We start from the raw sequence: 57,671 nt of genomic DNA, 5'->3' as shown, positions 1-57,671 counted from the left end.
CGTCCGTGGCGGTTTTCTCAATGAAATCAGCGGGCGGCCCTTTTTTCGCCCCGTTCTATCCCCACCCCCTCTGACCCGTGAGACACTTGCCCCGTCCTCGCACCAGCTCGAGGCCCGGCCTAGACAACCGGGGGGGGCGGGGAGAGCGGAGCTCGTCCGGGTCGGGCGGTCATGTCGGCCGGCGACCCCGGCGGGGCTGCGGGCGGCGAGGAGCGGCACTATTGGAGGACCGTTCCAGACCAGCCCGCCTTGCCAACTCGGGTCCTTCGAGGCTCGGTCAAATCTCCGCATGCGGGACGGTGTCGACGTCCAGTTCTTAATTCGCAGGACGCCTGCACCGTCCCGCATCCTCATACCGCCAGGCGGAGGCGCCGTGGCGCTGTTCGGCGTGGTGGACTTTCGGGCGGGCAGAGGAGGTGCGGCCGGTTTTGCATGGCGCCGGCGGGCATTCCCGGCTAGTCCTGTCGCCCAACAGCCACAAGGGGGGAGCCGTCATGGCCCGGGCACACGAGATTGATTACCGCATCGTCGGCAATGACGCGCAATTCGTCGAGATCGAGCTGGATCCGGGCGAGAGCGTGGTCTCGACCACGGGGGCGATGATGTACAAGTCGCCGGCCGTCGAGATGGCCGCCATCATGGGCGACGGCTCGCAGGAGAAACAGGGCTTCATGGGCGCCCTGGCGGGAGCCGGCAAGCGGCTGATCTCCGGCGTCGGCCTGTTCATGTCGAGCTATACCCATACCGGCACCGGCAAGGCGCAAGTCGCCTTCGCGGCGCCCAATATCGGCACCCTGCTGGCCGTCCACCTGCCCGATATCGGCGGCGAGCTGATCTGCCAGCGCGACAGCTTCATGGTGGCGGCGCGCGGCGTGACCATCGATATCGCCGTGCAGAAGCGCATCATGACCGGGCTGTTTGGCGGCGAGGGCTTTGTCATGCAGCGCCTCAAGGGCGATGGCTGGACCTTCATCCATGCCGGCGGCACGCTGGTCGAGCGCGAGCTCGGCGAGGGCGAGGAGCTGCACATCGATACCGGCTGCCTGGTCGCCTACACGCCGGGCGTCGACGTGGCCATCGAGAAGGCCGGCAATCTGGGCACCATGCTGGTCGGCGGTGAGGGCCTGTTCCTGGCCAAGGCGCGCGGGCCGGGCAAGGTGTGGCTGCAATCGCTGCCCTTCGCCCGCCTCGTCGGCCGCATCCAGGCCACCCTGCCCAAGCGCACGGCCGGCGGTGACGACTGAGGCCGCGGCGGCCTTAGGGCTGCCGCGCCTGGCCTTCCCGTCTCGGGTCCGCGCCGCCGACCAGCGTGCCGTCCTCGAGCCGGCGCACGATGTGCAGGCCGGAATTCTCGCCGCGATTGGCGTCGAGGGTGAAGCCGAGCCCGGCGAGCCCGTCGATGATGGCCGGGTCCATGCCGTCCTCGATGCGCACCACGTCATCGCGGGCGACCACATTGGGCAGTTCGATCGCGTCCTGCGGCGACAGGCCCCAGTCGAGCATGCCGACCAGCGTCTTGGCCGTGTAGGCAATGATCGAGGAGCCACCGGGCGAGCCGGTGGCGGCGACGAAATTGCCGTCCTGGTCGAGCACGATGGTCGGTGACATGGACGAGCGCGGGCGCTTGCCGCCGTCCGGGGCGTTGGCGATCGGCCTGCCCTGGGCGTCGACCGGGGTGCGCGAGAAGTCGGTCAGCTGGTTGTTCAGGAAAAACCCGCCGGCCATGCGGTGGCTGCCGAACACGCTTTCCACCGTGGTGGTCATCGAGACCACGTCGCCATCGCTGTCGACGATGACGAAATGGCTGGTGCCCGGCACGTCGGCGGTGGCGTCCTCGGCGGCCTGGATGGCCGGATCGGGCCGGCCGGCGGTGACCGTGGGCAGGGCATCCTCGCGCGCCATCAGGCTGGTGCGCTCGGCCAGGTAGGCATGGTCGAGCAGTCCGGCCACCGGCACGGTGACGAAGTCCGGATCGGCGATGTAGGCGTCGCGGTCGGCATAGGCGAGGCGGCTGGCCTCGATGAAGCGGCGCCAGCCCTCCACCGTGTCCGGCCCGGTCAGCGACATGTCATAGGGCTCGAGCAGGCCGAGGATCTGGTTGACCGAAACGGCGCCCGAGGCCGGCGGCGGAGCGCCGCACACGATCCACACGCGATAGGGTCGGCACAGCGCGTCGCGGCGCACCGCCTCATAGCTGGCCAGGTCGTCATGGGTCAGCCCGCCGGGCCGCGGATCGTCCTGCACGGCGGCGATGATCGCGTCGGCCAAGGGGCCGGTGTAAAGCGCCTCCCAGTCGGCGGCGATGGCGCGCGCGCTGTCGGCATAGGCGGGATTGGTCAGGACATGGCCGGCGGGCAGGGGGGCTCCGTCGGCGTCGAACAGGTAGGCGCGCGAGGCCGGCCATTCGTCGAGCGGCGTGCGCGGGGCGACGCGTTCGATCAGCCCGGCCAGGCGCGGCGAGATCTCGAAGCCGTCCTCGGCCAGGGTGATGGCGGCATCGAAACCGTCGGCCCAGTCGAGCAGGCCGTGGTCAGCGTGTGCCAGGGCCAGCGCAGCGACGGCACCGGGCACGCCGACGGAATGGCCGGAAAACACCGCTTCGGGAAAGGAGAGCGGTTCGCCATCATCGTCGAGGAAAAGGTCCGGGCCGGCCGTGGCAGGGGCCGCCTCGCGGCCGTCATAGACCGTCAGCTCGGCACTCTCGGCATCGTAATAGACGAGGAAGGCGCCGCCGCCGAGGCCGGAGCTCTGCGGCTCGACCAGGCCGAGCACGGCCTGCACGGCAATGGCCGCGTCAACCGCATCGCCGCCGGCGCGCAGGGCCTCAAGGCCGGCTTCCACGGCGTGCGGATTGGCCGCCGCGACCATGGCCTGGCCTGGCAGGTCGGCAGTGGGCGCCGGCGCAGGGTCGGCGCTCTGCCCGGTGTCCTGCGCGGCGGCGCGGGGCAGCGGAACGGCATTGTCCGCCTGCGGGCCGGGCGAGCAGGCGGCGGTCAGGCTGGTGGTCAGCAGGAGAAGGGTGGCCAGGGTGGCGCGCGGGCCGGGCATACGCATGATCGAACTTGTCCCCATCGGATACTTCGTCACCATAGACGCAACGCACGAAAAACATGAAGGGTGCCATGCCGAATTCAGAGAAAATTGCCGCGCCCGGCCGATCCAACAGCCTGGCCGACATTGCCGGACTGAAAGTCGGGCAGGCCGAGGACGTTCGCGTCGACACCGGGGTGACGGTGATCCTGCCCGAGCAACGCGCCGTGTGTGCCGTCGATGTGCGCGGGGGCGGGCCGGGCACGCGCGAGACCGACGCGCTGGCCGCCGATACGCTCGTGGATGCTGTCGACGCGCTGGTCCTGTCCGGTGGCTCGTCCTGGGGACTGGCGGCCGCAGACGGCGTGGCTGCGGCGCTGGGCGCGCGCGGACGCGGGTTCTCGCTGGCCGACAGTCCGGGCGTGCCGGTGTCGCCTGTCGTGCCGGCTGCCATTCTCTATGACCTCGCCAATGGTGGCGACAAGGCCTGGGGCGAAGACCCGCCCTATCGCGCGCTCGGCCGGGCGGCACTCGAGGCTGCATCGCATGACGTGCGTGAAGGCCGCTGCGGCGCCGGCCGCGGTGCGCGCGCGGGGACGCTGCCGGGCGGCACCGGGACGGCCAGCCTGGTGCTTGGCGACGGGACCGCCGTGGCGGCGCTGACCTGTGTCAATTCCTTCGGCTCGGTGCGCCTGCCGGGCTGTGACGCCTACTGGGCCTGGCCGTGGGAGATCGAGGGCGAGTTCGGCGGCGTCCGGCCGCCGGCGGACTGGGTGATGAGACCGGATGACTGGGGTGAGGCCAAGCTGCGTCCCGGCGTGCGCCAGAACACGACCCTGGCCGTGATTGCCACCGATGCGGACCTGACCCCGCCCGAGGCGCGGCGCCTGGCGGTGATGGCCCAGGACGGGCTGTCCCGCGCCATACGCCCCGTGCATACACCCTTTGACGGCGATGTCGTGTTCGCTCTCGCCACGGCCGCCCGCCCACTGTCGGAACCGCGTGCGCTCAGCCTCGCGCGGCTCGGCAGCGCCGCCGCCGACACGCTTGCGAGGGCCGTTGCGCGCGGCGTTCATGCCGCAATCGGAGAGGCCTGACAGGGTCACTGCACAGGGCGATGCTTTTGCCGCTTTGAGCCCCTTGCCTTCTGCCAACCCCGCGGTTAGTTTCCGCGCCTCTTCGGGGCTCGCCCCAAAGACACGGCCTGCACCGGTAGCTCAGCTGGATAGAGCACCAGACTACGAATCTGGGGGTCGGGGGTTCGAATCCTCCCCGGTGCGCCATTTTTCCTGATCTCACGCTTGTTCCCTGCGTTCACCGCTCCATGGGGCGGCCAGACGTGGCCGGCGCGCGGTTGCGCATGCGGACCCATGGGTCCGGCTTCCTGATTTCACGGCACACAAAAAGGCCGCGACTGGGTTGTCGCGGCCTTGCTGCACTTGACGAATGCTTGCCGGTCAGGCGGCAGACATCTCGGTTTCCAGCTTGTCGGTGACCGCATTGATGATCTGCCAGTCGGCGTCTTCGGCGGTGCTCTGGTAGAGCTGGCCGTCGATATAGGCAGAGGCCGCCTCGGCGCTGGTATCGCCGGTACCGGCGATATCGGCCAGCAGGCGGGCCGAACCGGTCAGCGCGATCACGGGCTTGCCGGCTTCGCTGAAGGCGCGGGCCAGGCGGCTCGCACTTTCGGTCAGCTTGTCGGCGCCTTCCAGCAGGATGAAGGCGTCATAAGGAGCGGTGTCCAGCTCATCCGACGTCTCGGCCACCGCGAAGTTGATCTCGGCACTGCCGTTATATCCGCGCAACAGGGCGTGTTGGTCAGAGACCAGGACAGCGCGGCGATTGCTGCGGTTGAGCGCCTCGGTGGCGGTCTGCAGCTGCTGGACATTGACGGATTCAGCGACGAAGGCGGCGACGCGACGGGGGGGATGGCTGTGTCTCATGGTCTCTCCTGGTCTGGTAAACGGGGCGCTGTGCGTACGGCACAGGAAGCGCGCTGCCCGATCGGGCGCGCGCGGTCTGACACAGACATAATCACTCGCTGCTCGCGATCAAGGGGTGCCCTGTCATTGCCAGTATTCGGGCGACAAAGCCATGCGACGAGAAAGTTCTGGGTGACCAATAAATAATATTTTTTGTTCAGTATAATTTCAGATCACGTCTGTGATAATTTCTATCTATTAAGTTCATAGAGTGCAGGGGCAGTTTTGATTTTATTTTACTTCATAGGCATTTCAGAATCGTTCGGCATCACCTATGGGCTCCGCGTTGGTTTCGACCTCGTCGGCCAGGTCAGTGAGTTCGATGACCGACAGGCTGGTCGAGGACGTGGGTTCGAAGTCGGACTTGTCGGCGTTGGGTACCGGTGCCTTGTCGGCGCGTCGGAACAGCATGGCGCCGGCGAGGGTGACCAGGACTGCGGCGGCGAACAGGAAAAGACCGGACGGCCCGGTCAGCCCCATGATGAAGCTGGCCATGATCGGACCAACCATAGAGCCCAGCGCCCACATCATCAGGATGGCCGACATCATGCTGGTGACTTCGCCTTCACCGGCACGGTCGGCGGCGTGGGCCACGGCAACGCCGTAGTAGGACAGTGCGCCAGCGCCCCATAGCGCAGCCAGGCCAAACAGGGCCAGGGGCGGCACCCGGCCGGCGAGCAGGCTGAGGGCAATGGCACAGGCCGCGGCGAACAGGGCCAGGCCGGCGATCACGACGCGGCGGTCCATTCGGTCTGACAGCAGGCCGGCGGGCCATTGGGCGAGCACTGAGCCGCCGATCAGGGCGGCGTTGAAAAGCGCGGCGGTGCCGGCGATCGGGCCACTGGAAAAGCCCTCCACATAGAGCGCGTAAAGCTGCAGCACCGAGCCGCTGACGAGACCGGCGGCAAAGGCGGCGATGATCGCGGAGGGTGCGATGTGCCAGACCTGGAGCGGAGTGAAGGGCACAGTGGTAGGCGGTGTGGGTTGTTCGCGGCGCGTGGCGCATACCGGTACCAGGCAGGCGCTGAACAGGACGGTGACGATGAGAAAGCCTGCGGCGTCACCCGGCGGCACGGCGGCGACGATGAAAGGCCCGATCATGAAGCCGATCTTGGATGTGACGAGGTAGAAGGACAGGATGGCGCCCCGCCGCTCCTGCGGCGCCGCATCCGCGATCCAGCTTTCTCCGGCCGCCAGCAGCCCGGCGACGCACACGCCGATCAGGAATTCCAGGGTAATCCACCACAGGGTGGCATCATTGGCGTAGAGCAGGGCGGCGCATACCGAGGCGGTGGCGGCGAAGGCGGAGATGGCACGGATGTGGCCGATGCGCATGAGCTCTCGCGGCGCGAAGTAGGCTCCCAGCATGAAGCCGAAGGCATAGCCGGCCACGATGACACCGATCTTGACCGCCGAAGCGCCTTCGCTGAGCAGGGTCAGCGGGCCGACGACCGAGAGGCCGCCAATGGCTGCCTGCATGATCATCAGGGCGATGACAATGGCGGCCACATTGCGATAGCTCTCGACCGCGTCGCTGGGTGAGGACGGGCGGCCGGACAGATCGGGCTGGGTCATTGCGGGGCGGACGTCCGTTTCGGCTGCGGGATGGCTGCAGCTTCCCGGATTGCGGGGCCGGATTCAAGCGTCTGGCTGGGATCAGACCGGGAGTTCCGTAGTGTTCTTGATCGCTTGCATGGCAAAGCTGGCGCTGACGTCGGACAGCGGCGCGATGGCGATCAGCTTCTTGTAGACCTCATCATAGGCGCGCACGTCGGGCAGGCAGAGCTTTATGAGATAGTCGATATCGCCGCTCAGGCGGTAGAACTCGACGACTTCCGGCATGCGCCTCACTCCCTCCGCAAAGGCCTCAAGCCATTGCGCGTCGTGGCGGCTGGTCCGCACGGCGATAAACAGCGTGGCATGCAGGCCGAGCGCTTCCGGATCGAGCAGGGCGACGTGGCGGGCGATGATGCCCTGGTCAGCAAGGCGCTTGAGGCGGCGCGTCGTGGGTGTCGGGCTGAGGCCGATCAGGTCGGCGAGTTGCTGGATGGTGCGCGATGAATCGGCCTGGACAGCGCGCAACAGGCGGCGGTCATACTCGTCAATCTCTATCATGGCCTTGGATCCAGGTGAATTTCACTAATTCAGGGCAGTCTGGGCGCGGATAATGGCGAAAACAACCCGCTATGGTGTGGTTTCATGCTCAATGAGTTCTGCCCGGAGTGCCCGATGACCGATTTCCAAGCCGACCCCGCCGTGGACGCCGTACGCGCCGGTCTCGCGGGCAGGGGGGCTACGCTTGATACGCCGTTCGGCCGCAAGCCTTTCCTGTACGCTGACTACACCGCCTCGGGTCGGCACCACGCGCGCGTCGAAGCGGTCCTGGCCGATTTGGCAAAGGATTATGCCAACCCGCACACCGAGGACAGCGCGACCGGGCGGGCCAGCAACGCGTGGCTGCGCGAGGCCGAAGCCATCCTGCGGCGTGGGGTGCGTGCGGCGGCGGATGATTGCCTGCTGTTCTGTGGTGCCGGAGCAACCTCGGCCATTCACAAGCTGCAGGAAATCCTAGGTCTGGCGATACCACCGGCCAGCCGGCAACAGGTGGCGCGTGTCGAAGGACAGCGCACCGTGGTGTTCGTCGGTCCCTACGAGCACCATTCCAATGAGTTGAGCTGGCGCGAGAGCCTGGCCGAGGTGGTGGCAATCGGGCTGACCGAGGAAGGCGCGATCGACCTCCAATCGCTGGAAGCCGAGTTGGCGGACCCGCGTTTCGAGGGGTGCCGCAAGATCGGAGCGTTCTCTGCGGCGTCGAATGTGACCGGGGTGAAGACCGACGTGCGGGCGCTGGCGCGCCTGTTGCACCGACATAAAGCAATCCTGTGTCTCGACTGTGCCGCCAGCGCACCCTACCTGCCGATTGATATGCACCCGGACGGAGACCCGGAAGCCCGCATCGATGCGGTGTACTTCTCGCCGCACAAATTCATCGGTGGCCCGGGGGGATGCGGAGTCCTGGTGTTTGCCTCCGAGCTCTACCGCCGGGATCTGCCCCCCACCCAATGTGCCGGCGGCACTGTGCGCTATGTCTGGCCCGGTGGTCACGATTTCCTTCCGGACATCGAGGCGCGCGAGCGGGCCGGCACGCCGGGTTTGCCCCAGATTGTGCGCTCGGCCTTGGCCATGCAGCTGTTCCACGAAGTCGGCGCCGCGGTGATCGCGCGCCGTGAGGAAGCGGCGCTGGACCGGGCTTTCGAACGCTGGCTGGTGCATCCGCGCATCGATGTGCTGGGGCCGCAGGACCCGCAGCGTCGAATTGGCATTGTCTCATTCAATCTAAAGGACAGTGAAGGCGCGATCGTGCCGCCCCGACTGGTCACCACCTTGTTGAACGATGTGTTCGGTATCCAGTCGCGGGCCGGGTGTTCGTGTGCCGGGCCGTACGGACATGCGCTTCTCAAGCTGGACGACGCAACGACGCAGGCAATCCGTGCTGAAGTGCTGGCCGGGCGCACCGGAGCGCGGCCCGGCTGGTGCCGTGTCAGCCTGCACTGGGCCATGGATGAAGCAGAGGTCGACTATCTCGTGCAGGCCGTGGTCTTCCTGGCCGAGCACGCGGAGACGCTGATGCCGTTGTATCGCTGTGACCGGCAGACCGGCCAATGGCGCTGGGGCGGGGATCACGGGGTCGAGGCGCGGCGCTTTCCGGAGCAGCTGCTGGACGAAGGGATTGCGCGCCGGAGCGCTGAAACCAGCCATGCCATTGATCTCGATCAGGCCATGCACGAGGCGAGGTCGCAGGTTGAGGCGCTGAAGGTCTGGGGCCAAAGCAGGAGAGCCTAGCCTCGGCGGTAGCGCAGCACTCCCTCGTCCTCCAGCAGCGCGTCCAGGAGCGCCTGTTCGGCCTTCTCCAGTGGCGTGTGGCGTGGATATCGCGGCGACGTTTCCGCACGGTCATTGACCCATGTTCCGTCCCACATCTCGGTTTGCCGGATGAAGGCGCGCACCCGGGCTTCGCCACCACTTTCAAGGCAGCCTGCCAAACAGGTGTCGACATAGCTCTGGACAACCGGATGGTCGGCGTCCGCACGCCAATGCTCACTATTCACCACCATCCAGAAACGTCCCTGCGGCAGGCTGGAGGAGGCACCCAGGGTCTCGATGCTGGCCGGATCGATCTCGCTGAAGGCATAGCCGCGCTCGCGTTGCCGGAGTTCTGGTGAGAGCGGGGTTTCGACTAGCACGGCTTCGATTGCGCGGGCCCGATCCGGTCGCACACCGACATACGTCGCCGCTTCGTCGGCATAGCGCACGGTCCAGCCGCGACGCCACCCGTGCACGCGTACGGGCAGTGCGATCGAGGTGACGTCGGAGTAGGTTTCGCGGCTGTGGCGGCTCAGCAGGCTGCCATAGCCAAGCAGGTAATCGGTCATGTCCCTGCTTCGCACATGCGAACGGCGCGGGCAAAGCCCACGCCGCTCTCAGTGCAACTAGCGGACACGCGCTCCGGGATCAGTAGGCGCGGCCGCGGGTCGTCGGCACGTAGGACGCGCGGGCGACCGGAACCTCTTCGGAGTAGCGGTCGTCGGTCTGCGGTGCATCATTGCCGTAGAGATAGGTATTGCCCGTCGGCGCCGGGGCGCTGGAGTAGGACCGCGTCGGCGCGCCGTGCTGCGGGGCCTCGCTGACCAAGTCATTACAGTCGACCAGGCGCCATTCCCAGCGCTCTTCGGTGCGCAGGCTATAGCGGTTGACCGTGGTTGTTTCGGCCGGGATGAAGTGGTTGTTCACCGAAGCGTGCTGATCCATGACTTCGATGTGATAGCTGGCGACCTGCTCCTCGATCGGAATGGTCTGAACCGTGGCTTCCCGGACCAATACGTCGCGAGTGATTTCGGCATACTCGGCCGCATGCTGGATCTCACGAATCTCGGCCGGCTGGACGACGATGTTGCGGTGCACGGTTTCGTATTCGCCGGCTTCCTCGACGAGGCACCAGATCTCGCCGGTTTCCGCATCGTAGCGGGTCTGGGCAGCGCCCGGGACGTGCCCGCGGCGCCAGACCATGCGCGGCTCGCGCACGAGAATGGTCTCGGTCACGGTGTCATGTACGGCCGGCTGCACGACGTACTCGACATAGGCCGGGCTGACCTGGACGGTTTCCGTAATGGTCTCGTAAACCGGTTCAGTGACGACGTAGCGGAAGCCGGCATCGCGTGACACGTACTGGCGGGTTTCACCGCGCAGACGAGGCGGTAGCACGTCGTAGCGCTCATAGGCGTCCTGAGTGGTGACGCTTTCGGTATAAACGTCGTACTCCGGCTCGATCCGAACGCGCGCATAGCACTCACCGGACATCGCGCTGTTGGGCGGGTCCGGCGGGAACCATTCAACGTCTCCCGCAAAGGCGGCGGAAGACATGAGAAGAGCAACGGCAGTGCCGCCCAGGAGTTGTTTGCTGGACATGGAAATTTCCCCCATAGCATCAAGTCAAGAAGCGGCGGTGCGCGCGCTAACGCCAAAACGGTAAAGGAAAAAAAACCCTTGGTTAAGGAAAATTAACCAATCCTTTCAAGATTCAACCCACAGGGGAATTTTCAATGCTTGGCTTCAACCCGCTGCGACAACCTGTAGGAGGAGCCCGGTGCCAAAGGCGGCCAGGGTGCCCAGGATGTAGCCGACGACCGCCAGCAGAACACCGACCGGCGCCAGAGCAGGGTGGAATGCCGAAGCGACGACCGGGGCGGAGGCCGCGCCTCCTATATTGGCCTGGCTGCCGACGGCGAGGAAGAAGGTCGGCGACTTGATCAGGAAGCCGACCAAGATCAGCAGGGATGCGTGAACCAGGATCCAGATGAAGCCGACGAGGAAGAATTCCGGATTTCGGGTAATGGCGGTCACGTCCATCTTCATGCCGATCGTGGCGACGAGGATGTAGATGAACACGGACCCGGTCTTCATCGAGCCGACCGCCACCATTTTGCGGGCCCGGGTGAAGGACAGGATGACGCCGAAGGCGGTTGCGGACAGGATCAGCCAGAAGAAACCGGAATTGAGCGATAGTCGGTCGGCGTTCGGCACATTGTTGCCGAACCAGGGTGCCAGGCCTTCAGAGAAAACATGGGCGAGTCCCATGAAGCCGAGCCCGAGAGCCAGTATGATCATCATGTCGCGCAATTCCGGGATGCGCGCATGTTCCTGCTCATAGGCTTCAGCCTTGACACGAAGGTGGTCGACGGCGCGGGTGTCGGCACCTGTGCGGCGATCGATGGCATTGGCATGACGGGCGGCCAGCAGAAGCACCGCCATCCAGGCATTGGCGACGAGGATGTCGACCGCGACCCAAGCAGAGAATATCTCGTCGCCGACTTCAAAGATTTCGAACATGGCAGCCTGGTTGGCGCCGCCGCCGATCCAACTTCCGGCAAGAGTGGTCATGCCGCGCCAAACTGCGTCGGGTCCTTCCACGCCCAGGAGGTCGGGGACGAAAGAGCTGGCAATCAGCAAGGCGACAGGTCCGCCAACGACGATCCCGGCGGTCCCGGTGACAAACATGACCAGGGCGCGCGGGCCAAGCTTCAGCGTGGCCGGCAGGTCGGCCGACATGGCGAGCAGGATGAGAGCGGCCGGAAGCAGGAAGCGGGAGGCGACGAAGTAGAGGTTCGACTGGTCGGGATCGACAATGTTGAACGTGTTAAGCAGCGAAGGCAGAAAATAGCACAGCAGGAGGGGCGGGAAGATCTGGTAGAAGCGCTTGAAGAAGCCGGACTGGGCGCTCGCGGTCCAGAAGACCAGGCCCAGCATGACGGCCAGGATGCCCATGATGATGGCGTCATTGCTGATCAGCGCCGCGTTCGTCATGTCGTAATCCCCCGATAGAATGACGGGGCGGATTTGAGCCGTTCGCGGTGGCGAGGGCAAGCGCGGAAATGCAAACGGCCCGGCGGGAGCCGGGCCGTCGCATGGTGTGGAAAGGGCGAGGACCTACCAGATGGAGACGCGTTCCTCCGGCGGCAGGTAGAGGTCGTCCTCCTCGGTCACGCCAAAGGCCTCGTACCAGGCGTCCATGTTCCGGACCACGCCATTGACCCGGTACTGGCCCGGGCTGTGCGGGCCGCTCAGGAGCTGAGACCGCATGGCGTCTTCGGTGTACAGGCCACGCCATACTTGGCCCCAGGCCAGGAAGAAGCGCTGGTCCGGGGTGAAGCCGTCGATGACCTCGCCCTCGCCATGGTCGGCTTGGTACAGCTGGTAGGCGCGATAGGCCATCGACATGCCGCCGATGTCGCCAATGTTCTCGCCGAGGGTCAGGCGCCCATTCACATTGATGCCCTCGACCGGTGAGAACTCTCCGTACTGGGCGACGATCTGATCGGTGCGGGCGTCGAACTGCTCGCGCGAATACTCGGTCCACCAGTTGCGCAGCACGCCGTCGCCGTCGGACTGGCTGCCCTGGTCGTCGAAGCCGTGACCCATTTCGTGGCCGATGACGGCGCCGATGCCACCGAAATTGACCGCCGGATCGGCATAGGGATCGAAGAACGGACCCTGCAGGATGGCCGCCGGGAAGACGATCTCGTTGGCGGTGGAGGAATAATAGGCATTCACCGTCTGCGGTGACATGAACCATTCCCACTGCCGGATCGGGCCGCGCAGGCGGGCCCGGCTGTCGGCACGGAACCAGGCATTGACGCGCTCATTATTGCCCCACAGGTCATCCTCTTCGATCTCGATCGAGGAATAGTCCGGCCAGCGGTCTGGATAGCCGATCTTTGGCAGGAAACGGTCCAGCTTGTAGAACGCCTGCTCGCGGGTCTCGTCGTCCATCCATTCCAGGGTGGAGATGCGCTCGCGCAGGGCCTCGCGCAGGTATTCCACCAGCTCTTCCATCTCCGCCTTGTATTCCGGCGGGAAGTGGCGCTCGACATAGATCTGGCCGATCGCCTGGCCGAGGTTGCCGTTGACGAACTGGATGCCACGACGGTCGCGCGGACGCGGCTCCTCAGTGCCGCGCAGGGTGCGGTCCCAGAAGTCGAAGGAGCGGTCGTAGAAGTCCTCTGACAGCAAATTGCGGTGGTCGGACAGGTAGTGGAAAGCGAGATAGTCCTTCCAGGTATCCACCGGGACTTCGCTGAAATACTGCGCCAGTGACTGCACAGCGGTGTTCTGCGACACGATGACGTCGGTCTGGTCGGCATAGTCGAGCGAGGTCATGAAGGTCGACCAGTCGAAGCCGGACGCGAAGTCCGACAGCTCGGTCACAGTCATCGGGTTGTAGGTGGCGACGCGGTCGCGGCTTTCCGCCCGGGTCCAGTGAATTTCGGCGATCGCGGTTTCCAGGGCGAGGATTTCCTCGGCCTTGGCGCGGGGCTCTTCCTCGCCGGTCATCTCGAGCACGTCGGTGATGTAGTCGACATAGGCCGAGCGGTACTCCTGGAAGCGCTCGTCATCGCGCAGATAGTAGTCGCGATTGCCGAGGCCGAGGCCGGACTGGCGGATGTAGACGATGTACTGGTCCGGATTGCCGGCATCGCGCGATACGCCGGCGCCAAACAGCGACTGGTAACCGGGGGCACCAAACAGCTCGATGATGTCTTCATGGGTCTCGGCGGCGGCAATTCGCTCGAGGCCCGGCTGGGCCGGGGCGAGGCCGAGCTCGTTCAGACGGTCGGTGTCCATATAGCTGGCATAGAGGTCGCCGACCTGCTGGGCCAGTTCGCCTTCGGCGGCATCGGCTTCGGCGGATTCTGTAATGATCGCCTCGATCCGCTCCTCGGCCACCAGGGCCAGCTCGGTGAAGGCGCCGAAGCGGGAGAAGCCGGCCGGCATCTCGGTCTCTTCCAGCCAGCCTTCATTGACGTAGCGGAAGAAGTCGTCGCCGGGATCGACGGTGTCGCTGATGTGCTGCGTCTCGACGCCCCACTCGCCGAGCACCGGCGAGCCTTCGGCTACTGCAGTGCCTTGCGCGACGGTGTCCGTGGCGGCGTTGTCCTGCAGGACGGTCTCGTCGCTGGTGGCGGCGTTGTCGGCCGGGCTGCAGGCGGCGAGCAGGGCCAGGCAGACACTGCCCAAGAGGTATTTTTTCATTTGGCTTCCCCAGTGGTGATTTGTCACGCTTGGGCCAGACAGTAGGGCGTCCTCCGTGTCTGGCAACTTTCCGGACTGTTAGGATTTCGAAATTGCCGGCAGGCGCGGCCTCGCTGGCGCGCCGGCCCAGTACCAGGTTGGGGCTTGTTGCAGTCCTTGACTTGAAATGCCGCCCTATCTGGCTCTTTTAGCCGATTGTCCAGGGGAGGAGTGCCGCATGGCCGTAACCGACAAGACGCCCGAGCGGCGCAACGCGTTCACCCGGTTTCTCGACGGGGTGGAATGGCTCGGCAATCTACTGCCGCATCCGGTGACCTTGTTCGCCCTGCTGGCCGTCGGCATCGTGCTGTTGTCCGGTCTGTTCGGCTGGATGGACATCGCGGTCGAGGATCCGCGTCCGGCGGGGTCGCGTGGCGTGGCCGAGGACGGCATGATCCGGGCGGTCAGCCTGCTGAACGGGGATGGCGTTCGTCGGATATTTACCGGCCTGACCAGCAACTTCACAAACTTCGCGCCGCTCGGCGTCGTGCTCGTGGCGATGCTGGGCGTCGGCGTGGCGGAGAAGTCCGGCCTGCTGTCGGCGGCGGTGCGTGCCATGGTGCTGTCCGCGCCCAAGCATGTCGTCACCGTGGCCATCGTGTTCGCCGGCATCGTCTCGAATACCGCCTCGGAGGTCGGCTATGTGGTGCTGATCCCGTTGGCGGGCGCGATCTTCTACGCGCTGGGCCGGCATCCTCTGGCGGGCATGGCGGCGGCCTTCGCGGGGGTTTCCGGTGGTTATAGCGCCAACCTGCTGATCGGGACCATCGATCCCCTCCTGGCGGGCATCACCCAGGAAGCCGCGCGGCTGATCGACCCCGACTATGTGGTGGTCGCCACCGCCAATTGGTACTTCATGGTGGCGTCGACCTTTCTGATCACTGCGGTCGGCTCCCTGGTCACGATTTTCATCGTCGAGCCGAAGCTGGGGCGCTACGCGCCGGAACGCGCCGACCCGACCCTGCTCGACGAGCGCATGATGGAGCCGCTGAACAAGACCGAAAAGAAAGGCCTGGCCTGGGCCGGGCTCGGCGTGCTGGCGGTGCTCGGAGTCATGGCGCTGACCCTGCTGCCGGAGTGGGGTGTGCTGCGCAATCCCGACACGGGCGACCGCTTCAACTCGCCCTTCTTCCGCGGTTTCGTGGTGTGGATCCTGATCTTTTTCGTGGTCACCGGCTACGCCTATGGCCGGGCCGCGGGAACGATGAAGACCGACCGCGACATCATTGATGCCATGGCGGCGGCGCTGTCCGCGCTCGGCCTCTACATCGTCCTGGTTTTCTTCGCGGCCCAGTTCGTGGCCTTCTTCGGCTGGACCAATCTCGGCGCCATCACCGCGGTGACCGGGGCCAATTTCCTGCAGGAAACCGGCATGACCGGGCCGGCCCTGTTCTTCCTCTTCATCCTGATGTGCGGGGTGATCAACCTGTCGCTTGGCTCGGCCTCGGCGCAGTGGGCGGTGACGGCGCCGATCTTCGTGCCCATGCTGATGCTGATCGGGTATTCGCCGGAGGTGATCCAGGCCGCCTACCGGATCGGCGACAGCACGACCAACATCATCACGCCGATGATGAGCTATTTCGGACTGATCCTCGCCTGGGCGGTGCGCTATGACCGCAATCTCGGCGTCGGCACTCTGATCGCGATGATGCTGCCCTATTCGATGTTCTTTATCCTGATCTGGTCGGCCTTCTTCTTCGGCTGGACATTCCTGCTGGACCTGCCGGTCGGGCCGGGTTCGCCGACCCTTTATCCGGCGCCTCAGGGGTAGCGGGAGCGGCGCACACCGTCCACGTGCCAGCGGGTCAGGGTGGCACCAAAAAGAACGGCCGGTGAAGCGATCCACCGGCCGTTTTCATTGTGTCGGGCTGTCGGCCCTACCAGATGGAGACGCGCTCTTCCGGCGGCAGGTAGAGGTCGTCGTCTTCGGTGACATCAAAGGCCGCGTACCAGGCGTCCATATTCCGGACCACACCATTGGTGCGGTACTGCGACGGGCTGTGAGGGTCAGTGGTCAGGCGCGAGATCAGATTGTCCTCGCGGTACAGCCGGCGCCAGACCTGGGCCCAGGCCAGGAAGAAGCGCTGGTCGCCAGTCAGGCCGTCGAGCACCGGCGCCTCGCCGTCGCAGCAGGAGTCGAGATACTGGTGGTAGGCGGTGTAGGCCATCTGCAAGCCGCCCAGGTCACCGATATTCTCGCCCATGGTGAAGTCGCCATTGACGTTCATGCCCTCGACCGGGGAGTAGCCGTCATACTGGGCACCAAGCCGCTCGGCGCGCTCCTCGAAACGGGCATTGGTCTCTTCCGTCCACCAGTCACGGATCGATCCGTCATGGTCGAAACGGCGGCCCTGATCGTCGAATCCGTGACCGATTTCGTGGCCGATGACAGCCCCGATGGCTCCGTAATTCATTGCCGGGTCGGCATTGGGATCGAAGAAGGGCGGCTGAAGGATGCCGGCCGGGAAGGTGATCTGGTTCATCAGTGGATTATAGGATGCGTTGACGGTCTGCGGCGGGTAGGGCCAGTCGCCCCGGTCCACCGGACCGGCCAGGTCGGCGACCTGCTCGTTCCACTGGAACTCGTTGAGACGCATCATGTTACCGAACAAATCGTCGGCCCGGATCTCCAGATCCGAATAGTCCTGCCACTCATCAGGGTAACCGATGCGCGGCTCGAAGGTGGACAGCTTGCGCAGGGCATTGGCCCGGGTTTCGTCGTCCATCCATTCCAGTTCGTTGAGCCGGTCAGCGAAAGCGTCGGTCAGGTTGGCGACGAGGCCTTCCATCTGGTCCTTGGAGGACGGAGGGAAGTGGCGATCGACATAGACCTGGCCGACGGCTTCGCCGAGCTGACCACCGACGAGGTCGACGCCGCGCAGGTCGCGCTGGCGCTGTTCCTCTGTCCCGTTCAGGGTGCGCCCGTAAAAGTCAAACACAGCCTCGTCATAGGCTGCAGGAAGGGCGTTGGCGTTGGAGCGCAGGAAGTGGAAGGTGAGATAGTCCTTCCACACATCGACCGGGGTGTCCGCGAGAATGGCGCTGGCGCCCTCGATGGCGCTGGGCTGGGCGACGAGATAAGTGGCCACTCCGTCCAGGCCGAGCTGCTCCATGGCCATCGGGAAGGAGAATTCCGGGGCTAGCTGGTCGAGTTGGGCCAGCGGCATGGGGTTGTAGATTTTCTGGATGTCGCGGCTGTCGGCCTGGGTCCAGTGGACTTCCGCAATGCGGGTTTCCAGATCGAGAATGGCTGCAGCCTTGGCCTCGCCATCCTCGTTGCCGGCCAGCTCGAGCATATTCGCGATGAAGGCGGTATAGGCCTCGCGATACCGAGCATAAGCCTCGTTCTCGGCGTCAAGATAATAGTCGCGGTCCGGCAGTCCCAGGCCGCCCTGGCCGACGAAGACCGTGTAGCGCGTGGTGTCCGCGGGATCGGGAATGATGCCGACGCCGTAGGGCGATTGGTGATGGATGGTGGCGAACAGGGCGCGGATATCGTCATGTGTTTCCGCGGCAGCTATCTCCGCGAGGTATGGCTCGGCCGGGGCCAGGCCACGTGCCTCGACCGTGTCGGTGTCCGTCCAGCTGCCATACAGGTCACCGACCTTTTGTTCGACGGTGCCGGGCGCCGCGTTTTCGCTGGCCAGTTCCAGAATGATATCCTGCACCTGCTCGTCGGCTTCGATGGACAGCACGGTGAACATGCCGAAGTTCGAGCGGTCGGCCGGGATTTGAGTGTTGTCGAGCCACTGGCCATTGGCATAGCGGTAGAAGTCATTGCCGGGATCGATCGAGGTGTCCATGCCCTCGAGGTCAAAACCCCACTCACCAATTTCGGCTTCAGTGGAGAGCGTTCCGGTGCCGTTCGCCGATGTGTCGGTGGTGGTTTCAACGGCGGTATCGGTCTGCGGCGCTTCGGCGGTTTGCTCGCAGGCAGCCAGCAAGGCCAGCGCGGCCGTGCTCAACAACAACTTCTTCATCAGGACTTCCCCAGGGTTTTTCGTAATTCGAAGGCATAACGCCCCGCACTGAATACAGTGCGGGGGGTCACTTGGCTATTCGGCCAGCGTTTCGCCCAGATGGCCGGGGCGTTCGCCATGCGCGAAGTCGGTGTCGGAGTATTCCTCGCCGAACGGCTTCTGCTTCTCACCCGTCCACAGGCGCCGCGACAGTCGAGCAATATCGACGCCGATGGCATACATGGCCGGGACCATGATCAGGGTGAGGAAGAGGGCGAAGATCACCGCAAATCCTAGTGCCACGACCATCGGCTTGAGGAATTCCGCCTGGGTCGACCGTTCCGACATCATCGGGAAGATGCCGAGGAAGGTGGTAACCGAGGTGAGCAGGATCGGCCTGAAGCGTTGCACACCAGCGTCGACGAGGGCCTGGAAGGCTCCAACGCCATTGGCCCGCAGCCGGTTGATGAAGTCGATCAGCACCAGATTGTCGTTGATCACCACGCCGGCAGCCGCGCCGACCCCGAAATAGGAGAACAGGGCAATCGGCATGTCGAACAGGAGGTGGCCGAAGATCGCGCCGGTCAGGGCGAACGGGATAGCCACCATGATGGCGAGGGGCTGGAAATAGGAGCGGAAGGCGACGGCCAGAAGCAGATACATCGAGCCCAGCGCGAAGGCCAACAGCACCAAGACTTCCTGCATGAATTCACGCTCGCCCTCGGCTTGGCCGATCTCGTCGCGCGACAGGCCGGGGAAGCGGGCGTCGAAGCTGGGGAAGAAGTCTTCCTCAAGACTCTGATTGATGTCGCCACGGGCCGACGGGTCGGACAGTTCGGCCCGGACCGTCACCGTGCGCATGCCGTTGCGGCGGTTGATGCGGTTGAGGCCCGGAGCGAAGTCGGCTTCGGCCACCGCCGCGAGCGGGACTTCACGACCGTCTGCGGTGCGGATGCGCAGGTCGGTGAGTGTGTCGAGCGAGCGACGCGCCTCTGTATCCATGCGCACCATGACGCGGACGTCCTGGCCGTTGCGTGGCAGGCGCTGTGCCTCCTCACCGTAGAAAGCCTGGCGGACCTGGCGCGTGACGTCCTGGAGGGTCAGACCGAGTGCCTGGGCGTCCGGGCGCAGGGTGAACTGCAACTCCTCGGTCGAGGTCTGCAGGCTGTCGACCACGTCGTACAGCGTGTCATAGCTGCGCAGCTGGGTCTTGAGGTCCTCCGACGCGGCGCGCAGGACATCGAGGTCCTGGTGCGACAGGGCGAAAGTCATCGAATTGCCACCGTCATTGATCGTCGAATCGAGGCGAATTTCCTCGGCGTCAGGGATCGGTCCGAGATAGTCGCGGATGACCTGGGCAACCTCAGCTGTCGGCAGATTGCCCGGACGGTCTTCCGGGTCGGCGAGCGTGATCCAGGCCCGGATGCGGCCATCGGTAGCCAGCGTCGAGCGGCTTTCGATCATGTCCACCTCACCAGGGTACTCCTCCCGGTAGTGGCGCAAGGCCTGGTCCTGGGCGGAGTCGAGCTGCTGGCGGACGCGTTCGGTGCGCCCCCAGGGTGTGCCCTCGGCAAGCTGGATATTGACCTGGATGGTCTCGTTCTCGATCTGCGGCATGAACACCGAACCGACGCGGTTGGTCATCATCAGCGACAGCGAGATGACGAAGATCATCACAAAGCCGAGCACCGTCGCATAGCGATTGCGGATAGCGAACTTGGCCACGGGCCGGTAGACGTTGCGAGCAAAGGCAACCAGCGTCTGGGCAATGGCGCGCTGAATTTTAATCAGCGGGCCGAACATGCCTGTCGTGCTCTGCGGCTTCAGGTGTGACAGGTGGGCCGGCAGGATGAGCAGGGATTCGATCAGCGAGAAGCTGAGGGCGGCGATCACGACCAGTGATATCTGGCGCGTGAACTGGACTTCCGGTCCGCTCAGCAGCATCCACGGCGAGAACATCATGATGGTGGTGATCACCGCAAAGATGACCGGCTTGGCCACCATCTGGGTGCCGATGATCGAAGCGGTAATGCCGGGTTCGCCTCGTTCCACCCTGTCATAGATGTTTTCTCCGACCACAATCGCATCGTCGACCACGATGCCGATGACCAGGAGGAATGCGAACAGCGACAGCATGTTCAGGGTGACGCCCAGCATCGGCAGGACCAGGAAGGCGCCGCCGAAGGCGATAAAGATGCCGATGGTCACCCAGAAGGCGACGGCCGGGCGCAGGAACAGGAAGAGCACGATCAGGACCAGGATGCCGCCGACCAGCGCCGACTTGGAGATCGTCTCCATGCGCGCCGTGTACATCTCCGAATTGTCCCACCACAGCGACAGGCTCACCCCGTCCGGCAGTTCGGCGCGTTTTTCCTCGATGTACTCGCGCACGGCCGCGGAGGTATTGACGACGTCCATGTTGGGCGAAGTCTCGACCACAACGAGGACCATGGGCTCGCTGTTATAGGTGGCTTCCAGGTTGAAATCGCTGAAGCCGTCAGTGACCTGGGCAACGTCGTTGACGCGCAGCGTGCCGCCGTCGGAGGTCTGGCGGATGATGATGTTTTCAAACTCGGCGGCGGAATCGGCGAGCTGCCGCGAGGTCAGCGCGAGATCGCCAAGTTCGGTGCGTACACTGCCGGCCGAAGCGTTGAGCGAGGAAGAGCGGACGGCGCGGACGATCTCGTCAAAGGTCAGGCCATAGCGGCGCAGACTGTCCTCCGACACCTCGATGGAGACTTCTTCGCCGCGCCGCGCCCACAGATTGACGATCGAGGCGCCGGGCAGCTGGGCCACCTCGTCACGCACTTCCCGGGCCATGTCTTGCAGGTCGCGCCGGTCGACATTGCCGTGGATGGCAAAGCCGACAACCTGGTCGGAATTTCGCCATTGGCTGACAATCGGGCGGAAGGCGGACTGGGGCAGATTGCTGACCGAGTCGACTTCCAGTTTCACGTTGTCGATGAATTCCCCGACATCGACATTGCGCTTGCCCTCGATATTGACGAAGCCATTCCCCTCGCGGGCTGTCGATGTGATGGTCTCGATACCGTCCATGTCGGCGAGGGCTTCCTCGATGCGGACGATGATCTGTTCCTCGATCTCCTGGGGCGAGGCGCCGGGCCAGGCGACCGAGACGGTTGCGCCATTGAAGGAGGCGGTGGGGAACACTTCACGATTGAGGCTGACATAGCCGATGATCCCACCCAGAACGGCGACGATCATAAGGAGGTTGGCGGCGACGGAGTTGCGGGCCCACCAGCCAATGATGCCGCCCTTGACGTCGGCGTGGGTCTTGTTCGGATCGGTCATCTGGGTCTCCTCGCATGGCTGCCGGGTTTAGCCGGCGCTGGCCACTGCCTCCGTGCTGGCTTCGCCGGTGTCGGTTTCCGCCAGGCCTGCCTCGTCATTGTCCTCGTCTTCGTCCGGGCTCCCGGTGTCCAGGTCCGCCGAATAGGCGCTCAACAGTTCACCAGCATTGTCATAGGTCTGGATACGCATCCCGTCGCTGGCACCGCGGATCGGCGAAACAACGACCATTTCGCTACCTTGAAGCCCGTTACGCACAACAACGCGATCCGGATTTGAGGTGATCACGTCGACGGTATGGATCGACAGTGTTCCACCTTCCTCGGCCACGTAGACCTGGTTCTCGCCGCGCAATGCGGAGCGGGGCAGGATGTATGCGTTCTGGACTTCACGCCCCTGCACGCTGGCATTGACGAACAGGCCGACGGCGAGCGGGCTGCCACCTTCGGCGGCGGCGCCGTAGGGATCTTCGACCTCGACGATGGCGTAGAGCACGCGGGTCTGCGGATCGATGGCGCTATCGGTGCGGGTGATGCGGCCCTGCCAGGTCCGGGGCTGGCCCGCCAGCGTCGCGGTCAGTGTCACCGGCAGGCCCTCACCGGCTGCCGTGGCGTCGTAAGCCACCGGGATGCCAAGCAGGCCAAGCTGATGGTCGGTCAGGGGCAATCGGACCAAGATGGTATCGGTCGAGAAGACTTCGCCGAGATTGGCACCGGGCGCGACATACTGGCCGAGATCGGCATTCTTGCTGCGGACGCGACCGTCAAACGGCGCGGAAATCCGCGTGCGCTGCAGGTCAAGGCGGGCCGATTGCAGACTGGCCTGGGCTGCCGCGAGCTGGGCGCGGGCCTCGGCCAGTTGCGGCTCGCGCAATGTCAGGGCCGACGCTTCACCCGTGCCGAGTTGCTCCCATTCGCTGGATGCGAGGTCGGATTCGGCCTGCTCGCGAGCAAGGTTCTGTTCGGCCTGCGCGACCTGAGCGGCGGCGCGGGTCACGGCGAGGCGGTAATCGGCGTCTTCGATCTGGATCAGGGTTTCGCCGGCCTCGAAGAATCCACCCTCGATGAAGTCGGGATTGACGAAGGTGATGCGTCCCGCGACCTGCGGCACCAGGTTGATCTGGGTGCGAGGCCGGGCTTCGCCCTGGCTGTTGACGGTGAGCGAAACGGTGTCGACCTCCACAGGCTCGACGAATACCGCTACGGGCCTGGGCGCGGCATTGGCGCGCTCGGGTTCCGGCTGGGTCACGAACAGCATGACGATTACCGGGAGGGCGACCAAAGCCACGATGCCGATGATCAGGAAACGTCCCAGAAACTTGCCCATTATTGCTCTCCTGTCAGTGCGGCCGGGTCTGCGGGCGGCGCCACGGAGACATCGCCGGCGGTGGCGAGATAGAGGTCGACGCGATTGGCCGCGCGGTCGCGGCGCGCCGAGATGTACTGGCTTTCAGCGCTGATCCGACGGCTCTGGGCGGTCAGCAATTCGAAAATGGTGGCAACGCCGCTGGCATACTGGCGAACCACAAGTTCTTCAGCCTCGGCGGCCTCGCGGAACGCCTGTTGAAGATTGTCCACGCGCTGGGCGAGCAGCGCGTCGGACAGCAGGGCGTTTTCCGCTTCTTGCCAGGCATTGAGCACGGTCGAGACGTAAGCTGCGACCTGCAGCTCGGCCTGAGCCTCGGCCTGATCCCGGCGGGCGCGCAGGGCCCCTCCGTTGAAGATGGGCCCGACCAGCGAGGCGGTCAAACTGGAGACCAGACCGTCGATGTCGAACAGTTCTTCGATGTCGGTGCCGCCGGTCCCGCTTGAGCCGCTGAGTGACAGGCTGGGGTACAGTGCCTTGCGAGCCACCGAGGCTTGGAGGCCGGCGGCCTCAAGGCGACGCTCGGCAGCCTGGATGTCCGGGCGGCGGGTGAGCAGGTCTGCCGGCGTACCGACACCGCCGACCGGCCCGAAAACCGGGAAGTCGGCGGCGGGTACCAGGCTGGCGGAGGGATACCGTCCTAGGAGGATTTCGACACTGCGAGTGGCGGCGGCCTCGATGCTGATGCGCGTCGCCAGGGACGCCTCCGAAGAAGCCAAGGCGCTGCGCGCTGTGCGAACATCCGAGCTGCGCACCAGACCGCGGGCGAAGCGACGCTCGGTGAGATCGAGCGACTGGCGTCGGGTCGCGACATCACGTTCGGCCAGCTCCGTCTGCAGCTGTGCTTCGGTGAGGGCGAACCAGCCTTTGGCTACCAGACCTGCGATCGACAAGCGGGTGGCACGAACATCGGCAACGGCGGCATCCGCACCAAGCCGGCCGGCCAGCGCGCCATCAGCGACGCGTCCCCAGATATCAGCTTCCCAGGACGCCGACAGGCCAAGCGAAAACGCATCGCTGCCGGGACCTGTTTGACGCTCCGTGCGGGTATAGCCGGCGCTGCTGTTGAGGGAGGGCAGGCGGTCGGCACCGGCGATGCGGGCAGAGGCCTGTGCCACTTCCAGGCGAGCCAAGGCCTGGGCCAAGCTTGGATTGGCGGCAAAGGCCTCGGCCACCAGCCCGTCGAGTGCCGGATCACCGAGTGCGGCGATCCAGATGTCCGACGGCGACGTGGTGTCCTGACCGACATCCGTGGCCCAGTCGACCGGCACGGCCGGCAGGCTGTCGGGCCCGACGCCGGGCTGGACACTGGCGCAAGCCGTGGTCGTCAGCGCCGTCGCAATTACCAATAAGCGTTTGTGCACGTCTTGTCCCCGCACAGTCTTCCCGTCGAATGGGCATCCTATGGCCGGCATAGCGAAAGTCAACAGATTTTTATCGAAAAACACTAAATCGATAGCGAATGCCATGAAAACTCTCTCGATTTTCGAGATGGCATAAGCCCATTGCCTTCCGGGTCTGGTCGGCGCAGCCCCGGGCCCTGCAATACTGCCCCCTTGCTCCTTCGGGCACTTACGGTTTTGTTAGTCGCGACAGATGACAACAAAGCGAGGCGTCTATCTTGGACCGGAATCCCCTGCAGGCGCATTCAACGATCCGCATCCGTAGACGAGACACGGCGGCGGTGGCCGTGCTCGGCTGTCTGGTGGTGCTGTTTTTCTGGATCTTCGGCGAACTCGCCTTCTTGCCCACCCTGGTTGCCATAGCCACGATTAGCGCGCTGTCCACGCTGTACTATCTGACCGTCAGCACGACGCTGCGGCCCGGCTCGGCAGCGCGTTCGGTGTCGGCCACTACCACCGCGTCGGCGGTGGATCCGCACGACCGGATGCTGGAAAGCCTACCGGTGCCGATCCTGCTGATCGGTCAGTCGGGCCGTATCGAATTTGCCAATCCGGAGGCCCGGGAATTTCTCGGCCTGGCTGAGGCGAGCGGGCATTTGTCGGCCGTACTGCGGCAACCGGAAGTGCTCGATGCGGTCGGACGCGCTCTCAGAGGCGGCAAGGCCGAAACAGTCGAGTACGAAGTCACGATTCCGTTCGAGAGCTATGTCCGGGCGTTTGTTGCGCCGCTTGATCAGGCGAGTGAGGGGCCCGGGCACCACAATGAGGCGATGTTGGTCCTCTTTGATGAAACCTCGGTCAAGCGCGTTGACCGGATGCGGGCGGATTTCCTCGCCAATGCCAGCCATGAATTGCGCACACCGCTCGCTTCGCTGGCCGGCTTTATCGAGACCCTGCGGGGTCATGCCAAGGACGACACGGTTGCGCGAGAGCGTTTCCTAGACATCATGTTCGACCAGACGGAGCGCATGCGACGCCTGATCGATGACCTGTTGTCTCTGTCTCGGGTCGAGCTGAACGAACACGTCCCGCCGAGCCAAACCACCGATCTGGTGCAAATGGTGCGGGACGCGGTCGATTTGATGCATCCGCTGGCCGGCGACCGATCCGTGACGATCGAGACCGACCTCCCTGGCAACGCCTGTGTCCGTGGCGACCGGGATCAGCTGACCGAGGTGATCCTCAACCTGCTCGAAAACGCCATCAAGTACTCCAGCGCCGACGCTACCATCACGATTGGCCTAGAGACCGGCCTCACGCGGTCAGCGGTCGAGCGTCCGAAGAGCCGCCTTGACGACGGTGCGGCGCGTCTGACCCTGGCGATGCCGGCAACAGAGGGCGGCGAAAACTTCGCCCTGCTCTGGGTCAAGGATCACGGCCGTGGTATCGAGCGGCGCGACCTGCCCCGCCTGTCGGAACGATTCTTCCGCGTTGATGGCCAGAAGAGTGGTCCAAAGGAGGGCACTGGGCTGGGGCTGGCCATCGTGAAGCATATCGTGAACCGTCACCGCGGCGGCCTTCTGGTGGAAAGTCTGCCGGGGCAGGGTTCTGTATTTTCAGTGTTTTTGCCTATGGCCCAGGCGGGGCGACAGGCAGTCGAAAGTGGCGATGCACCGGCCGTGACCTGATAATCCCGGCCGCTGTCACAAAACCGTAGCGAGCCTGTCATAAAGGGGGCGGGCAAGCCGGGCCTGCTCAGGCGGGGTCCGTGGAATTCCCGATCGCTCGAAGGGCTGAGCCGCATGTCCATTCTCGCCATCGTTGCTCTGCTGGTGCTGGTCATGTTGGCTAGTGGCTTCTACATCGGTCGATCGCGGGCGGTGCGGCTGGCCGAAGGCGAGCGTGTGCGTCTGCACTCTCTGCCCAATTATCATGGCTACCACGTTGCGATTTGGACCGGCCTCCCGGCCTTCCTGGTGCTGCTCATGCACGGGGTGTTCAGCGGCCAGGTGGTCGAGCATCTCACCTACGCCGAGCTGCGGCGCGCCGCTGCGCCACTGGTCGAGGAGCTGGACCGGACCGCCGGCGATGACGGCCTGCTGGCGCGCAATATCGAACAGACCCAGGCCCTGCGCACGCGCAGTAGCGAGATCGAGGCCGCCGTTCGCGAATTGCGAGCGGCTGAAGGCGAGGCGCGCGACCCGGAGCGTTTGTCCGACCTGCGGGCCGAACAGCTGGACCTGATCAACCGCATCGCTGCCAGCGAGGAGACTGTGCGCGAGCGCCGGACCGAGCTTGTTACAGCAATTGCCGAGACCGCCCGCGCCGAAGGCGCCAGCGTCAAGGCACAGGCCGGTTTCGAGCTGATGCAGGCGCCGCGCGAGCAGCGCCAGCTCTTCCTTTCCGATGCGTCGCAGATCGCGTCAGGGGAGACGCCGAGCCGGACCTCGGCTGCGCTGCGCATTACTGCTGAAGTAATCGCCCACCATCGCGTCCAGCTGCGCTGGATGGCAGCGGGCATGGCGCTGATCCTGGCGCTCGCCGGCCTGACACGGACGCGCGGACAGATCGAGCGCGACTTCCGTGCCCGCAATCATGTCGAGGGGCTGGTCAAGATCCTGCTGCTGATTTCGTCAGTAATCGCCATCCTGACCACGCTGGGAATCGTGCTGTCGCTGTTGTTCGAGAGTCTGCGCTTTTTTGCCGAAGTGCCGATTTTCGAATTCCTGTTCGGGCTGCAATGGTCGCCGCAGATTGCCTTGCGCGCCGATCAGGTCGGCCAATCGGGGGCCTTCGGGGCCGTGCCCCTGTTTGCCGGCACAGCCCTGATTACACTCATTGCGATGGTGGTGGCGGTACCGATCGGCCTGTTTGCAGCCATCTATCTGTCGGAATACGCCGGGCCGCGTTTCCGGGCTACCGCCAAGCCCTTGCTGGAGATTCTGGCCGGTATCCCCACTGTGGTTTACGGCTTCTTCGCCCTCCTGACCGTTGGGCCGGCCATTCGCGGCCTATTCTCGGCCCTCGGCTACGACGACGTTGTGACCCAGAGCGCGCTGTCGGCCGGTTTGGTCATGGGGATCATGATCATCCCCTTCATTTCTTCGCTCAGCGATGACGTGATCAATGCGGTGCCCCAGACGCTGCGTGACGGCTCATATGCAATGGGAGCAACGAAGTCGGAAACCATCACCCAAGTTGTCATGCCCGCCGCTCTGCCGGGCGTGGTCGGCGCCATCCTGCTTGGCATCAGCCGGGCCGTCGGCGAAACGATGATCGTGGTCATGGCGGCCGGGCAAGGGGCCAATCTGACAGCCAATCCGCTGGAGTCGGTGACCACGATCACGGTGCAGATCGTCATGCTGCTGACCGGTGACCAGGAATTCGACAGTCCCAAAACGCTGTCTGCCTTCGCCCTCGGCTTGGTGCTGTTCTGCATGACCCTGATCATGAACATCATCGCCCAGCGCGTGGTCCAGAGATACCGGGAAAAGTATGACTGATCGCCCTGAAACACCCAGCGTTCGAGAGCTGGTCGAGCGGCGCCTGGCGCACCGTTACCGGTCGGAATGGCGTTTCCGCACGGCCGGGTTTGCGGCCGTGGCGACCGCCATCATTATCCTCATCGTGCTGCTCGGCTCGATCGTCGCCCAAGGTATTCCGGCCCTGACCACGAAGGAAATCGTGCTGCCCGTCGAGCTGGAAGAAGGCATTGTGGATCCCGCTGGTGATCGGAGCGAAGAATCGCTGCGCCGCGGCAGCTATTCCCGGGTGCTGCAGACTGGCATGCGTGATCTGTTTCCCTCGGTAGATGACCGCCGTGAGCTGCGGGCCCTGTTTGGACTTTACACGCCGCTTAACGCGCCGCGTCTGATGGATGAGGTGCTGGAACGCCCCGGGCTGGTGGGCTCGCAATACAATTTCCGCATGCCCTTGGCAGACGACCTCGACTTGTACCTTAAAGGGCGGCTGGTCGAGGACCGTATAATGCGACCGGATGGTCTTTTGTCGCTGGATACCGTCGGTGACGGAGTGATGGTGCAGTCGACCGAAGCGGATTTCGCAGGCCTGGTGGCGAGCATGCGTGAGGTCATCGCGGCGGAAGTCGCCGCGCTTCGCGCGCAGGCGGCGCAGTTTGCCGAGCAGGCAGCGCTGCTCAGCGGCGATGATGCCGCCGAGGCTGAGGCCCGAGCGGCCAGGCTGGTCGCTCAGGCCGATGCCCGTCAGGCGCTGCTGGCAGCCGAGGACGGATTGATCCCGCTCGATGACGACCTTCCCAGCGTGCTTGTGGAAACAGCCGGTCACAGTGTGCGCATGACTGCGCTGGCCGTGGACGGCCAGGGCGGACGCGGCGAGCGCTTGCTCAATGACGAGGCCATCAGCCAAGTCGGGGACTGGGACATCTATGTCATCGAAACCCCTGCGGCTCGACGCCGGGTCGATGACCAGGTCATTGCCTGGACCCGGGATCTGGCCCGGCGTGGCGTCATCGAGACCAGTTTCAATACCTATCTGTTCTCCAATGCCGACAGCCGCGAGCCGGAACTGGCGGGGGTCAAGGGGGCGCTTTACGGCTCCATCCTGACCATGATCGTCACCTTGCTGATCTCGGTACCGATCGGCGTGTTCACCGCGCTATACCTCGAGGAATATGCTCCGAAGAACCGGTTCACCGCGCTCATCGAGGTCAATATCAACAATCTGGCCGCGGTGCCGTCTATCGTCTTTGGCCTGCTCGGTCTGGCCGTTTTCATCAACGCCTTCGGGCTGCCGCGCTCGGCTCCGCTGGTTGGTGGCCTGGTGTTGTCGCTGATGACCCTACCGACCGTGATCATCGCCACGCGCGCCGCTCTCAAGGCTGTGCCGCAATCGGTGCGCCAGGCAGCGCTGGCGGTTGGGGCCTCGAAAACCCAGACCGTGTTCCACCACGTGCTGCCGCTGGCCGCGCCGGGAGTGCTGACCGGGTCGATCATTGGCCTCGCCCAGGCGCTGGGTGAGACCGCGCCGCTGCTGATGATCGGCATGGTGGCGTTCATTGCCGACGCACCCAGCCTGGGTCTGTCGGGCTTCACCGAACCGGCAACTGTCATGCCGGTTCAGATCTTCTTGTGGTCGGACGGGGCGGAACGGGCATTCGAGGCCCGCACCGCCGCCGCGATCCTGGTTCTTCTGGCGCTTATGCTGAGCTTCAACAGCCTGGCGATTTATCTGCGCCGCCGCTTCGAACGTAGATGGTAATGTCATGAGCGATCAGTCGATCTCCCAGCCAGCCGGTGAAGGCGAACTGCCGACCTCGGACCCGATCAAGGTCACGGTCCGTGACGTCAATGTGAGCTATAGCGGCAAGCTGGCCCTGAGCCATGTCTCACTGGATATTCCCGATCGAAGCGTGACTGCCTTCATCGGGCCTTCGGGCTGTGGCAAGTCGTCCTTCCTGCGTTGCCTGAACCGCATGAACGACACCATCGACGGAGCTGTGGTGACCGGCTCGATCCAGATGGACGGACAGGAAATCAACGACAAATCCATCGATCCCGTGGTGTTGCGAGCCAGCGTCGGCATGGTTTTCCAGAAGCCCAACCCGTTTCCCAAGTCGATCTATGACAATGTCGCCTACGGACCGCGGATCCACGGTCTTGCAGCAACCCGCGAAGAGCTCGACAGCATAGTCGAGAATTCGCTGCGCAAGGCGGGTCTCTGGGACGAGGTGTCCGACCGGCTGACCCATCCCGGAACCGGCCTCTCGGGCGGCCAGCAGCAGCGCCTGGTCATTGCCCGCGCCATCGCCGTCAATCCGGAAGTGATCCTGATGGACGAACCGTGCTCGGCGCTCGACCCGATCGCCACGGCGCGCATCGAGGAACTGATCGACGAACTGCGCGAGAATTACTGCATCATCATCGTTACCCACTCGATGCAGCAGGCCGCCCGGGTATCGCAGCAGACCGCCTTCTTCCATATGGGCTCGCTGGTCGAGTTCGGGACGACGGAAGACATTTTCACCAATCCGCAGGACACGCGGACGCAGGATTACATCACTGGACGGTTCGGCTGACGCCGGATCTCGAGGAGGCCCCATGGCGCTTTCCAGAACTGCTCATATTGTCACCGCCTACGGCGAAGAGCTTGACCAACTGGCTGACGACATCGCCCGCATGGGTGGTTTGGTTGAAACCCAGCTGGAAACAGCAGTCACCGCAGTCGTCCGCCGGGACGCCAGCGTCGCCGATGACGTGCGCGCCCGCGAGCGCCAGGTCAACGCTTTGCAGGTCGATGTCGAGAAGCGGGTGCTGCGGCTGTTCGCGTTGCGCCAGCCGCTGGCCACCGACCTGCGCATGACGGTTTCCGCCATCAAGATCGCCACGGACCTCGAGCGCATCGGAGATCTGGCCAAGAACATTGCCTATCGCGCCGGTGACCTCGCGGAGTTCCAGCCTGTAGAGCTGACCCAGCAGATCGAGAAGCTGGGCAATGTCGTGACCCAGCAATTGCGGCGTGTCCTCGACGCCCTGTCATCGGCAGATGTCGAGCCGGCGGTGCGGGTCTGGCAGAGTGATGATGAAGTCGATGACCGGTACAACACGCTGGTGCGCGAAATGCTCCTGAGCATGACGAAGGACAGCAGCCTGGTCGGCCCCGGCGTGCACATCCTCTTTGTGGCCAAGAACCTGGAACGGATTGGCGACCACGCCACCAATATTGCGGAAGCCGTTCACTTCATGGTCACCGCCGGTCCCATCAAGGAGGCCGTCGGTCCGAAGCCCTGACGCAGTCCCGGAGAAATCAGATGAAGCCCCATGTTCTGATCGTCGAGGATGAAGACGCGTTGGCTACCCTGCTTCAGTACAATCTGGAGAAGGAGGGCTATTCGGTGGCAGTCGCGGGGGACGGCGAGGACGCGTTGATCCAGGCCGAGGAAATTACACCGGACCTGGTGATGATCGACTGGATGTTGCCCAAAGTGTCCGGCATCGAGGTGTGTCGTCGGCTACGTAGCCGACAGGAAACCGCAAACGTGCCGATCATCATGCTGACGGCTCGCGGAGAGGAGACGGATCGGATCCGCGGCCTCGACACAGGGGCCGATGACTACATCGTCAAGCCGTTCTCGATGAGCGAGCTGTTCGCCCGGATCCGCGCGGTACTGCGCCGCATCCGGCCCGGCCTCGCCGAAGACGTGATGACGGCCGGCGACATTGTGCTCGACCGTGTGGGCCACCGGGTTCGGCGCGGCGATCGGGAAATACACCTCGGACCCACCGAGTTCCGCCTGCTAGACTATCTGATGCAGCATCCCGGTCGGGTGTTTTCGCGCGAGCAACTGCTCGATGCTGTCTGGGGTGCTGACGTCTATGTCGAGGTGCGCACGGTTGATGTGCATGTCGGCCGTCTGCGCAAGGCACTCAAATCCAAGGACCGCAAGGACCCGATCCGGACAGTGCGATCCGCTGGCTATGCATTTGACATCAGTGGATGAAGTCGGATTCCGGTGGTCACACGCTGGCGCGATATGGGCTGGTATCGTTATGCAGACTGATCCATAGTTTGCGCTTGAAGCCCTCGGGGACCCGGTCATGAAAATAAAGCTGATCGCGCCACTCGTAGCAGGACTGTGCGTATTGGGCTTCGCCGCCATTCTGGCCTGGATCATCGAGACGGCCGAGGCGAATGTCGAGCGTACGCGTCTTGGCGAGACAGCGGCCCGCATCGAAAAGCGCATCGAAGGCCAGGTGCAGGTGTTGTATGCCGTACGTGCGCTGATGTCCGCCTCCGAGCGGGTTGATCGGCACGAATTACTGGCTTTTCTGGACGCCATTGAAGCGGAAGAACGAGTTCCGGGCATGCAGGGTGTGGGCTTTGCCCTGGCCATCGACGCGGAGGCGGACGAGCCGGTGCGCTCGCTGGTGCGCGAGCGTTATGGCATTGACCGCGGGCCGTGGCCGGAGACAGACCAGGCGATCCGCTTCCCGATTGTCTATCTGGAGCCTGACGACGAGCGTAATCGGGCCGCGCTGGCCTATGACATGTATTCCGAGCCAGTGCGACGGGAAGCCATGGATGCGGCCTGGGCGTCGAACCTTCCTGCCGCCACTGACCGGGTCACATTGGTGCAGGAAATCGACGAGCAGGTTCAGGCCGGATTTCTGATCTATCTGCCGCTCTACCAGCTCGATAACCCGTCCGAGATCGAAGGCTTTGTCTATGCGCCTTTTCGGGCGCGGGATTTGCTGGAAGCCGCACTCGAGGGGGCTGATGAGGGACGCCTGGTGGCGGTCTATTCCGATCAGCTTGGCGAGGACAACCAGCTGTTTGATTCCGGCCGCTCGCGATCACGCTCGTCTGAGCACGAAATTCAGGTCGCTGGCCGCAAGTGGGTTCTTCTGCTTGAACCCAGCTATGCAGGCTCCGGCATATGGCGTGGCGCCTCTCTCGTCGCGCTTCTGGCAGGCGTATTGCTCGCGCTACTCGCAGCGGGGCTCGTGCAGGCCATGCAATCGCGGTTCGAGGCGACGAACCGCTTGGCCGAAGAGCGCGCGCGGCGGGCGTCCGAAAAAGATGTGCTGCTGGGGGAAATGAACCATCGGCTAAAGAACGTCATCGCACGTATCCTATCGGTAGCGCGCATGTCGGCACGCCACGCGACCGACGTCGACAGTTTCATGGTCGCCCTGACGGGGCGCTTGCAGGCTCTGGCCGTGGCCCAGGATTCACTGACGGAAACGCGAGGGCGGGAAGGGAACCTCGATCGACTTGTCCGGGCCGAGGTCGAGCAGATCCAGGACGGTGAAAGCCTTCAGATCGAGGTTGGCGGAACACCGGTCATGCTGGACGATTCCCAGTCCCAAGCGATCGGTCTTGTGGTTCATGAGTTGATGACCAACTCGGCCAAGTACGGTGCCTTGGCGCGGGATGGCGGTATCCGTATCACCTGGCAGACCGACACCGACGCGACTGGCAACCGGCAGGTCATACTGACCTGGGAGGAAACCGGAATAAGTCTGGACGCGGATTTGCAGCGCGAAGGCTTCGGGACGCGACTGGCTCGTACCATGATGGAAGGCCAGCTTCGCGGCGGCTTCTCGCGCACGGCAAAGAACGGAACGCTGACTGTTCGGCTCAACTTCCCTTACCGGGAACCTGACGACACCTGATAATGTGAGTGTGCCGGTCCAGGGTGAAAGCCCTGGAAGAGAAAACGGCCGCTTCCGGGGAAGCGGCCGTTCTACTGCCGGGCCAGTGGGTGAGGGGCCCGGTTACACTTGTCTGGCGCTAGAAGTTGTAGCGCCGTGTGGCGGCCAGGGAATCCAGGGCTGCGGCAGCGTCGGAGGTGCGGCGACGGCGCTTCTGGCTCGGCTGGTAGGCCATGTCGGAATGGGCGTGGCAGTAGGCTTGGCCGCTTTCGGTCTTGTGACCGCAGAAGCGGAAGCTGGCCTGGGCAGGGTCACCGATCGGCCATTTGCACATGCTGTCGCGAAGGGTCAGCACGGTAGCCAGGTCGCCGGACGGCAGGACGGCTGGCTCGACGGGGGCCGGTGTGGACGGCGCAGGTGCTGCTGGAGCCTGACGAGACACGCTGGGAGCGCTCGCGACCGGCGTGGCCGTGGTGCGTGGGCGGGACGGCTTGACCGTGCGCCGGGCCGGCCGTGACGGTGTGGCGCGACCTGAAAGACCGAGCCGATGGACCTTGCCGATGACGGCATTTCGGGTCACACCACCCAATTGTTTGGCAATCTGACTGGCGCTCAGGCCGTCTGACCAGAGTTTCTTGAGTTCTTCGACGCGTTCGTCAGTCCAAGCCATCGCACTTGTCTCCCGGTTGGGATGCGCTCGCCCCATGTGTTGAGGTCTTATCGCGCATTGCTCAATTCATGTTTTATCACACAAGATATTGTAGCAGCGCGGTGCTGGGCCACAAGATCGGGGTGTGAACTTCCCTGTGGAAAGCTTACTTGCACCCCCAATCGTTAACGCAGATGGTTACCGGGATCTTAAGGGTAATACGAAATGAGTAACGGACACTTAACCACTCAGAACGCACCCAGGCAGTTCGGCTTCGTCAACTGGCTCGGCCTATGGACTTTGTACAAGAAGGAAGTCCGGCGATTCCTCAAGGTCCTGATGCAGACCGTGCTCGCCCCCGTGGCGACGACCCTGCTGTACATGACCGTGTTCGCCGTGGCCATCGGAGCGCGCAGAGGCGATGTGAACGGCGTGCCGTTCATCGAGTTTCTGGCGCCGGGCCTGATCCTGATGGGGCTGCTGAATAACGCCTTTGCCAATTCGGGCTCTTCGATCCTGGTGTCGAAGGTGCAGGGCAATGCGGTCGATTTCCTGATGCCGCCCCTGTCGCCGCTGGAGCTGTTCCTCGCCTTCACGGGGGGCGGCATGACGCGCGGCATCCTGGTGGCTGTGGTGACGGCCGTGACCTTGCTGCCTTTCGTTGACCTCTTCCCGGCACACTGGTGGGCGGTGGTGTATTTCGGTGTATCGGCGGCGGCAATGCTGTCGATGATCGGGATAATCGGCGGGCTCTGGGCCGAGAAGTTCGATCACATGGCTGCTGTCACCACTTTCGTGATTACCCCTCTCACATTCCTTTCGGGCACGTTCTACTCGGTCAACAATTTGCCCGAGCCGATCGCAACAATCAGTCATTTCAACCCGTTTTTCTACATGATCGACGGGTTCCGCTATGGCTTTACAGGCACGGCGGACGGGTCTCTGGCCATCGGCGTCGGGCTGGTGCTGGTGCTGAATCTGCTTCTGGGCGCCACCGCTTATCTGCTCCTGCATGCAGGCTGGCGCTTGAAGAGCTAGACGCGTCGTCCTAGACGAATTCGACCCTGTGCCCGGGCAGCCCGGGCCCTACCAGCTGGAGGATTGCCGATGCCTGCACCGATGATGGACACCTATAGCCCGCCGGATCTCGTCTTTGATCACGGCAAGGGGGTGCGCCTCTACACGGAGTCCGGCGACGGCTATCTCGATTTCATTTCCGGGATTGCGGTCAACTGCCTGGGGCATGCCCATCCCAAGGCCGTGGCTGCGCTCAATGAGCAGGCCGGTAAACTGTGGCACCTGTCCAACATGTTCAAGGTGCCGAAGGGTATCGAGCTGGCCAAGAAGCTGACCGACGCGACCTTCGCAGACCGGGTCTTCTTCACCAATTCCGGAGCCGAGGCGATGGAATGCGCGCTCAAGACGGCGCGGCGCTACCACTATGACAATGGCAATCCCCAGCGCTACCGGATCATCACCTTCACCGGGGCCTTCCACGGTCGCACCTATGGCGCGATCAATGCCGGTGGCAACCCGAAATACCTGGAAGGCTTCGGCCCGGCCATGGAAGGCTTCGACCAGGTCGAGTTCGGGGATCATGATGCGCTGCGCGCGGCCATCTGCGACGAGACAGCCGCTATCTGTGTCGAGCCGGTGCAGGGTGAAGGCGGCGTCCGCGCCCTGCCGGAGCAGTGCCTGCGCGGCCTGCGTGAGCTGTGCGACGAGCACGGCATCCTCCTGATCTATGATGAGGTGCAGTGCGGTGCCGGCCGGACCGGCAAGCTGTTCGCCCACCAATGGACCGAGGGCGCCGAGCCGGACATCATGGCGTCGGCCAAGGGGATTGGCGGCGGTTTCCCAATGGGCGCTTGCCTGGCGACCGAAGCCGCAGCGGCTGGCATGGTTGTAGGAACGCACGGGTCGACCTATGGCGGTGGACCGCTGGCCATGGCTGTTGGCAATGTCGTGTTCGACGAGCTGACCGCGGACGGTTTCATGGACCATGTCGTTGAGGTTTCGAACTTCCTGACCCAGCAATTGCATGGCCTGAAGGACCGCCATCCGGACAAGATCGAGGAAATCCGCGGCAAGGGCCTGCTCGTCGGCATGAAGCTGAAGCCGGCCTTTGACCCGAAGAAACTCGCAGGACTCGCCCGTGAGCGTCACCTCCTAGTCGGCGCAGCGGGCGACAATGTTTCGCGTCTGGCGCCGCCGCTGGTGATTACCAAGGAGGATGCGAGCGAAGCGGTCGGGATCCTCGACGCCTCCCTGACGGCTCTGGAAGCGACGGCCTGACGATGAGCGAGGTGAGTGAAACGGCCGAACCGTCCGATCCGCTGGGCAGCCGCGACGATATCGTCGCGGGCTTCCAGGTCGAAGGTCGCACCGTGCGCGGCCGTATCACTCGCCTCGGCTCGACCCTCAACAAGATCATCGCTCCGCACGACTACCCCGCACCCCTGGCGCGCATGGTCGGCGAGGCGGCGATGATCGCGACCCTGGTCGGCGATGCCCTCAAGTTCGAGGGGCGGCTGATTGTCCAGGCCAACGGCAACGGACCCGTGCGTTTCGTGGTCGCCGAATACGTGGCCGGGGGCGGTGTGCGGGCCATGGCCAGCTTTGACAGGGACGCCGTTGAGGGGGCGCTGGCCGGGGCCGAAGATGTCGCCGGTCATCTCGGTTTGCTGCTGGGCAAGGGATCATTTGCCCTGACCCTGGATTACGGACCGGACAAGGACCAGTACCAGGGCGTGGTCAGCCTCGACGCTCCGTCTCTTGCGGCGGCGGCGGAAACCTATTTCCAGCAATCCGAACAGACACCCACGCGCCTGAAACTGGCGGTCGGTGAAATCTGGGAAGGCAGCGAGGCACGCACCTGGCGGGGCGGCGGGGCACTGCTCCAGCAGGTTGCCGGCGACCAGACGCGAGGGGCATCCGAAGAGGACTGGGACCACGCCCGGGCCCTGTTCGAGACGCTTGGTGACGAAGAGCTCCTCGATCCCGACCTGGCTGCGGGTTCGCTGCTCTACCGCCTCTTCAACGAGGACGGTGTGCGTCTCCAGGAACCCCGTCCGGTGCCGCACCGCTGCACGTGCGAGCGCGAGCGCCTGCGGGCCGTAATCGCCAACTTCCCGCCAGAGGATCAGGCGGAAATGGTGGCTGACGGGCGCATCGTCATGACCTGCCAGTACTGCAACCGGGACTGGGCTTTCGCGCCCGAGGAGATCGGACAAGCCGGTCAATAGTTCAAATTCGAGCGGTTCGGCACATCGGACTGAAACCGGTGCCATGTCAGTCTACGGTCAGCGCTAACCCCTGCCTGAACGGATACGGTCGTGGACACCCGTACGCTGATGATTGCCGTTGTGCCTATCCTCCTTGGAGGATTGCTGGTGCATGCCGTGAATGCGGGGCTGCACCGCACCACTCGCGGGCCCATCTGGTGGGCGGTCGGCACATTGATCCACGGCCTGGGCCTCGGCCTGATCGCCCAGCGCGCTCACTTGCCGGAGGCCGTCGGTGTTGTCTTCGCCGACCTCTGTGTAGCCGGCGGCTTCTCCTTCATGCTGGAAGGTCTGGCCCGATTTGCAGGGCGGCCCGGACCGTGGCGGGTTCATCTTGTCTTGTTCGCCATTATGCTGGTCGGGTTCTCGGCGATGACCTGGGTCTGGCCGTCCGGCGTCGGACGCCTTGCCCTGTTCGCCGCTGGTGCCGGAGTGCCGGCCTTGATGATGCTCCGCTATCTCGAGCCCATCGGACGGCGTGACGGTCAAGGCTCGGTCCGGCTTCTGCGCTATACCATCGTTTCCTTTGGCGTGGGGCTGGCCGGCGTCGTTGCCTCCGTCATGCTGTTTGCGCCCGAATTGCCCAGTGTGCTGACTCCGAGTCTGATCGTCGCCATCGGCTTCCTCCTCATGCTGGTCGTGGAAACCAATCTCATCTTCGGCTTTGTCCTCCTGACGTCGGGCCGGGCCGCCGCCGAATTGCGCCAGGCCGCCCTGACAGATCCGTTGACCGGTATGCCCAATCGTCGCGGCTTCGCGGACCGGCTGGCGAAATCTGCACCGTCGAACAATGCGCTCCCACTCACCCTCGTGCTGTTCGACATCGACCACTTCAAGCAGATCAACGATCGCCACGGGCATGCCACCGGTGACGCCATGCTGTGTCATGTGGCCAAGCTGCTGAACCAGGCCCTGTCGACGCCCCATGATGTGGCCCGCTTCGGTGGCGAAGAGTTTGTCGCCGTGCTGCGGACAGAGACGCGGCGTGAGGCGACCGAGCTGGCAGAGCGGGTGCGCCGGCTGATCGCCGCTGTGCCCTTGCAGGTGGGGGAGGACAGTGTGACGGCTACCGTGTCGGCCGGTCTGGCGCCGTTGGAGAACCCGGGAAGTGGGTTTGAACGCGCCTTCAGCCGGGCCGACAGTGCGCTCTACGAAGCCAAAACCCGTGGCCGAAACCAGGTCGTTCGCGCGGCCGCCTGAACGGGCTCAGGGTTGCCAGAAGCGCGGCGAGAAGATCACCAGAACCGCGAGGACCTCAAGCCGGCCGACGAACATGTTGGCCGTGAGCACCCATTTGGCGGGGTCTGGAAGCGCCTGGAAGGTGCCGGCCGGGCCAATCAGCGGACCAAGGCCGGGGCCGACATTGGCGAGGCTGGTGGCGGCGCCGGACAGGGCCGTCGTCAGATCCAGGCCCAGTGCTGACAGGACTGCGGAGCTGAGGACGAAAACGGCGAAAAACACGAAGAAGAATCCGAGCACCGAGTGCAGGGCACTTTCCGCTACGGGACGACCATTATAGCGCATCGGAATGACGGCGCTGGGGCGCAGCAGGGTGGCGAGATAGCGCCGGATGGCGGTACCAGCGATCTGGTAGCGGAAGATCTTGACGCTGCAGGTGGTCGAGCCGGCACAGCCGCCAATGAACATGAAGACAAAAAAGGCCGCCTCCGCTGCCGGGCCCCAGGACCCATAATCGGCGGTGGCATAGCCCGTGCCCGTGATGATCGAGATGGCGTTGAAGGAGGCGAGCCGAAGACCGTCTCCGGCCGAGTGGATGTCGCTGAGCACGAGGAAAGCTGTCAGGGCCAGGCAGGCGAACACCACGACGCCGACAAAGCCGCGTACCTGGGCGTCGCGCCACATGGCGGTCGGCTTGCCGCGGGCCGCCAGAAGGAGCAGGCCGAAGGGCAGGGCTGCCAGCAGCATGAAGACCATGGCCACGAGGTCCGCGCCGCTTTCACGGAAGGCCCCGAGCGACTGGTCGGAGGTGGAATAGCCGCCCGTGGCCACGGTCGTCATGGCGTGGGCGATGGCGTCGAGGCCCGACATGCCGGTGGCAAGGTAGGCGAACATGCAGGCCAGGGTAAGGACCAGATAGATTGTCGAGATGGCGGCGGCAATCTGGGTCGCCTTGGGCAGGACCTTGTCGGAGGCGTCGGAGGATTCGAGGCGGAAAAGCTGCATGCCACCGATGCCGAGCATGGGCCAGAAGGCCATGGCGGTGACAATGATGCCGATACCGCCGATCCACTGGAGTATGGCGCGCCAGAGCAGGAAGCCCGGCGGGCGGTTCTCCAGACCCGTGACAATGGTCGATCCGGTGGTTGTCAGTCCCGATACTGCTTCGAAAATGGCGTCGGTCCAGTCGAGGCCCTCTCCGGCGAGGCGAAGGGGGATGGCTGCCACGGCGGCGAGCGCCATCCACGAGCCGATGGTCAGGGTGAAGGCCACCCGCGGCGAGATGGTCTGCAGGGGCGCCCGGTTGGCCAGGGAGAGAGCGCCTCCGACAAACAGACCCAGAATGGCCGCGATGAAGAAGGCGCCGGCACTGGCGGCTTCGCCCGACACGGCGTCCAGCACGGCCGGGGCCAGCATCGCCGCCGACAGGACCATGACCATGATGCCGATGACGAAGAAGACGGGCCTGAGTGAAGCAATCAAGACTGCACGCTCCCGGACCGGGTCATGACGGCCTCGTCAATGCAAGTGGACGCGGTCGTGCGGCCGGTCCAGCGAGAAGCCCGGTATCGGGGCGGCGAAACTCTCGCCATTGGTCCGGCGCATCTCATAGCTTCCGGTCATGAAACCTGAGGGCGTGCGCAGCGGGGCGCCTGACGTGTAGCGAAAGCTCTCGCCCGGCTCGATGACCGGCTGTTCGCCAATGACGCCGAGACCCTGCACGTGCTCGGTGCGGCCGAGCGAATCCGTGATCACCCATTTTCGTGCAACCAGCTGGACCGGATCGGGGCCGGTATTCTCGATCTCAATCGTGTAGGACCAGACGTAATGCCCCTCATCGGGATCGGATTCATCTTCCAGGTAATCCGGAGCGACGGAAATTCTCACGCCGCCGCATTCATGTTGATACATGGCTCTGCCCCGCAAATGCCGGGACCGCCAACGGCGCTCCCGATCCGCCATTCATCATCGACTGCTGCGCCGCCCGGCTCAACCCCTACGGTCAGCATGGCTGGACAGGGCGGCCATGATGGGAGAGACATCCTGTCCCCTTCAATAATTGTCCCGATGTCCATGTCTGCTTCCGGAATCCTTCCCGACCACGCCCTGCGCGCCCTGTTTGACGACGGCGTGATCCGCGCCGAACGGCCGCCTGCCGAGGATCAGATTCAGCCGGCCAGCATCGACTTGAGACTGGGGGCGAAGGCCTACCGCCTGCGCGCCAGCTTCCTGCCCGGTCCGGACCGGACCGTGGCCGAGCGCCTGAGCGATGACGTGATGATGCACAGCATCGACCTGCGTGACGGTGCGGTACTGGAGACAGGGTGTGTCTATCTCGCACCCTTGCAGGAGAGCCTGAAGCTGCCGGCCGGCCTGACCGCTGCCATGAACCCGAAAAGCTCGACCGGGCGCATCGACGTGTTCACGCGCGTCATAACCGATCACGGCACCGCCTTCGACCAGGCTCCGCCGGACTATGAGGGGCCGCTCTACGCGGAGATCTGCCCGTGCACGTTCTCGATGCTGGCCCGGGAAGGCGACCGACTGAGCCAGGTGCGCTTCCGCCGCGGCGCACACCAGCCGTTGCGCGACGTCACGGTGAGTGTCGACCTGGATGGGTTTGACAACGGCATTGTCGGCTACCGGGCCCGGCGCCATTCCGGCCTGGTCGATCTGTCGCGCATTGGCGGCCACGTGGCGTCGCGCTTCTGGGAGCCGCTGACCACGCCGGACCGGCGCCTGGTCCTTGATCCAGGCGAATTCTACATTCTGGCGTCGCGAGAGGCGGTCGAGATCGGGCATGACGAGGCCGCCGAAATGGCGCCGATCGCGCCGGAAATCGGTGAATTCCGAGCTCATTATGCGGGCTTTTTTGATCCGGGTTTCGGGGTCGAGGATGCCGGAGGTGCCGGGTCTCGGGCGGTCCTTGAAGTGCGCGGACGAGACGTTCCCTTCATTCTCGAGCACGGCCAGCCGATCGCCAAGCTGGTTTACGAGCCAATGCTGGAGGCACCCACGACCGCTTATGGTTTGTTGGCATCAAACTACCAGGCGCAGGGGCTCAAACTCTCCAAATTCTTCGGTCCCTGGGAGGATTGAGCGTGGAAATGCCCGAGCAGACTGGCACGAAGGCTTGATCACGAACCCGTGAGGCACAATAGTTTGCGCAGCTAGGAACTGGGGAAGGCTGTCATGTCTCGTATCGTGAGTTTGTTATTGGTGATGCTGTTCGGAGCGGCTGCGCAGGCGCAGCAGGCTCCCAGCATCGAAGACTTCGCCGCGGGCGCGAACATGCAGTCGGTGTCGCTGTCGCCGAACGGCCAGCGCATCGCCTTCATCTCCGGCGAGACGCGGGCCGACCGCAACATCATCGTCACCTCCCTGGTCGGGGAAGCGCCAAGCGTCATTGATGGCGGCGACGACCAGGTCCTGGTCGGTGTCGGATGGCTGTCGGACGAGTATCTGATGGCGACCTATTCCGATCGCCGTGAAGACCAGCGCCTCACCGGCGGCGAGCGCGCAGACGTGTTCCGCGACTACGTCATCAAATACGATGGCAGCGTGAACTGGGAGTTCCCGATCGATGGCAGCGTCGCCAATCGCGACCTCTCCGACCCGGACAGCTTCCTGGTCTTCCTGCCGGTGCTGCAGGACAATCGCGGTTCGCGCGCTGCGGGTGACGGTGTGAGCCGCGCTGTCGGCCTGTTCCGTCAGGGTTTCCGCAATGCCCGCGACCGCAGCCGTGTGTTCATCGGCGATGGCGGTTACAATTACCTGGTCAATGCCGACTTCGAACCGCTAGTCCGCTACACGCTGGACGGCTCGACCTTTGAGCTGTGGTCGCGCCATTCCGGCAACTGGCGCCAGGTTTACACCGAGAACCTCGAGCGTGAGCGGTTCCGCTTCGGAGCCCGTCAGTCGGATCGTTGGAAGGGCCGGATGACGAACATGGCGGGCCTCGACCCGACCGGTCGCTACGGCTACTTCACCTCGCGCGTCAATGATGACCGTTCGGCGGTATTCCGCTTCGACTTCCAGACCAATGAGATCGAGGGACCGATCGTTGAGTCCGACCTGGCCGACGTCGGCTCCTTCATTTCCGACTGGCGCACCGGTTCGATCATCGGCGTGCGTTGGGACGAAGAGCGTCGCCAGACGCGCTATTTCGACCCGGCCTTTGCCGAGCTGCAGACGCAGATCGAAGGTTTCTTCCCGGATTCCAATGTCTCGATCGCCAGCTATGACCGTCACTTCAACAAGGTGATCATCAGCATCACCGGTGGTCAAACGGCCGGGACTTACTACCTGCTGGATCGCGCCTCCGGTGAAGTGGCGCTGCTGTCGCAGGCTTATCCGCGCATTCCCGACGGCGTGGTCAACCCGGTTCAGGTGGTGGAGTATGAAGCCCGCGATGGGCTGGATCTGTTCGGCTACCTCACCTTGCCGCAGGGGCGAGAGGCGAGTGACCTGCCGCTGGTGATGATGCCGCATGGTGGTCCGCAGGCGCGTGACTTCTACGGTTTCGATCCGTGGGCTCAATTCCTGTCGTCGCGTGGCTATGCGGTGTTCCAGCCGCAATTCCGTGGGTCTGAAGGCTTTGGCCGCAGCTTTGTCACCCGGGCGCACGGTGAATGGGGCCGGGCCATGCAGGATGACGTATCCGACGCGGTCGCCCACCTTGTGGAAGAAGGTGTCGTTGATGCAGACCGGGTTTGCCTGTGGGGGTGGTCTTATGGTGGCTATGCGGCCCTGGCCGGCGCCACGCTGACGCCCGAGCTGTACCGGTGCGTCATTGCCGGTGCCCCGGTGTCCGATATCTTCGCCATGATGGAATACGAGGAAGGCCGGCAGGGCGGTGCTTCGCTGACCTACTGGGCGGAATATATCGGTGACTGGCGCCGCGATCGGGATGGCATGGAAGCGATCTCGCCGGCTCGCCAGGCGCACAATGTCCAGTCGCCCCTGATGCTGATCCACGGTACCGATGACATCATCGTGCCCTACGAGCAGGCCGAGATCATGGCCGAGGCGCTCGACGCGGCAGGCAAGCCCTACGAGCTGGTGCGCATCGAGGATGGCCCGCACCAGTCCTACCGCATGACCTTCGACAACAAGGTTCAGCTTTACACCGCGCTGGAACGCTTTTTGTTCACGCACAATCCGCCGAACTGAGCGGAGGCACCATAGACGGATCAGGGCCGGCCTCGGGGTCGGCCCTTTTCATGTCCGGTGGTGGCAGGCGGAGCGGCGCGCCAGAACAGGCGTGGCCTGTTTTTTCGCTTGCCGGGCGCTGTGGTGGCCCGTTATCTGTGGCCCTGACGCGGGTGTAGCTCAATGGTAGAGCAGAAGCTTCCCAAGCTTACGACGAGGGTTCGATTCCCTTCACCCGCTCCAACTCCCCAACCGTCGAATTTTCAACGGATTCACAACCGCCGGACCTGGCTGAGGTCGAGACCTGCAAGCTCGGCCAAGTGTGCCAGCAAGATCACGGCGATGCCGGCGACCAGCACGGCGATCAGGGTCCACGGGATCATGCGGGGGCCCTTTTCCGGGCGCACCGGTTGACCGGCTCGCCAGCGGGCGATCACGAAAAGCGCGATCGTGAGTGCGAGGCCGACAAGTGTGTGGGTGAGGGACAGGTACATGTTGCGGTCTTTCGATCAGCGCGCGTCGTCGGTTTCGAGGGCCAATCGGCTCCGCAGATCGGCGAGGCAGGCTCGCTCCCGGTCGAGTAGCAGGCGGTCACCGGCATAGGATTCCGCGTACGCCGAGACAGTATTGCAGGCTTCGGCGAAGCGCACCTCATCGGTGCGGCGCAGCATGGCGAGGCTCTTGTTCAGACGAATTCCGACTTCAAGGTAGGCCGCTCCATCGCGGGCGATCGGGAGAAAGCCGTCGTTGAGCAGGTCCATGGCCTGCAGGGGCGGTATTGACAGGTCGGGATACTTGGGGGCTTCGCCGGCATGTTTGCGGCACGCGGCGCTCCAGCTGTCGAGGACCCGGATCAGCGCGCTCATGACATTGATTGCGGTGCCGGGATCATTGACCGCCGGGGACAGGGCCCGAATGGCGATCTCGGCCAGGCATATGACGCCGAAGCGGGGGTCCTGCTCGAACGTGCGGGTGCGACCGATGGTGAAGCTGTCCCGGATGGCGTCACAGATTTCGGTGTCGTCCCGCGTGCACCAGGCCAGGGGTTGGCCCGGTCCGACGAGCGTGCCGGGGCGCGCTTCGATGTGAATGGCGCAACCGTGTTCTCGGGTAAGTTGGCCGAGGGCCTCGTGGTCGAAGGCCTGCACATAGCCAACCTTTTCGGCGCAGATGTGGCTGGAATGGGCGGGCGGTTCGTGTCGGATCAAACCACCGCGGGCCGGGTCGGCGCTGTCGCGGTGCAAGGCGCTGCGGGTCGCCATCTCCACAGACCGGATGGCTTCCTCGACACCGCCGAAACTGCCGAGGCGCTCGATCCAGCGCACCAGGGTGAAGACCACGATGCCGATGACCAGCAGGCTCAGCAGAAACAGGATATGAATGCCGACTTCATTGTACAGATAGGTGTTCAGACCGACGAGGCCGAGGATGGAAAAGAGGAAGGCACCAATGAATGTGGAGACGGCGTACTGAGCCGTACGATCCTCGGTCATCAGGGCGCGGGCGCGCGGCGTGGCGGCCTGGGCGGCTGCCTCGAAGGCGGAGAACAGAGTGGCGAGCGAGAAAATCGCCACCGCCAGCATTGAGGAGGCGAGGATTGACAGGGTCTGCTCGACCGCCTTGGTCTCGACCCAGCCAACCCATTCTTGCGGGATCAGGCGAGACAGGGCCGGGGTGAGCAGGACCACGAGGATGGCGGCGAAGGCGAACAGGGCGGGGCGCAACCAGATCGAGGACAGGATGCGTTGCAGCTTGAAGTTCGACAGCATGGGTGAGGTCCGCTGATCGGCCGGAAGGAAGTTGCAAACTGGCACGCCACGCGCGCCAAGGCGAGATGCCTGTCAGTTGGCGGGCTGGACGCGGCTGATGCCGTGGCGGGTTTTTTCCCAATGGAAGGGACGGCGCGCCAGTTCGAAGATGGCCCGCCACGCCGGGATGGTGTGCAGGGCCCAGTAAAGCGGTAAAGTGAGAATACTGGACCAGGCCCATGCAAGGTTGGCGCGGCGCATGCCGTTGACGGCGCAGAGCGCTCCCGCGAAATAGCCAACCAACACCAGTCCGCATACAAGGGGTGCAATTCCGACCGGACCACATCCGAAGAATGCCATTCCGAGGCAAATCAGGGTGACGGGCAGGTGCAGCGCAGCAGACAGGACAGTCGCTCCGAGCAGAAGTGCCGTTTGCCAACGCTCCGGACCAGACTGCCGCCAATGCACGATCAGTGTCTGGGTGTAGCCCTTGAGCCAGCGCGTCCGCTGACCGGTCCAGGCTGAGCAGCTGATCGGGGCTTCTTCCAGTGTTGTTGGCCGGATCAGGCCAGCGCGATAGCCATGCCGGTGCAGCCGCAAGCCGAGATCGGCATCCTCGGTGACATTCCACGCATCCCATTGGCCGACCCGGTCGAGGGCGGCACGGCGGAAGTGGTTGCTCGTCCCACCCAGGGGCAAGGGCCAGCCGAGGCTTTGGTAGAGCGGTAACAGGGCGTGGAACTGGCCCGCATACTCAAGCGAGAATTGGCGGGTCAACCAGCATTCCCCGGCATTGTACCAATTGAGCGGGGCTTGCAGCACGGCGAGGTCGGGCCCAGCGGCTGCGAAACTTTCCGCGGCGATGCGCAGTTGGTCGCGGTGGGGGCGGTCTTCGGCATCGTAGACGGTGATCATGTCGGCGGCGGTAAAACGCAGCGCATAATTGAGGGCGCGCGGCTTGGTGCGGGGCCTGCCGGGCGGCACAACCACGACACGCCGCCGCGGGTCTGGCGGCAATGCTGCGGCAGCGGCCCGGGTCTTCAGGTCGTCTTCCTCCAGCACCAGCAGGAACTCTACTCGGTCAGCGGCATATTCCAGGTTCGCCAGTGCTTGCACGAGATCGGGCAAGATATCGGCTTCGTCATACAAGGCGACCAGAAGGGCAGCGCGAGGCAGTGCGGCGTCGGGAAGAGAGCGCCGGGGCGCGTAGCGCGGGCGCACGAAGAGGGCGAGGCCGCGCAAGCCGAGCTGAAGGCTTACGCCCGGCCACATGGCAAGACCCGCGGCCAGGGCGACCAGGTCAGGGCAGAGGACCAGCCCTATCATCAGCCCGACAGCAAGAAATACCGACCAGCCACGCATGCCGAGGCGACATCTTGAGCCGCCGCTCGTCCCGACGGGGCCGGCAAGCCAGGCGGTTTCCTGTGGCGGGCGGGCGCTGAGCAGTGAGGAGCGTCGTGACAGGCCATTGGCGGCCTCGATCGACCACAGGCGACGGCGCAGTGCCTGTGCCGGGTCTGAAAGGTCGCGCGCAGTCGGATAGTGGTCGAAAGCATCTGAGGCAGGGCGAATGGTCATGCGCGCAGGGCCGGGTGGCGAGGCGCAGCAGTGTGCCAGAAATACCCGTTAAGGTCGAATGTAAATAATGCACACGTTCCGATTTCGTGCGACCTATTCCCTCAGGGCCGGTAAACGCCGATCAGACGCGGAGTCTCGAAATCAGGACCTGCGAGCTGAAAGGCCGTCGCGGTCGCCGTCGGATAGCCGTGCGACAGGGCGGCCTCTGCATCATCGCCCGATTGGCGCGCCAGCTTGTGAGCAAGACCGCCAATGCCGGGATTATGGCCGACCACGAGGATGCTTCTGGCGTCGGCAAAGCCGCGGCGGGCAGCGCGTTCGAGCATTGCGGTGGAGGCGTGGTAGAGGGCCATCGGGTCCTCGATACGAGGCTTACCAAGGGCATCCTCGAGCGCGCTATAGGTCTGCCGCGTGCGCCAGGAAGGCGATACAAGGGCGAGTTCGGCGGCGAGGCTGTCGCGCTGCAACTGGGCTGCCACGGCGGCAGCGTCATCGCGCCCACGCACGGTCAGGCCGCGCTCGAAATCATCGTCGGCCTCGAGCCGGTCGACGGCCTTGGCATGGCGCATCAGGATCAGGATGCAGGTCATGTCGGGCGCCCTTCTTGGCTGCGGGCAGGTGGCCCCCGAGGGGCCGAAGGCAGGCGTGATGTGAGCACAATTTCGTGCGCAGGCACAGGCGGCCCCTTGCAATCGGAGCGCGCCGGGCGCACCTATCCCCTTAGAATATTTCCCGACCGATTTGAACAGAGGAGAGATGCCATGGGTCTGCTTATCGGAGAGACTGCCCCGAATTTCGACGCCGACACGAATGAGGGCCGGATCAATTTCCACGACTGGATCGGTGACGACTGGGTCGTGTTCTTCTCGCACCCGGCCGATTACACCCCGGTCTGCACCACCGAGCTGGGGTATACCGCCAAGCTCAAGGACGAGTTTGCCAAGCGCGGTGCCAAGGCCATCGCCCTGTCGATCGACAGCGTGGAGGACCACAAGGGCTGGATCAAGGACATCGAGGAAACCCAGAACGTCAAGATGAACTTCCCGATCATCGCCGATACCGACAAGTCGGTGTCTGACAAGTATTCGATGATCCACCCGGAAGCCGACGCCAAGGTGACGGTCCGTTCGGTCTACATCATCGACAGCAACAAGAAGATCCGTGCCATGATCACCTATCCGCCGAGCTGCGGACGGAACTTCAACGAAGTGCTGCGGGTCATCGACAGCCTGCAGCTGACCGACAAGCACAAGGTGGCGACGCCGGTGAACTGGGAAGACGGTGATGATGTCATCGTGGTGCCGACACTGTCGGATGCCGATGCCGACAAGCTGTTCCCGGCTGGGTACAAGAAGATCAAGCCCTACCTGCGTGTGACGCCGCAACCCAACAAGGTGAAGACGCCTGCCGAATAGGGGCGGGCTCTCACAAGTACATGAAAACACCCGGCTTTGGCCGGGTGTTTTTTTATGCTCGGTCGACACGGGGTTAACCGTGTATAAAAGTAGCAACTTGATACCAGTTGCTCGGGTCGGGAGGGCCGGATGCCGCAGTCCTATTCCATGCCCGGATTTCATTACCGCGAAATCGACGGCATCATCGAGCTGCATGCCGCGGGCCAGCGGCCGACGGCGGACCTGCGACTGACCGAGCGTCTGGTCGAGGCGTTCAAGCGCGGCAGCCTTGCCCATGGTGTTCTCAATGACGTGCGCGAGGCGCATTACGATCTGAGTGCGATGCAAATGCGCGAGCGCTGCCACCTGGTGGCGCGCCAGCTGGCCCCGTTTCGGGTTGCCACCATCATCCGGGCCGACCAGGTGGCGGAATTCCGTGAGTTCCAGAAGGCGCATGCGGCCCAGGGCGGCACCAGCGCGGCTTTTGCCAGTGTCGAGGAAGGGCGGGCCTGGTTGACGGCCGGGTGTCCCCGGACGGCGCTGGGGGCGGCGGTCGGATGAGGATGACCTTTGCAGATACGCTGATTGCGCCCGTTACCCGGGCAACGCTCTGGCGGCGGCGCGACCTGCTGGGTCTCAACCAGCTGCTTTACCTTGTCTGCGTCGGGCTGATCACATTCACCCTGATGCGCTATTCCACCGGCATCTGGATGACGTTCGGCTATCGGTTCGGGGTGCTGGAACTGGCAGCGCTGCCGCAGGAGATGCAGATCTGGCTGCCGGCGGTGCCGCTGTGGCAGGATGTGATCTACATGGGCGGTTATGTCGGGGCGGTGATGACCGCCGGTCTGCTGCTGGCGCGTCGGCGCGAGGCGTTGTGGGTGTACATCTTCGGCGGCGCCCTGGCCCGGCTGGACTGGGCGCTGCTGCCGGCCCAGCAGGACAGCTGGGCACAATTTCTCGGCTATTCGGCCTTTGCCCAGTATCTCGTCGTGACCGGCTTCCTGATGGTCCTGGTCAACCGGCGCGTGCTCAACTGACGCCGGGCACGGCGAGGGGCGCCGTCCGCGGACGGCGCCCCTACCGGTGTCGTAATCCGGCCCGGAGGCCGGGTCGCAGCGCTTACGAGCCGCTGACCTCATTGCCGTACATCGAGATCACGCTGGTGCGGTATTCGCTCCAGCCCAGCGTACGGTCGCCGTCCTGGTCGAACTCGGAGAAACGGCTGGCTTCAAAGCCGTCATCGGCCTGCCATTCGCCCCACTCCTGGTAGGACACCTGCATGTTGTCATCGCTGTCCATGGCGCGGAAGACCTGCAGCATGGGGGCGACGACCCAGTCGGTCGACGGCGACTTGCCGGCGCTCTGCTGCGAGCTGGCCTGCCAGGCGGCGCGGCGCTCGGTCGCGCTGACCGGCTCGACGAAGGTGTAGGTCACCGGGGCCGTCCAGGCCTGGCTGACATCGGCCTCGGCGAGGGTGTAGGTCTCGCCGTCCTCGACCACGAAGGTGCCGTCATCGGTCGAGACGACGAGGTCGTCGCTGTCGGCGATCAGGGAGCGCGGCCCGCCCTCGGAGATCGACACGTTCTCGGCGCGCATGCGCTCGCCGGTCTCGCTCTCGACCAGGAAGGCGGTGTCGAAATAGCCGGTCATCGGCTCCAGCTGCGACGGGTCGTACTCGACGGTGATCACGTCGATCTCGGTGTCGGCGGAGGCGTTGACATCGGTGCGCAGGACATAGCCGTCGCCGTCCTTGTCGCGCACGACATAGCTCTCATCGCCGAGGCGGTAGGCGATCCAGCCGTCGCCGTCGACATCATAGGCGACCAGGTTTCCGGCCGGCGTCCAGTCGATATAGTCGTAGTCGTGGCGCGGCGTCAGGTCGACGGTGTCGATCGTGCCTTCACCGTCGACGCGGATGCGCGCCTCGGCGTGCTCGGCCCGGTGCTCCATCATGTGTTCGGCGTGGCTCTCGCTCGGGTGGTGGCCCTCGACATGGCCGTCGGCATGGGCCTGTTTCTGGGCCATCGCCGGGGCGGCGGTCAGGGCCAGGGCGGCGGCGCTCGTCATCATCATCAATCGGGTCATCGTGTCGTGTCTCCCGTGGTTTGCGTGCGTGTGAAAGCACCGCCGGTCCCGGGGGGAGGGGCGCGGTGCGGGATACGGGGGTGTAACGGCGAGGGGGCGCCGGGTGTTCCAAGAATGTTGATGCCGGCCCGGCGCTGTACCGGTGGGACAGGATGGCTGGGATTGCCCGCGCAACCGGTCTACAAGAGTGGCCAAACGGGACCGGACGGGGTGGCGATGACGGGCGGGCGATGACGGGCGGGCGAGAGCGGCGGGACGGGGTGCCCGGGCTGGTGATGACGGCACGGCCGCGGCCACGGCGGGCGGCCTTGTGGCAACCGGGCCGGCGCTTCGGGCTGAACGAGGCGCTGTGGCTGGCCACCCTGCTCCTGCTCGGCGACAGCGTGCTGCGCCTGAGCATGGGCCTGTCGCAATCGCTCGGCTTCCGCTTCGGCTGGCTCAGCCTCGCCGACCTGCCGCCGGCGCTGCAGCTCTGGCTCCCGCAGATGCCGGCCTGGCAGGACACGCTGTACGGCCTGGCCTTTCTCGGCGCGCTGGCCGGGGCCGTCCTGGTGATCCTGCGCCGTGCCGCGGCGCTCTGGGTGTGCGTCATCGCCGGTGCCCTCGCCCTGATCGACTGGGCCCTGCTGCCGAGCCCGCCCGACGGCCGGGCCCAGTGGCTGCAATACCTTACTTTCGTGCAGTACTTCCTCCTCGTCGGCCTGGTCATCTGGCTGCGCCAGCGGCGGGTGCTGGTGTGAGGGAGGCGGGCTCTCGCCTTCGCGTCGAACAAGCGGGCCCCGCGCGCCCGCACCCCTCCATTCATCGCTGGCCGAGAGTTCGCCCTGGGGCCCGCTGGCAGACAAGCGAAGCATGGAGGCCTCCGACGCGGGGCGTCGCTGTTTCCACCGGCGCCTTCCTTTCCGTCAGCATCCGTTTCATCCGACCCCCCCGCTCAATCCTCCTCCGCGGGCGGGAGATGTTGGGCCAGCCAGGCGTGCAGGTCGGGGGCCAGGGCCGCGGTGGCCTCGATGATGGCCTTGCGTGTGGCCTGTTCGCCGGCCGGCAGGCCTGGAATGTCGGGGGGCCAGTTGAGGGGTTCCAGCTTGACCTTTTGCACCGCCTCCTCCTTCGCCGGCTCGGACGGCGGCGTGGTCAGGATTTCGCGCTGGTGCTCGAGATCCCAGTCGATCTCGATCAGGCGGGCCAGGAAGAGGGTGGGATCGTCGCGCGTCTTCTCGCCGCGCAGCCGGCTCAGGCGCTCGTCATGGAGGAGTTGCTCCGGGTCGGGCACGGCGTACTTGAGCCGCTTCAGGGCCAGCGCCGTGCGCACCGCGGCGGCGGCCTCGGCATGGGCCCCGGCGCGCGCCGCCTCGGCTGCCTGGCGGCGGCTCTCCAGCAGGGCGGCCACCAGCGGGTCGTCCTCCGCCGCGCGCGGGCGCAGGGGCAGGCGGTCGGGCGCCTCCGGGTAGAGGGCGTTGAAGGCGTGCGGATCGAAGGCCGCGTCGGCGCTGTGCTCGGGGGCGGCGGGGCCGCGGCGGTGGGTGGGTCTCATGGGGTTCTTTCCTTTTAAGGTGCCGGATTGGGGGCGCCTGCGCCCGCACCAACCCATTCATCGCTTGCCGAGAGTTCGCCTCAGGGGGAATTCCAACTCAAGGCGCATGCCCGCGGAGCGGCGCCGAAGGCGGCCTTGACTTGGAATTCCCCCTGAGGCCCGCTGGCTGACAAGCGAAGTATGGATGTTTCCGATGCGGGGCATCGCTTCCTTCACGCCCTCCTTCTTCCGGCACGCCGAAATCCGCCATGGCGGCCATCGCCTGGCGATACGGGAGGGAACGGGGCGGCGGGACGAACCTGCCGAAATTTCTAAACAAGGGTCCATCACGCCACCCCGTTCGCGGAGATTTGGGCCAGGCCTCGCGGCACCGGATTCCAGACCGGTCGGTAGGGGCGATCCATGATTAGTGTCGCCGCGACCTCCCGATAGCCCCGCCAGCGTTCCGGCTGGTCACAGCCGACACCCGGACGGGCTCCGCCCGCTCCACGACCACAGATGACCAGGCCTGCGCCTCCCGTGCCGTGAAGCCGGGGGAAGTGTCCCATGGGCCGGAGGGGGTGGGGATGAAAACGGGCGGAAAAAAGAGACCCCCTCTGATTTCATTGAAGAAACCGCCACGGACGGTCGCGAAAAGTGCGGAGAAAAAAATTTTATGACCCGCCGCCGCCCGGCTGTCGCCGCGCTATGGCGGGGCAGGCCCGCCTCCCTCTCCCGGGGGAGAGGGATCGAGGGAGAGGGGGGAAGCGGGGTCTGTCCGGATAGGGTTTCTGTGTGGCGTGGACTTTCCGGAGAGGGCGGTGTCTCCCCCCTCATCCGCCCCTTCGGGGCACCTTCTCCCCAGGGAGAAGGGGGTTCTTGTTCTGGCCGCCCGCGCCGGTGTTGCGTCCGCTCCCCCGCGTGCGGGGGAGCTTGGGGCGCCAGCCCGCCTGAGGGGGCTGCGGCTGGGGCTAGGTCGATAGCAACTCCTGGCAGCCGTGGGTATCCCCATTCTCTTGTTGACGATCAAACGATTATTTCGTGGTGACGACAGAAGTGAAGCTGGCTACTGTGCGGTTGTGCAGGGTGTTAGGGAGCAGAAAAGAATGAAACTCACTCCGTGGGAGCCTGACCTTCGAACTTTAGTCGCACGAATAGACGATAAAGAAATTGATTTGCAGCCCGAGTTTCAAAGACAAGAGGTTTGGTCAAAAACTAAACAGAAAAAACTGATCGACACAATATTGAGGGAGTGGTCAATTCCCCCAGTTCACTTAGTGCTTTCGCCTGACCGTACGTTGGAAGTGTTGGATGGACAGCAGCGGCTGGTCGCAGTGCGCGACTTTTTTCACAATCGATTTGCGATCGACGGCCAAGTGACGCCGCGAGATGATTCTATTCTAGGTCTCAATCGAAAACTCTACCGGCAACTTGATACGGTCACAAGGCGTCAAATTGAGGGTTATTCGATTAAATGCTTCCGGATTACAGACTATAAACCCGAAGAGCCAAGCGAACTATTTTACAGGTTAAACCAACCCACGGTTTTAACGGCCGGTGAGCAAAGAAACGCGTTATTCGGACCTGCCCGCGACCAGTTAAAGAAAATTGTGGCGCACTTTGAGGAGTCTGGAAGCGAAAAGGGAACTATAGGTTTTTCCAACGTGCGTCTAGCCTATGACGATGTTATCGCTCGATTGCTATACTTTATAGAGCGTCGGAGTATTGGCGTAAAAAGTACTGAGTCACGTATTTCCGAACGCTTCCGGCAAAAAGATCCATTTTCTGAACATGTTTTTCAGCGCGCTATTAATTCTATAAACTTGTTCTCTAGTGCACGAGAAAATTTAGGGTCTATAAGATTAAATAAGGCTTCACTTCTTTCATTGCTAATTTTTTTCTCAAGAGAGGGTGTCGGCAACCAGCCTTTGACAGATATTCTTGCTTTAATTGCCAAGCAAAACTGTAATCATCGGAGTGAGCTGATAAATACATATCTCGCAATATTCGAAGACAGGTCCAGTTTGCGCGTGACCGATGTGACATCTGTTGTACTTCGGGATATTGCGTTATCGGTAATTTACGAGGAATTTTACAATGCTGCTCCTCCGCTCCCATATTACCGACGTATTTCTAGTGATCTCAAGAGGGTAGTAAACGACTCCAGTGGGTTGGCACCAGATGATTTCGTTATCAATGCCATCGACCTGGATGAATGGAGCTCCCAGATATGAGGGAGTGCAATATCAAGCGCGACTGGCGTTCGCTGGGTGTCCCACTTGATGACCGCGCGCCCGGAGTTAAAGCGATCCGGGTCTCTGGTGTCCCGGGGCTGGATCAGTTCGAGCTCGCACTGGATACGCGACTAACGATTCTTGCTGGCACAAACGGGGCAGGTAAGACATCGCTACTTCGGGCCATTTGGGCTGGCTTGGCAGGTGAAAACGCTGTGGTCGACATCTTTTCTGGCGGCACGGTGGAAGTTGATATCCGAATGGGAGCCGACCTGGTCTCTAACAGAGCCGTCCTCTCATCTGGTAGCGTCGACTCATTTGAGGGCGAGGTGGCTAATTGTATCCATATTGATGGTGCGGCCTCCAGTCGAGCGAGCAGAGAGGCCTTTCGTGAATTTACTTCGTTCGACGAAATAACAAATGGTGTTGCTTCCTATAAACTATCTGACCCGGAATTGAGTGAGGTAGGGTATATACTGGGCAGGCATTATGACTCCGTGGATTTATACGAGGTAGAAATCGAACCTGGCCGGTTCGAGCCGTTCTTTCAGGCCAAATACGGTGAGGACCTGTACGATAGCAGGACGATGGGAGCAGGGGAGCTTTCTGCTCTCTACATTTGGTGGTCTCTAAAAGAAATTCCGAAATCTGCAATCGTGCTAATCGAGGAGCCTGAAGTTTTTTTGTCGCACAGTTCGCAGCAGAACCTATCAGACTACCTTGCCACTCGCTGCAAAGACCGAAATTGGAACATGGTTATCTGCACGCATTCAGGGGCGTTGATCCAACGGGCGCCTGATAGTTGTATCAAGGTTATTAGTAGAAACAGCACTGGTGTAGAAGCATTCGAGCAGCCATTTTCTCCTGTCTTGTTGGAAAAATTTGGTGTAGTTTCGGAGCTAAAAGGAATTATTGTCGTAGAAGACGATATTGCGCATCAATTATGTAAAAAAATTCTTTATCGCTTTGCTCCCGACATTAGAAAAAATATTGATATTACCTTTGGGGTTAGGGGGGAGTCTGAAATTAGGAAATTGATGTTACTTGTCGAAAATCTTAATTCGCGGATATTGTTCATTGGGGTTCTAGATGGAGACATTGAGGTCGACGAAACCGAGGGGGTTCTTAGCTTACCGGGCGGATCTTTTGAGCGTGATATAATGGGGATCGCTGAAAGCAGACCGGAAGAGTTTCGACAGGCGATAGAGATTGAGGATCTGACCGCCGTTTTGTCCGCGATGGAAGGGCATGACCCCCACGACTGGTTTAATCGGTTATCGTTAGAACTAAATATTGATAATGCGTCGCTCGTCGACAAGTTGTTTGCGTTGTGGAGCGATGATGCTGATAGAAGCGAAGAGTGTCGGCTCTTCGTAGATGCGCTCCGTGACATGATTTCTAGTGAAGGTGGTGACTAGAGCGACTGTCTACAGTGTTATTGAATTTCGGCGACCACCTGCTGCCCGCCCTACTCCCCGGTAACTTCACAATATCGCCCCGCGGCCGGGCGGTTTTCTCGTCCTCCTGCGCGCTGACGCGCTACGGAGGACTAAAACGCCTCACTCCCCCTGCAACTTCACAATCTCGTCCCGCAACCGCGCCGCCTCCTCAAACTCCAGATCCGCCGCCGCTTCCCGCATCCGCTTCTCCAGGTCCGCAACCACCGCGACCACATTCCCCCCGGCATAGGCCTCCTGCGTCTCCTTGAGGCCCTTCGGCTTGCCGCTGCCCTTCTTCCCGCGCCCCTTGCTCGCCACGCCGCGCCCCTTGGCCTGCGACTCCATCACTTCTTCCAGGATATCGCTGATCCCGCGCACGATGGTCGTCGGCGTAATCCCGTGTTCCTCGTTGTAGGCGATCTGCTTGGTGCGGCGGCGGTTGGTTTCGTCGATGGCGCGCTGCATGGAGCCGGTGGTGCGGTCAGCGTAGAGGATGACCTTGGATTCGGAGTTTCGGGCGGCGCGGCCGATGGTCTGGACGAGGGAGGTCTCGGATCTGAGGAAGCCTTCCTTGTCGGCGTCGAGGATGGCGACGAGGCCGCACTCCGGAATGTCCAGGCCTTCTCTGAGGAGGTTGATGCCGATCAGGATGTCGTAGACGCCGAGGCGGAGGTCGCGGATCAGTTCGATGCGTTCGACGGTGTCGACGTCGGAGTGCATGTAGCGGACCTTGAGGCCCTGCTCGTGCATGTATTCGGTGAGGTCCTCGGCCATGCGCTTGGTCAGGGTGGTGACCAGGGTGCGGAAACCCTTCTCGGCGGTTTCGCGGGCCTCGGCGATGACGTCGTCGACCTGGGACGCGCCATCGAGGCTGACGGGGCGGATCTCGACGGGCGGGTCGATCAGGCCGGTCGGGCGGATCACCTGTTCGGTGAAGACGCCGCCGGTCTGGTTGAGCTCCCATTGTCCCGGCGTGGCCGAGACACTGACGGTCTGGGGGCGCATGGCGTCCCATTCCTCGAATTTGAGGGGGCGGTTGTCGAGACAGCTCGGCAGGCGGAAGCCGTGGTCGGCGAGGGTCTTCTTGCGGCTGTAATCGCCCTTGTACATGGCGCCGAGCTGGGGGATGGCGACATGGCTCTCGTCGGCGAAGACGAGGGCGTCCTCGGGGATGTATTCAAACAGGGTGGGTGGCGGCTCGCCGGGCTTGCGGCCGGTCAGGTAGCGCGAATAGTTCTCGATACCGGGGCAGGAGCCGGTGGCGGCCATCATTTCCAGGTCGAACTCGGTGCGCTGCTGCAGGCGCTGGGCCTCGAGCAGCATGCCTTCCTTTTCCATCCATTCGAGGCGCGCCTTGAGCTCGGTCTTGATCTGGGCGATGGCCTGGTTGAGCGTCGGCTTGGGCGTGACGTAGTGGGAATTGGCGTAGAACTTGACGCTCTTCAAAGGCGCGATCGACTTGCCGGTCAGCGGGTCGAATTCGGAGATTTCCTCGACCTCGTCGCCGAAGAAGGAGACGCGCCAGGCGCGGTCGTCATAGTGGGCCGGGAAGACTTCCAGATTGTCGCCGCGCACGCGGAAGGTGCCGCGGATGAAGGCGGCGTCATTGCGCTTGTACTGCAAATCGACGAGCTGGCGCATGACCGAGCGCGGGTCGGCGATGTCGCCGGGTTTCAGCTCGAAGGTCATGGCGGTGTAGGTCTCCACCGAGCCGATGCCGTAGATGCACGACACCGAGGCGACGATGATGACGTCGTCGCGCTCCAGGATGGAGCGCGTGGCGGCGTGGCGCATGCGGTCGATGGCCTCGTTGATCGACGATTCCTTCTCGATGAAGGTGTCGGTGCGCGGCACGTAGGCTTCCGGCATGTAGTAGTCGTAATAGGAGACGAAATACTCCACGGCGTTGTGCGGGAAGAAGGACTTGAACTCGCCGTAGAGCTGGGCCGCCAGGGTCTTGTTGGGGGCCAGGATCAGGGCCGGGCGCTGCACCGCCTCGATGATCTTGGCCATGGTGAAGGTCTTGCCGGTGCCAGTGGCGCCGAGCAGGACCTGGTCGCGCTCGCCGCTCTCGAGGCCCTCGACGAGCTCGGCGATGGCGGCGGGCTGGTCGCCCATGGGCTCGAACTCGGACACGCATTTGAAGCGCTGGCCGCCCTCGGCCTTGTC

Annotated in this window: 45 protein-coding genes and 2 tRNA genes (1 of these 47 only partly in view); 25 read left to right on the top strand and 22 right to left on the bottom strand. The window is 63.8% G+C overall.

Annotation, left to right across the window (positions count from 1 at the left end):
- Positions 1-494 precede the first annotated feature (494 nt).
- A complete protein-coding gene (locus tag ACXYMR_RS02020) occupies positions 495-1,244 on the top strand; it encodes an AIM24 family protein (RefSeq protein ID WP_458941078.1) in 750 nt (249 codons plus the stop codon).
- Between the two features lie 13 nt (positions 1,245-1,257).
- On the opposite strand, the gene ACXYMR_RS02015 is transcribed toward ACXYMR_RS02020, so the two are convergent.
- Positions 1,258-3,054, bottom strand: coding sequence for a gamma-glutamyltransferase family protein (locus ACXYMR_RS02015; protein WP_458941077.1), 1,797 nt, complete (start codon positions 3,052-3,054; stop codon positions 1,258-1,260).
- A gap of 68 nt (positions 3,055-3,122) precedes the next feature.
- Between ACXYMR_RS02015 and ACXYMR_RS02010 the strand changes: the two genes are divergently transcribed.
- Both ACXYMR_RS02010 and ACXYMR_RS02005 read left to right on the top strand, forming a co-directional pair.
- Positions 3,123-4,127: a P1 family peptidase gene (locus tag ACXYMR_RS02010; RefSeq protein WP_458941076.1), complete on the top strand. Its 1,005-nt coding sequence runs from the start codon at positions 3,123-3,125 to the stop codon at positions 4,125-4,127.
- A gap of 109 nt (positions 4,128-4,236) precedes the next feature.
- A tRNA-Arg gene (locus ACXYMR_RS02005) sits at positions 4,237-4,313 on the top strand.
- 174 nt (positions 4,314-4,487) lie between these two features.
- Here the strand turns inward: ACXYMR_RS02005 and ACXYMR_RS02000 are convergent.
- The 3 genes from ACXYMR_RS02000 to ACXYMR_RS01990 form a co-directional block, all read right to left on the bottom strand.
- Positions 4,488-4,973, bottom strand: coding sequence for an asparaginase domain-containing protein (locus ACXYMR_RS02000; protein ID WP_458941075.1), 486 nt, complete (start codon positions 4,971-4,973; stop codon positions 4,488-4,490).
- Between the two features lie 291 nt (positions 4,974-5,264).
- Positions 5,265-6,587, bottom strand: a complete 1,323-nt coding sequence (locus tag ACXYMR_RS01995) for an MFS transporter (RefSeq protein WP_458941074.1) — start codon at positions 6,585-6,587, stop codon at positions 5,265-5,267.
- An 81-nt stretch (positions 6,588-6,668) separates the two neighbouring features.
- Complete coding sequence (locus ACXYMR_RS01990) at positions 6,669-7,127, bottom strand: Lrp/AsnC family transcriptional regulator (RefSeq protein ID WP_458941073.1); 459 nt, start codon at positions 7,125-7,127, stop codon at positions 6,669-6,671.
- 114 nt (positions 7,128-7,241) lie between these two features.
- Between ACXYMR_RS01990 and ACXYMR_RS01985 the strand changes: the two genes are divergently transcribed.
- Positions 7,242-8,855 carry an aminotransferase class V-fold PLP-dependent enzyme gene (locus tag ACXYMR_RS01985; protein ID WP_458941072.1) on the top strand — a complete coding sequence of 538 codons (1,614 nt, stop codon included), beginning with the start codon at positions 7,242-7,244 and terminating at the stop codon, positions 8,853-8,855.
- Here the strand turns inward: ACXYMR_RS01985 and ACXYMR_RS01980 are convergent.
- The 4 genes from ACXYMR_RS01980 to ACXYMR_RS01965 all read right to left on the bottom strand — a co-directional run bounded on the left by ACXYMR_RS01980 (position 8,852) and on the right by ACXYMR_RS01965 (position 14,099).
- Positions 8,852-9,445 carry a hypothetical protein gene (locus tag ACXYMR_RS01980; protein WP_458941071.1) on the bottom strand — a complete coding sequence of 198 codons (594 nt, stop codon included), beginning with the start codon at positions 9,443-9,445 and terminating at the stop codon, positions 8,852-8,854. The two genes, ACXYMR_RS01985 and ACXYMR_RS01980, sit on opposite strands and share 4 nt — an antisense overlap.
- Before the next feature lie 79 nt (positions 9,446-9,524).
- The gene (locus ACXYMR_RS01975; protein ID WP_458941070.1) at positions 9,525-10,478 is read right to left on the bottom strand and encodes a hypothetical protein; all 954 of its coding nucleotides are present in this window, start codon (positions 10,476-10,478) and stop codon (positions 9,525-9,527) included.
- Positions 10,479-10,622: 144 nt separating this feature from the next.
- The gene (locus tag ACXYMR_RS01970) at positions 10,623-11,873 is read right to left on the bottom strand and encodes a DUF819 family protein (RefSeq protein WP_458941069.1); all 1,251 of its coding nucleotides are present in this window, start codon (positions 11,871-11,873) and stop codon (positions 10,623-10,625) included.
- Between the two features lie 123 nt (positions 11,874-11,996).
- The gene (locus ACXYMR_RS01965; protein ID WP_458941068.1) at positions 11,997-14,099 is read right to left on the bottom strand and encodes a M13 family metallopeptidase; all 2,103 of its coding nucleotides are present in this window, start codon (positions 14,097-14,099) and stop codon (positions 11,997-11,999) included.
- Positions 14,100-14,316: 217 nt separating this feature from the next.
- On the opposite strand from ACXYMR_RS01965, the gene ACXYMR_RS01960 reads away from it, so the two are divergent.
- A complete protein-coding gene (locus ACXYMR_RS01960; RefSeq protein WP_458941067.1) occupies positions 14,317-15,909 on the top strand; it encodes an AbgT family transporter in 1,593 nt (530 codons plus the stop codon).
- 106 nt (positions 15,910-16,015) lie between these two features.
- Here ACXYMR_RS01960 and ACXYMR_RS01955 read toward each other — a convergent pair whose 3' ends face one another.
- The 4 genes from ACXYMR_RS01955 to ACXYMR_RS01940 form a co-directional block, all read right to left on the bottom strand.
- Positions 16,016-18,118, bottom strand: a complete 2,103-nt coding sequence (locus tag ACXYMR_RS01955) for a M13 family metallopeptidase (protein WP_458941066.1) — start codon at positions 18,116-18,118, stop codon at positions 16,016-16,018.
- Positions 18,119-18,193: 75 nt separating this feature from the next.
- Positions 18,194-21,409: an efflux RND transporter permease subunit gene (locus ACXYMR_RS01950; RefSeq protein ID WP_458941065.1), complete on the bottom strand. Its 3,216-nt coding sequence runs from the start codon at positions 21,407-21,409 to the stop codon at positions 18,194-18,196.
- 27 nt (positions 21,410-21,436) lie between these two features.
- Positions 21,437-22,732, bottom strand: a complete 1,296-nt coding sequence (locus ACXYMR_RS01945) for an efflux RND transporter periplasmic adaptor subunit (protein WP_458941064.1) — start codon at positions 22,730-22,732, stop codon at positions 21,437-21,439.
- Entirely contained in the window at positions 22,732-24,135 is a 1,404-nt protein-coding gene (locus ACXYMR_RS01940) for an efflux transporter outer membrane subunit (protein ID WP_458941063.1), read from the bottom strand. Before ACXYMR_RS01940 ends, ACXYMR_RS01945 begins: the two co-directional genes overlap by 1 nt.
- A 257-nt stretch (positions 24,136-24,392) precedes the next feature.
- Here ACXYMR_RS01940 and ACXYMR_RS01935 point away from each other — a divergent pair, with 257 nt between their 5' ends.
- The 7 genes from ACXYMR_RS01935 (at position 24,393) to ACXYMR_RS01905 (ending at position 33,266) form a co-directional block, all read left to right on the top strand.
- A complete protein-coding gene (locus tag ACXYMR_RS01935) occupies positions 24,393-25,802 on the top strand; it encodes an ATP-binding protein (protein ID WP_458941062.1) in 1,410 nt (469 codons plus the stop codon).
- 114 nt (positions 25,803-25,916) lie between these two features.
- On the top strand, positions 25,917-27,617 hold the full coding sequence (pstC, locus tag ACXYMR_RS01930; RefSeq protein ID WP_458941061.1) for a phosphate ABC transporter permease subunit PstC: 1,701 nt from the start codon (positions 25,917-25,919) through the stop codon (positions 27,615-27,617).
- The gene (pstA, locus tag ACXYMR_RS01925) at positions 27,610-29,352 is read left to right on the top strand and encodes a phosphate ABC transporter permease PstA (protein ID WP_458941060.1); all 1,743 of its coding nucleotides are present in this window, start codon (positions 27,610-27,612) and stop codon (positions 29,350-29,352) included. The genes pstC and pstA overlap by 8 nt, the downstream gene beginning before the upstream one ends.
- Positions 29,353-29,356: 4 nt before the next feature.
- On the top strand, positions 29,357-30,169 hold the full coding sequence (gene pstB / locus ACXYMR_RS01920) for a phosphate ABC transporter ATP-binding protein PstB (RefSeq protein WP_458941059.1): 813 nt from the start codon (positions 29,357-29,359) through the stop codon (positions 30,167-30,169).
- 22 nt (positions 30,170-30,191) lie between these two features.
- Positions 30,192-30,881: a phosphate signaling complex protein PhoU gene (gene phoU / locus ACXYMR_RS01915; protein ID WP_458941058.1), complete on the top strand. Its 690-nt coding sequence runs from the start codon at positions 30,192-30,194 to the stop codon at positions 30,879-30,881.
- A gap of 20 nt (positions 30,882-30,901) precedes the next feature.
- Positions 30,902-31,591 carry a phosphate regulon transcriptional regulator PhoB gene (gene phoB, locus ACXYMR_RS01910; protein ID WP_458941057.1) on the top strand — a complete coding sequence of 230 codons (690 nt, stop codon included), beginning with the start codon at positions 30,902-30,904 and terminating at the stop codon, positions 31,589-31,591.
- Between the two features lie 142 nt (positions 31,592-31,733).
- Positions 31,734-33,266, top strand: coding sequence for a CHASE domain-containing protein (locus tag ACXYMR_RS01905; RefSeq protein ID WP_458941056.1), 1,533 nt, complete (start codon positions 31,734-31,736; stop codon positions 33,264-33,266).
- Between the two features lie 118 nt (positions 33,267-33,384).
- Here ACXYMR_RS01905 and ACXYMR_RS01900 read toward each other — a convergent pair whose 3' ends face one another.
- On the bottom strand, positions 33,385-33,915 hold the full coding sequence (locus tag ACXYMR_RS01900) for a GcrA family cell cycle regulator (protein ID WP_458941055.1): 531 nt from the start codon (positions 33,913-33,915) through the stop codon (positions 33,385-33,387).
- A gap of 204 nt (positions 33,916-34,119) precedes the next feature.
- Here ACXYMR_RS01900 and ACXYMR_RS01895 point away from each other — a divergent pair, with 204 nt between their 5' ends.
- The 4 genes from ACXYMR_RS01895 to ACXYMR_RS01880 all read left to right on the top strand — a co-directional run bounded on the left by ACXYMR_RS01895 (position 34,120) and on the right by ACXYMR_RS01880 (position 38,378).
- Complete coding sequence (locus ACXYMR_RS01895) at positions 34,120-34,932, top strand: ABC transporter permease (protein WP_458941054.1); 813 nt, start codon at positions 34,120-34,122, stop codon at positions 34,930-34,932.
- 69 nt (positions 34,933-35,001) lie between these two features.
- Positions 35,002-36,189, top strand: coding sequence for an acetylornithine transaminase (locus ACXYMR_RS01890; RefSeq protein ID WP_458941053.1), 1,188 nt, complete (start codon positions 35,002-35,004; stop codon positions 36,187-36,189).
- A 2-nt stretch (positions 36,190-36,191) separates the two neighbouring features.
- Positions 36,192-37,139, top strand: a complete 948-nt coding sequence (locus ACXYMR_RS01885) for an Hsp33 family molecular chaperone (RefSeq protein WP_458941052.1) — start codon at positions 36,192-36,194, stop codon at positions 37,137-37,139.
- 90 nt (positions 37,140-37,229) lie between these two features.
- The gene (locus tag ACXYMR_RS01880) at positions 37,230-38,378 is read left to right on the top strand and encodes a GGDEF domain-containing protein (RefSeq protein ID WP_458941051.1); all 1,149 of its coding nucleotides are present in this window, start codon (positions 37,230-37,232) and stop codon (positions 38,376-38,378) included.
- Between the two features lie 6 nt (positions 38,379-38,384).
- On the opposite strand, the gene ACXYMR_RS01875 is transcribed toward ACXYMR_RS01880, so the two are convergent.
- Together ACXYMR_RS01875 and apaG are read right to left on the bottom strand one after the other, a co-directional pair.
- Entirely contained in the window at positions 38,385-39,839 is a 1,455-nt protein-coding gene (locus ACXYMR_RS01875; protein WP_458941050.1) for a TrkH family potassium uptake protein, read from the bottom strand.
- Between the two features lie 36 nt (positions 39,840-39,875).
- Positions 39,876-40,268: a Co2+/Mg2+ efflux protein ApaG gene (apaG, locus tag ACXYMR_RS01870; protein ID WP_458941049.1), complete on the bottom strand. Its 393-nt coding sequence runs from the start codon at positions 40,266-40,268 to the stop codon at positions 39,876-39,878.
- A gap of 162 nt (positions 40,269-40,430) precedes the next feature.
- On the opposite strand from apaG, the gene ACXYMR_RS01865 reads away from it, so the two are divergent.
- From ACXYMR_RS01865 to ACXYMR_RS01855, 3 genes are all read left to right on the top strand, one after another.
- Positions 40,431-41,456, top strand: coding sequence for a 2'-deoxycytidine 5'-triphosphate deaminase (locus ACXYMR_RS01865; protein WP_458941048.1), 1,026 nt, complete (start codon positions 40,431-40,433; stop codon positions 41,454-41,456).
- A 93-nt stretch (positions 41,457-41,549) separates the two neighbouring features.
- The gene (locus tag ACXYMR_RS01860) at positions 41,550-43,529 is read left to right on the top strand and encodes an alpha/beta hydrolase family protein (RefSeq protein ID WP_458941047.1); all 1,980 of its coding nucleotides are present in this window, start codon (positions 41,550-41,552) and stop codon (positions 43,527-43,529) included.
- Positions 43,530-43,677: 148 nt separating this feature from the next.
- Positions 43,678-43,751, top strand: a tRNA-Gly gene (locus tag ACXYMR_RS01855).
- A 29-nt stretch (positions 43,752-43,780) separates the two neighbouring features.
- On the opposite strand, the gene ACXYMR_RS01850 is transcribed toward ACXYMR_RS01855, so the two are convergent.
- The 4 genes from ACXYMR_RS01850 to ACXYMR_RS01835 all read right to left on the bottom strand — a co-directional run bounded on the left by ACXYMR_RS01850 (position 43,781) and on the right by ACXYMR_RS01835 (position 47,424).
- Positions 43,781-44,002 carry a hypothetical protein gene (locus ACXYMR_RS01850; protein WP_458941046.1) on the bottom strand — a complete coding sequence of 74 codons (222 nt, stop codon included), beginning with the start codon at positions 44,000-44,002 and terminating at the stop codon, positions 43,781-43,783.
- Between the two features lie 15 nt (positions 44,003-44,017).
- Positions 44,018-45,277 (bottom strand): DUF2254 domain-containing protein, encoded by a 1,260-nt coding sequence (locus ACXYMR_RS01845; protein ID WP_458941045.1) that lies wholly within the window; start codon positions 45,275-45,277, stop codon positions 44,018-44,020.
- A gap of 72 nt (positions 45,278-45,349) precedes the next feature.
- Entirely contained in the window at positions 45,350-46,834 is a 1,485-nt protein-coding gene (locus ACXYMR_RS01840; RefSeq protein ID WP_458941044.1) for a glycosyltransferase family 2 protein, read from the bottom strand.
- 101 nt (positions 46,835-46,935) lie between these two features.
- Entirely contained in the window at positions 46,936-47,424 is a 489-nt protein-coding gene (locus tag ACXYMR_RS01835) for a SixA phosphatase family protein (protein WP_458941043.1), read from the bottom strand.
- 171 nt (positions 47,425-47,595) lie between these two features.
- Here ACXYMR_RS01835 and ACXYMR_RS01830 point away from each other — a divergent pair, with 171 nt between their 5' ends.
- The 3 genes from ACXYMR_RS01830 (at position 47,596) to ACXYMR_RS01820 (ending at position 49,268) form a co-directional block, all read left to right on the top strand.
- Positions 47,596-48,249 (top strand): peroxiredoxin, encoded by a 654-nt coding sequence (locus ACXYMR_RS01830; RefSeq protein WP_458941042.1) that lies wholly within the window; start codon positions 47,596-47,598, stop codon positions 48,247-48,249.
- 129 nt (positions 48,250-48,378) lie between these two features.
- Positions 48,379-48,789, top strand: coding sequence for a hypothetical protein (locus tag ACXYMR_RS01825; RefSeq protein WP_458941041.1), 411 nt, complete (start codon positions 48,379-48,381; stop codon positions 48,787-48,789).
- A 2-nt stretch (positions 48,790-48,791) separates the two neighbouring features.
- The gene (locus ACXYMR_RS01820; protein ID WP_458941040.1) at positions 48,792-49,268 is read left to right on the top strand and encodes a hypothetical protein; all 477 of its coding nucleotides are present in this window, start codon (positions 48,792-48,794) and stop codon (positions 49,266-49,268) included.
- An 82-nt stretch (positions 49,269-49,350) separates the two neighbouring features.
- Here the strand turns inward: ACXYMR_RS01820 and ACXYMR_RS01815 are convergent, their stop codons facing one another.
- The gene (locus ACXYMR_RS01815; RefSeq protein ID WP_458941039.1) at positions 49,351-50,316 is read right to left on the bottom strand and encodes a hypothetical protein; all 966 of its coding nucleotides are present in this window, start codon (positions 50,314-50,316) and stop codon (positions 49,351-49,353) included.
- 230 nt (positions 50,317-50,546) lie between these two features.
- On the opposite strand from ACXYMR_RS01815, the gene ACXYMR_RS01810 reads away from it, so the two are divergent.
- The gene (locus ACXYMR_RS01810; RefSeq protein ID WP_458941038.1) at positions 50,547-51,056 is read left to right on the top strand and encodes a hypothetical protein; all 510 of its coding nucleotides are present in this window, start codon (positions 50,547-50,549) and stop codon (positions 51,054-51,056) included.
- A gap of 194 nt (positions 51,057-51,250) precedes the next feature.
- Here the strand turns inward: ACXYMR_RS01810 and ACXYMR_RS01805 are convergent, their stop codons facing one another.
- Positions 51,251-51,850 (bottom strand): hypothetical protein, encoded by a 600-nt coding sequence (locus tag ACXYMR_RS01805; protein ID WP_458941037.1) that lies wholly within the window; start codon positions 51,848-51,850, stop codon positions 51,251-51,253.
- A 1,085-nt stretch (positions 51,851-52,935) separates the two neighbouring features.
- Here ACXYMR_RS01805 and ACXYMR_RS01800 point away from each other — a divergent pair.
- Positions 52,936-54,063, top strand: coding sequence for a DUF262 domain-containing protein (locus ACXYMR_RS01800; RefSeq protein ID WP_458941036.1), 1,128 nt, complete (start codon positions 52,936-52,938; stop codon positions 54,061-54,063).
- Complete coding sequence (locus ACXYMR_RS01795) at positions 54,060-55,481, top strand: ATP-dependent nuclease (RefSeq protein ID WP_458941035.1); 1,422 nt, start codon at positions 54,060-54,062, stop codon at positions 55,479-55,481. The genes ACXYMR_RS01800 and ACXYMR_RS01795 overlap by 4 nt, the downstream gene beginning before the upstream one ends.
- Before the next feature lie 141 nt (positions 55,482-55,622).
- On the opposite strand, the gene uvrB is transcribed toward ACXYMR_RS01795, so the two are convergent.
- On the bottom strand, positions 55,623-57,671 hold the 3' portion of the coding sequence (gene uvrB / locus ACXYMR_RS01790) for an excinuclease ABC subunit UvrB (protein WP_458941911.1). 111 nt of this gene lie beyond the right edge of the window; only the last 2,049 of its 2,160 coding nucleotides appear in the window; its start codon lies off the right edge, out of view; it ends in the stop codon at positions 55,623-55,625.

The organism is Maricaulis sp. CAU 1757 (assembly GCF_054482675.1).
The sequence above is the reverse complement of the archived record's forward strand: the minus strand, read 5'-3'. Positions and strand labels throughout refer to the sequence as shown.

What these genes read in the sequence shown, in the direction of transcription:
- phoU (WP_458941058.1), top strand. Translation starts at nt 30,192, where the DNA reads ATGGCGCTTTCCAGAACTGCTCATATTGTCACCGCCTACGGCGAAGAG.
- ACXYMR_RS01890 (WP_458941053.1), top strand. Translation starts at nt 35,002, where the DNA reads ATGCCTGCACCGATGATGGACACCTATAGCCCGCCGGATCTCGTCTTT.
- ACXYMR_RS01820 (WP_458941040.1), top strand. Translation starts at nt 48,792, where the DNA reads ATGACCTTTGCAGATACGCTGATTGCGCCCGTTACCCGGGCAACGCTC.
- ACXYMR_RS01960 (WP_458941067.1), top strand. Translation starts at nt 14,317, where the DNA reads ATGGCCGTAACCGACAAGACGCCCGAGCGGCGCAACGCGTTCACCCGG.
- ACXYMR_RS01825 (WP_458941041.1), top strand. Translation starts at nt 48,379, where the DNA reads ATGCCGCAGTCCTATTCCATGCCCGGATTTCATTACCGCGAAATCGAC.
- ACXYMR_RS01955 (WP_458941066.1), bottom strand. Translation starts at nt 18,118, where the DNA reads ATGAAGAAGTTGTTGTTGAGCACGGCCGCGCTGGCCTTGCTGGCTGCC.
- apaG (WP_458941049.1), bottom strand. Translation starts at nt 40,268, where the DNA reads ATGTATCAACATGAATGCGGCGGCGTGAGAATTTCCGTCGCTCCGGAT.
- ACXYMR_RS02010 (WP_458941076.1), top strand. Translation starts at nt 3,123, where the DNA reads ATGCCGAATTCAGAGAAAATTGCCGCGCCCGGCCGATCCAACAGCCTG.
- ACXYMR_RS01805 (WP_458941037.1), bottom strand. Translation starts at nt 51,850, where the DNA reads ATGAGACCCACCCACCGCCGCGGCCCCGCCGCCCCCGAGCACAGCGCC.
- ACXYMR_RS01795 (WP_458941035.1), top strand. Translation starts at nt 54,060, where the DNA reads ATGAGGGAGTGCAATATCAAGCGCGACTGGCGTTCGCTGGGTGTCCCA.
- ACXYMR_RS01845 (WP_458941045.1), bottom strand. Translation starts at nt 45,277, where the DNA reads ATGCTGTCGAACTTCAAGCTGCAACGCATCCTGTCCTCGATCTGGTTG.
- ACXYMR_RS01810 (WP_458941038.1), top strand. Translation starts at nt 50,547, where the DNA reads ATGACGGGCGGGCGAGAGCGGCGGGACGGGGTGCCCGGGCTGGTGATG.
- ACXYMR_RS01885 (WP_458941052.1), top strand. Translation starts at nt 36,192, where the DNA reads ATGAGCGAGGTGAGTGAAACGGCCGAACCGTCCGATCCGCTGGGCAGC.
- ACXYMR_RS01865 (WP_458941048.1), top strand. Translation starts at nt 40,431, where the DNA reads ATGTCTGCTTCCGGAATCCTTCCCGACCACGCCCTGCGCGCCCTGTTT.
- ACXYMR_RS01970 (WP_458941069.1), bottom strand. Translation starts at nt 11,873, where the DNA reads ATGACGAACGCGGCGCTGATCAGCAATGACGCCATCATCATGGGCATC.
- ACXYMR_RS01965 (WP_458941068.1), bottom strand. Translation starts at nt 14,099, where the DNA reads ATGAAAAAATACCTCTTGGGCAGTGTCTGCCTGGCCCTGCTCGCCGCC.
- ACXYMR_RS01975 (WP_458941070.1), bottom strand. Translation starts at nt 10,478, where the DNA reads ATGTCCAGCAAACAACTCCTGGGCGGCACTGCCGTTGCTCTTCTCATG.
- ACXYMR_RS01950 (WP_458941065.1), bottom strand. Translation starts at nt 21,409, where the DNA reads ATGACCGATCCGAACAAGACCCACGCCGACGTCAAGGGCGGCATCATT.
- pstA (WP_458941060.1), top strand. Translation starts at nt 27,610, where the DNA reads ATGACTGATCGCCCTGAAACACCCAGCGTTCGAGAGCTGGTCGAGCGG.
- ACXYMR_RS01860 (WP_458941047.1), top strand. Translation starts at nt 41,550, where the DNA reads ATGTCTCGTATCGTGAGTTTGTTATTGGTGATGCTGTTCGGAGCGGCT.
- phoB (WP_458941057.1), top strand. Translation starts at nt 30,902, where the DNA reads ATGAAGCCCCATGTTCTGATCGTCGAGGATGAAGACGCGTTGGCTACC.
- ACXYMR_RS01900 (WP_458941055.1), bottom strand. Translation starts at nt 33,915, where the DNA reads ATGGCTTGGACTGACGAACGCGTCGAAGAACTCAAGAAACTCTGGTCA.
- ACXYMR_RS02020 (WP_458941078.1), top strand. Translation starts at nt 495, where the DNA reads ATGGCCCGGGCACACGAGATTGATTACCGCATCGTCGGCAATGACGCG.
- ACXYMR_RS01995 (WP_458941074.1), bottom strand. Translation starts at nt 6,587, where the DNA reads ATGACCCAGCCCGATCTGTCCGGCCGCCCGTCCTCACCCAGCGACGCG.
- ACXYMR_RS01985 (WP_458941072.1), top strand. Translation starts at nt 7,242, where the DNA reads ATGACCGATTTCCAAGCCGACCCCGCCGTGGACGCCGTACGCGCCGGT.
- ACXYMR_RS01945 (WP_458941064.1), bottom strand. Translation starts at nt 22,732, where the DNA reads ATGGGCAAGTTTCTGGGACGTTTCCTGATCATCGGCATCGTGGCTTTG.
- ACXYMR_RS01815 (WP_458941039.1), bottom strand. Translation starts at nt 50,316, where the DNA reads ATGACCCGATTGATGATGATGACGAGCGCCGCCGCCCTGGCCCTGACC.
- ACXYMR_RS01830 (WP_458941042.1), top strand. Translation starts at nt 47,596, where the DNA reads ATGGGTCTGCTTATCGGAGAGACTGCCCCGAATTTCGACGCCGACACG.
- ACXYMR_RS01800 (WP_458941036.1), top strand. Translation starts at nt 52,936, where the DNA reads ATGAAACTCACTCCGTGGGAGCCTGACCTTCGAACTTTAGTCGCACGA.
- ACXYMR_RS01850 (WP_458941046.1), bottom strand. Translation starts at nt 44,002, where the DNA reads ATGTACCTGTCCCTCACCCACACACTTGTCGGCCTCGCACTCACGATC.
- ACXYMR_RS01840 (WP_458941044.1), bottom strand. Translation starts at nt 46,834, where the DNA reads ATGACCATTCGCCCTGCCTCAGATGCTTTCGACCACTATCCGACTGCG.
- ACXYMR_RS01980 (WP_458941071.1), bottom strand. Translation starts at nt 9,445, where the DNA reads ATGACCGATTACCTGCTTGGCTATGGCAGCCTGCTGAGCCGCCACAGC.
- pstC (WP_458941061.1), top strand. Translation starts at nt 25,917, where the DNA reads ATGTCCATTCTCGCCATCGTTGCTCTGCTGGTGCTGGTCATGTTGGCT.
- ACXYMR_RS02015 (WP_458941077.1), bottom strand. Translation starts at nt 3,054, where the DNA reads ATGCGTATGCCCGGCCCGCGCGCCACCCTGGCCACCCTTCTCCTGCTG.
- ACXYMR_RS01990 (WP_458941073.1), bottom strand. Translation starts at nt 7,127, where the DNA reads ATGATAGAGATTGACGAGTATGACCGCCGCCTGTTGCGCGCTGTCCAG.
- ACXYMR_RS01895 (WP_458941054.1), top strand. Translation starts at nt 34,120, where the DNA reads ATGAGTAACGGACACTTAACCACTCAGAACGCACCCAGGCAGTTCGGC.
- pstB (WP_458941059.1), top strand. Translation starts at nt 29,357, where the DNA reads ATGAGCGATCAGTCGATCTCCCAGCCAGCCGGTGAAGGCGAACTGCCG.
- ACXYMR_RS02000 (WP_458941075.1), bottom strand. Translation starts at nt 4,973, where the DNA reads ATGAGACACAGCCATCCCCCCCGTCGCGTCGCCGCCTTCGTCGCTGAA.
- ACXYMR_RS01835 (WP_458941043.1), bottom strand. Translation starts at nt 47,424, where the DNA reads ATGACCTGCATCCTGATCCTGATGCGCCATGCCAAGGCCGTCGACCGG.